At 62.5% G+C, this 41516-nt stretch carries 34 protein-coding genes and 1 pseudogene; 14 read left to right on the top strand and 21 right to left on the bottom strand.

Translation table 11 applies throughout. The features are described from left to right. Positions 1 to 158 precede the first annotated feature (158 nt). Positions 159 to 1142 carry an AraC family transcriptional regulator gene (locus SO180_RS33025; RefSeq protein WP_449383005.1) on the bottom strand — a complete coding sequence of 328 codons (984 nt, stop codon included), beginning with the start codon at positions 1140 to 1142 and terminating at the stop codon, positions 159 to 161. Positions 1143 to 1296: 154 nt separating this feature from the next. On the opposite strand from SO180_RS33025, the gene SO180_RS33020 reads away from it, so the two are divergent. Together SO180_RS33020 and SO180_RS33015 are read left to right on the top strand one after the other, a co-directional pair. Further along, entirely contained in the window at positions 1297 to 1833 is a 537-nt protein-coding gene (locus SO180_RS33020; RefSeq protein ID WP_449383003.1) for a carboxymuconolactone decarboxylase family protein, read from the top strand. A gap of 41 nt (positions 1834 to 1874) precedes the next feature. Further along, the gene (locus SO180_RS33015; protein WP_449383002.1) at positions 1875 to 2393 is read left to right on the top strand and encodes a YkgB family protein; all 519 of its coding nucleotides are present in this window, start codon (positions 1875 to 1877) and stop codon (positions 2391 to 2393) included. A gap of 125 nt (positions 2394 to 2518) precedes the next feature. Here the strand turns inward: SO180_RS33015 and SO180_RS33010 are convergent, their stop codons facing one another. Continuing rightward, the gene (locus SO180_RS33010; protein WP_449383001.1) at positions 2519 to 3718 is read right to left on the bottom strand and encodes an adenylate/guanylate cyclase domain-containing protein; all 1200 of its coding nucleotides are present in this window, start codon (positions 3716 to 3718) and stop codon (positions 2519 to 2521) included. Between the two features lie 281 nt (positions 3719 to 3999). Between SO180_RS33010 and SO180_RS33005 the strand changes: the two genes are divergently transcribed. Continuing rightward, positions 4000 to 5319 carry an aminotransferase class V-fold PLP-dependent enzyme gene (locus SO180_RS33005; protein ID WP_449383000.1) on the top strand — a complete coding sequence of 440 codons (1320 nt, stop codon included), beginning with the start codon at positions 4000 to 4002 and terminating at the stop codon, positions 5317 to 5319. 119 nt (positions 5320 to 5438) lie between these two features. Beyond that, positions 5439 to 5681, top strand: a complete 243-nt coding sequence (locus SO180_RS33000; RefSeq protein WP_449382999.1) for a hypothetical protein — start codon at positions 5439 to 5441, stop codon at positions 5679 to 5681. Between the two features lie 102 nt (positions 5682 to 5783). Here SO180_RS33000 and SO180_RS32995 read toward each other — a convergent pair whose 3' ends face one another. After that, entirely contained in the window at positions 5784 to 7091 is a 1308-nt protein-coding gene (locus SO180_RS32995) for an MFS transporter (RefSeq protein ID WP_449382998.1), read from the bottom strand. Between the two features lie 225 nt (positions 7092 to 7316). After that, positions 7317 to 9638: a molybdopterin guanine dinucleotide-containing S/N-oxide reductase gene (locus SO180_RS32990; RefSeq protein ID WP_449382997.1), complete on the bottom strand. Its 2322-nt coding sequence runs from the start codon at positions 9636 to 9638 to the stop codon at positions 7317 to 7319. A 310-nt stretch (positions 9639 to 9948) separates the two neighbouring features. Here SO180_RS32990 and SO180_RS32985 point away from each other — a divergent pair, with 310 nt between their 5' ends. The 5 genes from SO180_RS32985 (at position 9949) to SO180_RS32965 (ending at position 16716) form a co-directional block, all read left to right on the top strand. After that, a complete protein-coding gene (locus SO180_RS32985; protein ID WP_449382996.1) occupies positions 9949 to 11739 on the top strand; it encodes a peptide ABC transporter substrate-binding protein in 1791 nt (596 codons plus the stop codon). 273 nt (positions 11740 to 12012) lie between these two features. Continuing rightward, positions 12013 to 13470: an SLC13 family permease gene (locus SO180_RS32980; protein ID WP_449382995.1), complete on the top strand. Its 1458-nt coding sequence runs from the start codon at positions 12013 to 12015 to the stop codon at positions 13468 to 13470. Positions 13471 to 13510: 40 nt separating this feature from the next. After that, the gene (locus SO180_RS32975; protein ID WP_449382994.1) at positions 13511 to 14788 is read left to right on the top strand and encodes a CaiB/BaiF CoA transferase family protein; all 1278 of its coding nucleotides are present in this window, start codon (positions 13511 to 13513) and stop codon (positions 14786 to 14788) included. 21 nt (positions 14789 to 14809) lie between these two features. Continuing rightward, positions 14810 to 15643, top strand: a complete 834-nt coding sequence (locus SO180_RS32970) for a citryl-CoA lyase (protein WP_449382993.1) — start codon at positions 14810 to 14812, stop codon at positions 15641 to 15643. Further along, on the top strand, positions 15640 to 16716 hold the full coding sequence (locus tag SO180_RS32965) for an amidohydrolase family protein (protein WP_449382992.1): 1077 nt from the start codon (positions 15640 to 15642) through the stop codon (positions 16714 to 16716). The genes SO180_RS32970 and SO180_RS32965 overlap by 4 nt, the downstream gene beginning before the upstream one ends. Here the strand turns inward: SO180_RS32965 and SO180_RS32960 are convergent. Then, entirely contained in the window at positions 16670 to 17668 is a 999-nt protein-coding gene (locus tag SO180_RS32960) for a LysR family transcriptional regulator (RefSeq protein WP_449382991.1), read from the bottom strand. The genes SO180_RS32965 and SO180_RS32960 overlap by 47 nt on opposite strands. Before the next feature lie 129 nt (positions 17669 to 17797). Here SO180_RS32960 and SO180_RS32955 point away from each other — a divergent pair, with 129 nt between their 5' ends. Then, complete coding sequence (locus tag SO180_RS32955) at positions 17798 to 19105, top strand: MFS transporter (protein WP_449382990.1); 1308 nt, start codon at positions 17798 to 17800, stop codon at positions 19103 to 19105. Between the two features lie 121 nt (positions 19106 to 19226). On the opposite strand, the gene SO180_RS32950 is transcribed toward SO180_RS32955, so the two are convergent. The 6 genes from SO180_RS32950 to SO180_RS32925 all read right to left on the bottom strand — a co-directional run bounded on the left by SO180_RS32950 (position 19227) and on the right by SO180_RS32925 (position 26376). Continuing rightward, positions 19227 to 21224, bottom strand: coding sequence for an alpha-glucosidase (locus SO180_RS32950; protein ID WP_449382989.1), 1998 nt, complete (start codon positions 21222 to 21224; stop codon positions 19227 to 19229). Positions 21225 to 21238: 14 nt separating this feature from the next. Beyond that, positions 21239 to 22015, bottom strand: coding sequence for an SDR family NAD(P)-dependent oxidoreductase (locus tag SO180_RS32945; RefSeq protein ID WP_449382988.1), 777 nt, complete (start codon positions 22013 to 22015; stop codon positions 21239 to 21241). Positions 22016 to 22081: 66 nt separating this feature from the next. Then, positions 22082 to 22936 carry a carbohydrate ABC transporter permease gene (locus SO180_RS32940; RefSeq protein ID WP_449382987.1) on the bottom strand — a complete coding sequence of 285 codons (855 nt, stop codon included), beginning with the start codon at positions 22934 to 22936 and terminating at the stop codon, positions 22082 to 22084. Then, a complete protein-coding gene (locus SO180_RS32935; protein ID WP_449382986.1) occupies positions 22933 to 23880 on the bottom strand; it encodes a carbohydrate ABC transporter permease in 948 nt (315 codons plus the stop codon). The genes SO180_RS32940 and SO180_RS32935 overlap by 4 nt, the downstream gene beginning before the upstream one ends. A gap of 102 nt (positions 23881 to 23982) precedes the next feature. Beyond that, positions 23983 to 25227, bottom strand: a complete 1245-nt coding sequence (locus SO180_RS32930) for an ABC transporter substrate-binding protein (protein ID WP_449382985.1) — start codon at positions 25225 to 25227, stop codon at positions 23983 to 23985. A gap of 75 nt (positions 25228 to 25302) precedes the next feature. Next, positions 25303 to 26376, bottom strand: a complete 1074-nt coding sequence (locus SO180_RS32925) for an ABC transporter ATP-binding protein (RefSeq protein ID WP_449382984.1) — start codon at positions 26374 to 26376, stop codon at positions 25303 to 25305. A 299-nt stretch (positions 26377 to 26675) separates the two neighbouring features. On the opposite strand from SO180_RS32925, the gene SO180_RS32920 reads away from it, so the two are divergent. After that, positions 26676 to 27662, top strand: a complete 987-nt coding sequence (locus SO180_RS32920) for a LacI family DNA-binding transcriptional regulator (protein ID WP_449383004.1) — start codon at positions 26676 to 26678, stop codon at positions 27660 to 27662. Positions 27663 to 27776: 114 nt separating this feature from the next. Here SO180_RS32920 and SO180_RS32915 read toward each other — a convergent pair whose 3' ends face one another. From SO180_RS32915 to SO180_RS32880, 8 genes are all read right to left on the bottom strand, one after another. Beyond that, a complete protein-coding gene (locus SO180_RS32915) occupies positions 27777 to 28952 on the bottom strand; it encodes a Gfo/Idh/MocA family protein (RefSeq protein WP_449382983.1) in 1176 nt (391 codons plus the stop codon). Positions 28953 to 28966: 14 nt separating this feature from the next. Then, the gene (locus SO180_RS32910) at positions 28967 to 30022 is read right to left on the bottom strand and encodes a sugar phosphate isomerase/epimerase family protein (protein ID WP_449382982.1); all 1056 of its coding nucleotides are present in this window, start codon (positions 30020 to 30022) and stop codon (positions 28967 to 28969) included. 158 nt (positions 30023 to 30180) lie between these two features. After that, positions 30181 to 31341, bottom strand: a complete 1161-nt coding sequence (locus SO180_RS32905) for a Gfo/Idh/MocA family protein (protein ID WP_449382981.1) — start codon at positions 31339 to 31341, stop codon at positions 30181 to 30183. 13 nt (positions 31342 to 31354) lie between these two features. Continuing rightward, positions 31355 to 32116 carry a sugar phosphate isomerase/epimerase family protein gene (locus tag SO180_RS32900; RefSeq protein ID WP_449382980.1) on the bottom strand — a complete coding sequence of 254 codons (762 nt, stop codon included), beginning with the start codon at positions 32114 to 32116 and terminating at the stop codon, positions 31355 to 31357. 29 nt (positions 32117 to 32145) lie between these two features. Further along, complete coding sequence (locus tag SO180_RS32895; RefSeq protein ID WP_449382979.1) at positions 32146 to 33231, bottom strand: ABC transporter ATP-binding protein; 1086 nt, start codon at positions 33229 to 33231, stop codon at positions 32146 to 32148. A 6-nt stretch (positions 33232 to 33237) separates the two neighbouring features. After that, positions 33238 to 34131 (bottom strand): carbohydrate ABC transporter permease, encoded by an 894-nt coding sequence (locus tag SO180_RS32890; protein WP_449382978.1) that lies wholly within the window; start codon positions 34129 to 34131, stop codon positions 33238 to 33240. Further along, positions 34128 to 35006, bottom strand: coding sequence for a carbohydrate ABC transporter permease (locus SO180_RS32885; protein ID WP_449382977.1), 879 nt, complete (start codon positions 35004 to 35006; stop codon positions 34128 to 34130). Before SO180_RS32885 ends, SO180_RS32890 begins: the two co-directional genes overlap by 4 nt. A 75-nt stretch (positions 35007 to 35081) precedes the next feature. Further along, entirely contained in the window at positions 35082 to 36335 is a 1254-nt protein-coding gene (locus tag SO180_RS32880; RefSeq protein WP_449382976.1) for an ABC transporter substrate-binding protein, read from the bottom strand. 177 nt (positions 36336 to 36512) lie between these two features. Here SO180_RS32880 and SO180_RS32875 point away from each other — a divergent pair, with 177 nt between their 5' ends. The 3 genes from SO180_RS32875 to SO180_RS32865 all read left to right on the top strand — a co-directional run bounded on the left by SO180_RS32875 (position 36513) and on the right by SO180_RS32865 (position 40323). Further along, positions 36513 to 37577, top strand: coding sequence for a LacI family DNA-binding transcriptional regulator (locus tag SO180_RS32875; protein WP_449382975.1), 1065 nt, complete (start codon positions 36513 to 36515; stop codon positions 37575 to 37577). A gap of 813 nt (positions 37578 to 38390) precedes the next feature. Continuing rightward, complete coding sequence (locus SO180_RS32870; RefSeq protein WP_449382974.1) at positions 38391 to 38795, top strand: hypothetical protein; 405 nt, start codon at positions 38391 to 38393, stop codon at positions 38793 to 38795. Between the two features lie 439 nt (positions 38796 to 39234). Then, the gene (locus SO180_RS32865) at positions 39235 to 40323 is read left to right on the top strand and encodes an ABC transporter substrate-binding protein (RefSeq protein ID WP_449382973.1); all 1089 of its coding nucleotides are present in this window, start codon (positions 39235 to 39237) and stop codon (positions 40321 to 40323) included. Positions 40324 to 40526: 203 nt separating this feature from the next. Here the strand turns inward: SO180_RS32865 and SO180_RS32860 are convergent, their stop codons facing one another. Further along, the gene (locus tag SO180_RS32860) at positions 40527 to 40871 is read right to left on the bottom strand and encodes a YciI family protein (protein ID WP_449382972.1); all 345 of its coding nucleotides are present in this window, start codon (positions 40869 to 40871) and stop codon (positions 40527 to 40529) included. A gap of 411 nt (positions 40872 to 41282) precedes the next feature. Then, positions 41283 to 41516: pseudogene (locus SO180_RS32855) on the bottom strand (IS91 family transposase); the annotation flags it as partial.

Raw genomic sequence — 41516 nt, 5'->3', positions numbered from 1 at the left:
AGCCAGCATGGTGAATCAGAAACAAGCTGATTTGGGAATCCCAAATCGATTCAACCTAACCCCATCCCGCTTTAGTTGCTTGATGAGCGTTTCGAGGCGCGAGGCCATGTTGACGGCAGGGCCTATGACGGTGAAGCCGGGAGCGCGAGCCGATACAGTTATCCCGAACGGCGGCGCTTGGCTCCATCCGGACTACGGCTTTCGGCAGCCTTCGCCAATCCCAGGTCGGCAAGGTTCGCTGGTTCCTGTGCCGCCTTTCGCCATTGCGCCGGCGTGATGCCCATGTGGCTCTTGAAGGCGCGCTGGAATGCGGCCTCGGATTGATATCCTGCTATCTCCGCAACGCCTGCGGTCGAGATCGAGGATTTCCGCAATTCGTTCGCCGCGCGCGCCATGCGGATGTCCGTCAGGAGATCGCTTGCAGACCGTCCCAGTTTCTCCTGGAATTGACGGGCGAGCGTGGCACGCGACATATTGCACAGGCGCGCAAGCTCGGGCAGCGACCACGCGCGCGCCGGCTCGTTGAACAGAACGGCGACGGCCGGGGCCACGCGAGGATGACCAGCCAGCGCGAGGAGACCCCGCGGCGCATCTTCGGTCTCACTTGCAAGGCGCAGCACGAGCGCGAACATCGCCGTTGAAAGCGCGTTGAGCATTGCACGGCCACCCAAGTGATCGTCCGCCGACTCGCTGCGCATCAGCGCAACGAGACCGCCAAGCTGCGCACCGGTGTCCCTTTGCACCGCGCGCGCGCCGGCATGCACGACCAGGCGTGGAGGGAGATAGCTGCGCAAAAACCGATCGTGCGGGGGCGCGATCGCGAAATGTCCGCACAGCAAGTCAAGCCGTTCGCCTCCGCCAGCGTTTTCACTGATCACGAGATTGAGCTCTCGGCGATTTCGTGCCGGCTTCGGCCGCGCGCCGCTCCCGTCGTGCATCACATGGCGCGGATTGCCGGGAAGCAGCAGGATGTCGCCCGTTTCCAGGTGAAGCGACCGTCCGCCCGCTGGATCTTCGAGCAGCGCCGAACCGCCGACAACCGCGTGATAGGGGATTTCGTTCGCCTCGCCCGGCCCCTGGTCGATGCGCCAGGGCGCACCGTAGGCGCAGCGCAGATCGAGGCGACCGTGCACCGGTATCATCTCGAACAGCCGGCTAAGCCAATCCACGACGACCTCCCGACCGGGAAATGAGATGATTGAGCATATATATGAGTTATTGCGACATTCAAAGACTCAAGCCGCGATCATATTGTCACTCCGCAATCGTTCACGAACCCAACGAAGGAGTGTCACCATGTCTCGTCTTACTGTCCCCAACCTCGAAACCGTCGCCGGCCCGTCCGGTCAGGTCTATGCCCAGATCAAGAAGGCCGTCGGCAGCGTGCCAAACACGTTTGCGGCCATTGCCGCCCACGGTCCCGCTGCGCTCAAGTCGGTTCTCGCCGCCGACGCCGTGCTCGCTGCGGGCAGCCTGACCAAGCGCGACCAGGAAGTGATCAAGCTTGTCATCAGCGCCGCCGGCGGCTGCGACTACTGCGTCGCCGCCCACAATTATCTCGCCAAGCTCGCCGGCGTGAAGCCGGAGGAGCTCAGGCAGATCCGCGAAGGCCAGCCCACCGGCGATGCCAAGCGAGACGCGCTGGTCGAGTTCGTGCGCAAGCTCGCTCGGTCCAGCGGCACCGTCAGTGACGAGGATTTCGCCGCGATCAAGGCTGCCGGCTACAGCGACGCCCAACTGGTCGAGATCAGCCTGGCTTTCGCAACCACCGTCTTCACCAACGTGTTCAACCGCATCAACGACACCGAGATCGACTTCCCCGCAGTCGCGTGAAGCGACCATGCAGTCAGATCTTGAATGAAGGACTCGCGACCATGACCGTGCTTGCCAAGACCACTCAAAAGACCACACAGAATTCCCTTGTCCGTGTGCTGCACAGCTCCGGCCTGCTCGCGGACGATCTCGACTATCACGTCGTCCGCGCCTCGATGGTGATCATGTTCTTCTTCTTCGGATATCAGAAATGGTTTCCGTACGAGTTCGAACGCCTGGTCCCGTTCATCAGCAACGGGCCGCTGATCTGGTGGCTGTACCCGGTGTTCGGCCACGCCGGCGCCAGCTACTTCCTGGGCGTTTCCGAGTGGACGTTCGGGTCCCTGCTGCTCGCGGGCTTCTGGGACAAGCGGCTCGGCATTCTCGGCGCCCTGGGCTCGACCGGCACGTTCATTGCGACGGTCACCATCATTCCGTTCATGCCGGAAGGCTGGGACATGGCCGCAGGAGGTTTCCCTGCGATGACGGGCAACGTGCCCTTCCTGATGAAGGATGTCGTTCTGCTCGCCGTCTCGCTCTACGTGCTGAGGCAGGACGTGGTTCGCCTGACGCGGCAATAAGGTGGCACTCTGCTGATGGCGATGCGTCGCCGGCCAGCTTCCCGCTCGCCGGCGATTGCGCGTCTTCGGCCACGCCGAACCGCGCAGCGAAATCCGGGAGGCCGACGCAAGTGGCCGGTCAATCTTCAGCCGTGATACGCAAACAGCTCGACCGGCTCGTTGAAGCCGCGCACCGGATGCTCGCCGACGCGCTCCAGCTCGAAGTCGTTCTTCACGAGATCGGCGAAGGCGCGCGAGAGCAGCACGGTTCGCCCAAATTGCTTGGTGAGAGTTTCGAGACGCGAGGCCATGTTGACGGCAGGACCGATGACGGTGAAGTCGAGCCGGGTGCGCGAGCCGATATTGCCGTACATGACGTCGCCGACATGGGCGCCGATCCCGTAATGCAGCGGCGCGCGGCCGGTGACGCTGTTGTTTTCGTTCAGCACAGCCATCGCCTGCCGGGCCTCGCTCACGGCCCGCAGCAGATTTGCCCCAGCCGAGGGCTGGCTGAGCGGGAAGATGGCGAGCAGGCCGTCGCCGATGAATTTCAGGATCTCACCGCCATGCCGCACGATCGGCTCGGACATCGCGTCAAAATAGTCGTTGAGGAGATCGATGACGTCGTCGCGCGGCCAGTTGTCCGAGATGCGCGTGAAATCGCGCAAGTCGCAGATCAGGATCGCGGCTCGCACCGTCGTGCCGCTGCCGCGCCTGGTGGCGCCCGCGAGAATGAGCTCGCCGGCATGCGATCCGACATAGGTCTCGAGCAGGGTGCGCGCCAGCCGGTTCTTGACCCGGATCTCGCTGACCAGCGCGAGGACCGGCATCAGTCTCCTCAGGGCTGCGATATGCGTATCGTCGAAACCACCGGGACGATCGGTTGCGAAGGTGACGAGATGCTGCTTGCCGAGCGTATGATAGAGCGGCCACGCCACATAGTCAGTCAGGCCCTTCGCCCGCATCTCGTCGTAGACGGCGTGCTTGCGCCGCTCTGACGGGTCCCGTTCGAGATGCTCGCGCACCTCGGTTGCACCGTCGTAGATTTCGTTGGCGGGACTGCCGATATATTCGGACCGCCCGCGCACATCGTAATCGACCCGCGAAATCTCCGCGCCCTGCATCCCATCGGCCCACATCATGCGCGCGCCCAGCCATTGCGGATGGTTGATCACGACATGCAGCGTCGCCCGCGCGACCGGAATGCCGGCCTGCTGGAGGCGGATGCACATCTCGGCAAAGATATTGTCGATGAAGCGCTGATCGCGCGTCTCGTTGGTCAGCCAGTGCAGGACCTCGCTGCCCGGAAGCGCGGCAGCAGGATCGATGTTTTGCGGCGCGTTCATGAGGTGCTCCTGGGCCGAGGGGCGGGTCGGGGGTGCAGGATATGTCGTGTCTCGGGCAGGCGACGTCAATGGAGGCTGCCAACCCGTAGGATGGGTAGAGCGGTCGCGAAACCCATCGAGGTTTGTCCGACGATGCAGCATGATGGGTTTCGCTAGTGCTCAACCCATCCTACGGGCGCCTGAGCCCTGGATCGACGCCACATCAGTGGACGGTCACCGTCTCGTCATCTCGGCTTCGTCGATCATTGCTCTGGTCGCCGCGCTAAATTTGGGGGCTCAAGATGCATTTGTTCAAGATGTTGTCGTCCGACCGCCGGTCGATCCTGAAGGGGCTCGCGGCCGCTGCGGTTGCGCCGCTGGCGGGGCCGGCCTTGGCCGCCGAAGGCTTGCCGAAAGCGCCGACGGGGCCGGCGGCTGCGATCGCCACCGACAAGGCCTATTGGGACGCGGTGCGCGGGCTCTATGCCGTGACACCTGACGTCGTGAACCTGGAGAACGGCTATTGGGGTGTCATGCCCGAGCCCGTCCGGCGCGAGTTCATCCGCCAGACCGACATGGTCAACTCCCAGAATTCCTATTATGCGCGGCAGCGCTTTGGTGCCGATTTCGAGGCCGTGCGCGTCAAGGTCGCGGAAGCCGTCAGCGCGGCGCCCGAGGAGATCGCGCTGACGCGGGGGGCGACGGAGGCGCTGCAGCTCCTGATCGGCGGCTACAACAGGCTGAAGGCCGGCGACACCGTGCTCTATGCCGATCTCGACTACGATTCGATGCAGTATGCGATGAACGCGCTGAAGGCGCGACGCGGCGTTGACGTCGTCAAGTTCGACGTGCCGGAGCCGGCGACCCGGCAGGCGGTGCTGGACGCCTACGCAAAGGCGATCGAGGCCAATCCAAAGACGAAGCTGCTGCTTCTCACCCATGTCAGCCACCGCACCGGCCTCGTGATGCCGATCGCGGAGATCGCGCGCATGGCAAAAGCGAAGGGCATCGACACCATCGTCGACGCGGCGCATTCGTCGGGGCAGATCGAGTTCAAAGTCGGCGAGCTCGAGGCCGATTTCGTCGGCTTCAACCTGCACAAATGGATCGGCGCGCCGCTCGGCGTCGGCTTCCTCTACATCAGGAAAGACCGCCTCGCCGACATCGACCGCGACATGGGCGACGAGGACTATCCGGAGAGCGATATCCGCTCCCGCGTGCACACCGGCACCGTGAATTTCGCGACCGTGCTGACGGTGCCGACGGCGGTCGCGCTGCATCAGGAGATCGGCGCACCCGCCAAGCAGGCCCGCCTGCGCTATTTGCGCGACTACTGGGTGAGCCGCGCCCGCGCGTTCAGGGATATCGAGATCCTGACGCCGGACGAAGCCGGCTCCTACGGCGCCATCACCTCATTTCGCCTCGCCGGCAAGACGAGCAAGGCAGACAACGACGCCGTCGTGACCAGGCTCCGGGACGGCTTCAAGGTGCACACCGTGCGCCGCGCGGGCGTTGCCAAGGGGCAATGCATCCGCGTGACGCCGGCGCTCTACACCACGGAGGCCGATCTCGACCGCCTGGTCGAGGCGCTTGCAATCATCACCGGCACGAAGGCGGGCTGAGGCCCGCCATCAGGCTTGGGGAACCTGAACATCCATTCAACAAAGTTTCTGCCGCGTTCCTGCAACGGCTGATGCTGGCGGTCGTTGACCCCTGCACGAACGATGCAAAGGAGGAACCGATGAGGAAGCTCACTTACGCGCTTGCAGCGGCAGCGACGCTTGCAATCAGTGCCCCGACCATCGCCAATGCAGCCGGCTTCGGGGTCTATATTGGCGGCGACCGAGACTACTACGGCGACCGCTATGATGGTCCGCGCATGCGCTTCTACGATCACGACCGCGGCTGGCATCATGGCTGGTACCATCATGACCGCGACTACGACCGCGGCGTTGTGATCCGCCGACACTACTGGGACGATTAGCGCAGACCCGGCATGGTTGAACAAGGAAGGCCTCGCTTCGGCGAGGCCTTTTTGTTTTGCGAAGTTTGGTCGAAACTTCTCGGGCGCAGCCCGAACCAGATCTCAGCTGACCGATACCAGCCCCCCGTCGGTCGCCACCATCGAAGCCCTCGTGCGCGGCAGGACGAAGTGAATGATCGCGGTTGCGATCAGGTAAACGCTGGCACAGGCGAAGAACACGAAGGTGTAGTTGTTGCCCGTTGCGTCGAGCACGCGGCCGATGGCCGCGGCGGAAAAGGCGCCCGCCACGGAACTGATGCCGCCTCCGAGCCCGACCGCGGAAGCGACCGCTCCGCGCGGCATGGTGTCGGATACCAGCGTGAACAGATTGGCGGAAAAGCCCTGGTGAGCCGCCATCGCGATGCCGATCAAGACGACTGCGGCCCACATGCTGTCCAACTGTGGCGCGAGAAACACCGGCACGGTGCAGGCTGCGCAGACCAGCAAGGTGATCTTGCGGGCGGTGAACACTTCCGTGCCGCGCTTGATCAGGGTCGACGAGATCCAGCCGCCCGCGATCGAGCCGATATCAGTGAGCAGGTAGATCACCACCAGCGGCAAGCCCACCGCCATCAGCGACACGTGAAACTTGCTGTTGAGGAAGGACGGAACCCAGTTGTTGTAAAACCACCAGGCCGGGTTGGTGAGCACACCACCAACGATGTAAACCCAGGTGCCGGGATAGGCCAGCAACTTTGCCCAGGGGACCTTTTCCGTCGCGACTTCGGGGTCGCTGTTGATATAGGCCAGCTCGCTCGGCGACACGCGGGGGTGTTCGGCCGGGCTGCGGTAGGCGATCAGCCAATACGCGACCCAGATCAGCCCCATCGCGCCGGTCACGTAGAAGGCTGCCTGCCAGCTGGACAGGCTCACGACCAGTGCACCGATCAGCGGCGCCAGCATCGCGCCGACATTGCTGCCGCTGTTGAAGATGCCGGTTGCCAAGGCACGGTCCCGCACCGGGAACCATGTGGCGATCGTCTTGATGCACGTCGGGAAGTTGCCACCCTCACCGAGGCCGAGCACGATGCGGGCGACCATGAATCCGGCGACCGATGCGACCAGGCCGTGCGCCATGGATGCGAGGCACCACAGGATGGCGGCTGCGGCAAGACCGAGGCGAATTCCGATCTTGTCGGTCAGCCACCCCATGCCGGCATAACCGAAAGCGTAGGCGAACGAAAAGCAGAAGATGATGTTGCCGAAATCTGTTTCGCTGAAATGCAGATCGTTCTGGATCGTCGGCTTGAGCACGCCGAGGATATTGCGATCCATATAGTTGATCGTGGTCACGGCGAACAACAAGGCGCAGATGACCCACCGATAGCGGGTGGACGCCTTGGTGAACGCCTGCAGGTTCGACTCGCGCATCAAATCCTCCCTTGAGCTGGCGCCTCGGCATTTTGCCCAGCCTCTGGCCCGGCCCCGGTTTTCCCGCGGCTCGTTCCGCCATCGCCTCGAACCTAGAAGACACCCCGCGTGCGATCGACTAGTTATTGGGCATCGATCAATTCAATTTCGACATTGAATGCAACCGATGGCGGTCGGCGTCTTCCATGCCGATCCGCGGCTTTGACCTGTTGGCAGCGGCGTCCGCTAGATCGGGTCGAACGCGCGGATCGGGGGCAGGTTGCTGGTGAACCGCTCCACCTCGACGGTCGTGAGCTGGCCGGTGCAGCCTTGCGCGAAGGACGAGGTGCCGATGTCGCGGGTGAGCACGTTCGGATTGCCGTGAACGCAAAGCGGCGCTTCTTCCTCCGGATCCATCGGGTCGTACCAGGCGCCGGTCGGCAGCTGGACTACACCGGGCGCGATGCCGTCGGTGACATGGACCGCGGCAAGGCAGGCGCCCCGCGCGTTGAACAGGCGGATGATGTCGCCGTCCTTGATCCCGCGAGCATCCGCGTCACGAGGGTTCATGCGCGCGGCCTCGCGGCCACGATGTTTTGCGCCTAGCGAATGTCCGCCGAAGTCGAGCTGGCTGTGCAGCCGCGTCACCGGCTGGTTGGCGACGAGGAAGCACGGCGAGCCGGGCGTCGGCACGTCGGTCTTCTCGAGCCAGACCGGATGGCCCGGACAATCCGCATCGCCATGGCCTGCGATCTTCGCCGAAAAAACCTCGATGCGCCCGCTCGGCGTCGGCAGAGCGTGTGCGACCGGATCCTCGCGGAAGCGGCGCAGCCTGCCGCCGTCGTCGGGCTGCTGCGGCACGACCAAGCTGCCGCGCTGCCAGAACTCCTCGAAGCTCGGCGCTTCGAGGCCGCGCTTGGCCAGCGAGGCACGGGTCGGCTCATAGAGATGTTGCAGCCATTGCCGCGCGTTGCGCCCCTCGGTGAAGGGTTCGCGCACCCCGAGACGATCGGCGAGATCGGCAAATATCTCATAGTCGTCACGCGCCAGCCCAAACGGCTCGGCGATCCCGTGCATGGCGACCATCAAGGGATCGTTGGCGGAATAGCCGATGTCCTCCCGCTCGAGCGTCATTGTCGAGGGCAGGACGATATCGGCGTGGCGGGCCGTCGCGGTCCAGGCGAGCTCGTGCACGACCAGCGTATCGACTTTCGCGAAGGCCTTGCGCAGGCGGTTGATGTCCTGGTGGTGATGGAAGGGATTGCCGCCGGCCCAATAGACGAGACGGATGTCCGGATAGATGCGCGTCTCGCCATTGTAGCGATAGGTGCTTCCAGGATTGAGCAGCATGTCGGCGATGCGCGCCACCGGAATGAAATCGGCGACACCGTTGCGCCCCTGCCCCAGCGTCGGCCCCGGCACGTCGTTGACGCGCCGGCCGTAATAGCCGATCGCCCCTAACGAATAGGCGTAGCCGCCGCCGGGAAGGCCGATCTGGCCGAGCGCTGCGGCCAGCACCATGCCCATCCACACCGGCTGCTCGCCATGCTCGGCGCGCTGCAACGAATGGGAGACGGTGATGAGCGCCCTTTTTCCGGCAAGGCGACGCGCGAGCTTGCGGATCGTGGGCGCATTGACGCCAGAGATCACGGCGGCCCATTCGGCGCTCTTGGCTTGCCCGTCGCTCTCGCCGGTCAGGTAGCGCAAGAAGACCGGCCAGCCTTCGGTGTAGCGATCGAGGAAGGCCTGATCATGCAAGCCCTCGGCTACCAGCGTGTGGACGATGCCGAGCATCAGCGCAGTGTCGGTGCCGGGCACGCACGTCATCCATTCGGCACCGGCCTCCACCGGCAGATCGTCGCGGAGCGGGCTGACCAGGATGAACTCGCAGCCGCGCCGGCGCGCAGCGTCCATGGCGCCGCGCTCGACGTGCTTGCTGATCGAACCGCCCGCCACCATGGAATTCTTCAGCGCCATGCCGCCGAACGCCAGCACGATTTTGGTCTCGGTCGCGATCTGCTCCCAGGTGACGTTGCGCTTGGTGATGTCTTCGTAGCCCGCCAAAATCTGCGGCAGCAGCACCGAGGACGCGCCTGAGGAATAGGAGTTGACCGACCGCACATAGCCGCCCATCGCGATGTTGAGGAAGCGATGCACCTGGCTCTGCGCGTGATGGAAGCGGCCCGCGCTCGCCCAACCATAGGAGCCGCCGAATATAGCCGAGGGCCCGCGCGTGTCGCGGATGCGCGTCAGCTCGTCCCCAAGGAGGTCTAGCGCCTTCTCCCAGCTGACGGAGACGAACTCGTCGCGGCCGCGGCGATCGTCGGGGCCGGGCCCGCGCTCGAGCCAGCCGCGGCGGATCGCGGGCTGGGCGACGCGCGCCTGGTGGCGGAGCGCGCCGGGGAAATTGTCGATAATGCCGCTCGGATCGGGATCCCCCGCATAGTGCCTGACTTCCAACCCGGCCTCGCCGTTGCGCGCCGAGAACACGCCCCAGTGCGAGGTGTGCGGCTTGAAACCGTCCGACAGGTCGAGGCCGGGATCGGGGTAGCCAATCGTATCATCCATCGCGTGGTCCTCGCCGGGGGGCGCCGAGCAGGCTGCTCCGGTCGCAATTGCCGAGACAATATAATGAAGCGCGGCTGTGAAGGGCAACGGATTAGCGATGTCGGGAACCGAGAGCATAGCGGCCTCGCGCAGATTGCACAGCCTTCATGCGTCCGGTCTCAACGTCGTCATGGCTGCGCGAGTTCACTCATTCGCTGATCGCCGTTTCGCCGCAGGGTTTCCCGGCCTTGTCGGCATTGCCGCCCCCGCCTTGATGAAACATGATGGGATTCAACCGGTGACGGGTTTTCTTTGAGGTGGAGGTCATCCGATGAACGAAAACGAAATCCGCGGGCTCATCTCGGAGGTGAAGCAAGGCACGCTGTCGCGACGCTCGTTCATCCAGTCAATGACTGCGATCGGCATCGCAGCGCCGGCCGCGAGCCAGATCCTGGCCTGGAACGACGTGGCGATGGCGGACGCCACGCTTGACTACAAGCCGACCAAGGCCGGCGGCGGCGGCCCGCTCAAGATCCTGCTTTGGCAGGCCCCGACGCTGCTCAATCCGCATTTCGCGCTCGGCACCAAGGACCAGATCGCCTCGCGCATCTTCTTCGAGCCGCTCGCCGGCTGGGACAAGGAGGGCAACCTCATCCCCTGCCTCGCCGCCGAGGTCCCGAGCAAGCAGAACGGCGGCCTTGCGCCGGACGGCATGAGCGTGACGTGGAAGCTGAAGCAGGGCGTGACATGGCACGATGGCAAGCCCTTCACCGCCGACGACGTCGTCTTCACCTGGACATACGCCGCGGATCTCGCGACCGCGGCGTACACCACGGGATCCTACACGAACATCACCGTCGAGAAGATCGACGACCACACCGTCAAGGTGAAGTTCAAGAGTCCGACCCCGTTCTGGGCCGACCCCTTCGTCGGCGCGGTCGGCCAGATCCTGCCAAAACACCATTTCGGCAACTATGTCGGCGCGAAGTCGCGCGAAGCGCCAGGCAATCTGAAGCCGGTCGGCACCGGCCCATACAGGTTCGTCGAGTTCAAGCCGGGCGACATGATCCGGGCCGAACGCCACCCCGACTATCACGTCAAGAACCAGCCGCATTTCGACACGCTCGAGGTGAAGGGTGGCGGCGACGCGGTCTCCGCCGCACGCGCAGTGCTGCAGACCGGCGAATACGACTATGCCTGGAACCTGCTGGTCGAGGATGAGGTCCTCAAGCGCATGGAGGCCGGTGGGAAGGGCAAGGTCGACGTCACGCCCTCCGGCAACGTCGAGTTCATCATCCTCAACACGACGGACCCGTGGACCGAGGTCGACGGCGAGCGTTCCAGCATCAAGACCAGGCACCCGACGCTGTCCGAGCCGGCCGTTCGCCGGGCGATCAACTTCTTGATCGATCGCGAGGCGATCCAGAAATTCATCTACGGCCGGGGCGGCATCGCGACGGCGAGCTTCGTCAACCAGCCTGCGCAGTTCAAGTCGGGTAAGCTCAAATACGCGTTCGACGTCGACAAGGCGAACAAGATCCTCGACGAGGCCGGCTGGACAAAGAGCGCGGACGGCATCCGCGAGAAGGACGGAAAGAAGCTCAAATTCGTCTTCCAGACCTCGATCAACGCCCCGCGCCAGAAGACGCAGGCCATCATCAAGCAGGCCTGCCAGCGCGCAGGCATCGAGATCGAGCTCAAGTCGGTCACCGCATCGGTGTTCTTCTCGTCGGACGTCGGCAATCCCGATACCTACTCGAAATTCTATGCCGACATGGAGATGTACAACACGACGCAGCCGCAGCCCGATCCGGAGCGGTTCTTGAACCAGTGCGTTTCGTGGGAGATCGCCAACAAGGAGAACAAATGGCTCGGGCGAAACATCTCGCGCTGGTCCGATCCAGAGGCCGACAAGGCCTACAAGGCCGCGCAGAACGAGCTCGACCCGGTCAAGCGCGCCGCGCTGCTGATCAAGGTCGACGAGACCTTCTGCGAGGCAAACGTGTTCCTGCCGCTCCTCTCACGCAACATCGTCGGCGCCGGCGTCAACAACCTCATGGCCGACATCTCGGGTTGGGACGTCACGACGTGGAATCTGGCGAGTTGGTATCGCAGCACGTAGCTCGAGCCGGTATCGCGATCAATCCAACTCAAAGGAGGACTTGACTGCTACCGATCCCATGCCCGGCTCGGATCGCCTCCATCTGCGCGATGACGCTGCCGCACTCGTAGCGGCGAGACATCGGCCGGCCGAGCACATTCCCGCCAGTTATGATCTCCTGAAAACTTGCAATTGGACGCAGGTTTGGTTCGCGAGTTAATCCCACGGCGAAGCACGGCCCCAAATCCGTGATGGCACCGATCCATCGCCGAATGCTTCGACAGGGAGAAACACGTGTCATCTCACGCTCACGCGGCGGGCAGCGAGCACGCGCCTCGATCGCTGGAGGCCACGCTCAGGGCGATCGGCGTTCCCCTCGCCATCGTGATCGCGGCCGCCATCTGGTTCAGTCCCACGCCGGAATCGCTGTCCTTGCAGGGACACAAGGCGCTTGCGCTCTTTGGCGGCATTTTCGTTCTTTACCTGACCGAGGCAATGCCGTTGGCCATTGCCAGCCTGATGGTTGTACCGCTTGCGGTCCTGACCGGAACGGCTACGCTTCGGACCGCGCTTGACGGCTTCTCCGCCTCGCCCGTGTACCTCATCGTGGGCGCCTTCATTCTCGCGACCGCCATGGTGAAGACCCGGCTTGCGGAGCGCATCACTTACATCATTCTGGCGCGGTTCGGCAGTGAACCGACACGGATTACGCTCGGGGTGACGCTCGTCAATATCGCGCTTGCGTTTCTCGTTCCGTCATCGACGGCGCGCACGGCAATCCTCCTGCCGGAGTGCCTCAGCATTCTGACGATCTTCGGAGCCGGAGCGCGTTCGCCATTTGCAATCAATCTGCTCCTGACCCTGACGATGACGAATGCGACGATCGGTGCCGGCGTGTTGACGGCGACGGTGCCGAACCCCGTGACGGTCGAGTTCGTCGCGAAGACGAGCGGCCATACGATCACCTACGCCGAATGGCTGCTCTACGGATTCCCTCCGGCGCTGGTCATGACCATGTTCACCTGGTGGTTCATCCAGCGTGTCTTTCCGCCGGAATTCAAGGCCGGTCATGAGCAGGCCGACGCGCGGATTTCGCAGAATCTCGCCGCAATGGGGGGGATGTCTTCCGCCGAATGGCGCGCCTTGACCGTCTTCGCCCTGGTGAGCTGTCTGTGGGCGACGCAGGGCTTGACCGGGCTCGACACGACAGTCGTCTGCCTGATGGGCGCCTGTCTGCTGTTTCTGCCTCGCTTCGGCGTGATCGACTGGAACGATGCCAACAAGGGCGTCTCCTGGCAGGTGCTGCTCATCGCGGGCGGCGGAGTCTCGCTCGGCGACATCCTTCTGAAGACAGGCGCCGCCAACTGGCTGGCCAATTCGATCTTCCTCGCGCTCGGCCTGGCCGGTTCGTCGGCGCTGATCGTCATCGTGGTCGTGATGTTCATCGTGCAGTTCATGCACGTGATGTTCGTCGGCACGACCGCCATGGCGACGGCCCTGCTGCCGATCATCCTGGCGATGGCGGGAACAGCTGGTGTCAATCCGGTCGCGCTGGCGCTGCCGGCCGGCATGATCATCGGCGGCTATCCGCTCCTCATGTTCTACAACACCCTGCCAAGCATCCTCGTCTATGGAACGGGCCGATTGCGCGTCGAGGATTTCCCGAAAGTCGGTGTCGTCGTCTGCATCGTCGCCTGCCTTCTCTACGCCCTGTGCGCCGCGACCTGGTGGCATTGGCTTGGACTGGTCTGATTTCTGTCGAGCGTCAATTCACATATCCGGAGCACAACACATGACATTGCCACTCGCCGGCATTCGCGTCCTCGATCTCTCGAACGTGCTCGCCGGTCCGTTCTGCGGCTATCAGCTTGCACGTCTCGGCGCCGAGGTCATCAAGATCGAAAATCCAAAGGGCGGCGATCTTGCGCGCCGACTCGGCGCCGACCCGGCGATGGCGAAGAATCTCATGGGGTTGTCGTTCGTCGCCGTCAACGCGGACAAGCAATCCGTCGCCATCGATTTCAAGGCCGATCAAGGCAAGGAGATATTCCTTCGTCTCGTCGAAACGGCCGACGTCGTGCTGGAGAATTTTCGCCCGAAGGTCATGGAACGGCTGGGGCTCGGCTATGAGGTGCTGGCAAGGCGCAATCCGCGCATCATCTATTGCGCGATCTCCGGCTTCGGGCAGGACGGACCCTGGGCGGGCCGACCCGCCTACGATCAGATCGTTCAAGGACTTTCGGGCGTCATGAGCGTCACGGGCGATGCCAACACCGCCCCCTTGCGCACCGGCTTTCCGATTGCCGACACGATTGCCGGTCTCACCGCATCCTTTGCGATCACGGCCGCTCTCGTGGAACAACGGCAGACCGGACGCGGGCGGCACATCGATGTCTCGCTGCTTGAATCAACCCTGGCTGCGATGGGCTGGGTGGTTTCCAACCACCTCAACGGCAATGTCGATCCGCAACCGATCGGCAACGAGAACTTCACGGCAGCTCCGTCCGGCACTTTCACGACGGGCTCCGGGCCGCTGAACATCGCGGCAAACGAGCAGAAGCAGTATGAGGCGCTGTGCGACATCGTCGGAAAACCGGAGCTGAAGTCCGATCCGCGGTTTAGCGAGCGGCAGGCGAGAAAGGACCATCGCGCGGCTCTGAAGCAGGAGCTTGAAGTCGCCCTCGCCGCCAAATCCGCGGCCGAATGGGAGACGCTTTTCAACGCCAACGGCGTTCCGGCTGGATGCGTTCTGAGCGTGCCGCAGGTGCTCAAGGAGGAGCAGATCGTCGGCCGCAAGTTCGTCGAAAGCCTGAGCGCGAAAGTGTCAGGCGGCCAGACGATGCGTGTCACCCGTCCGGGCTTCCGACTCGAGACGGATTATCCGGAACCGTTGCCGCCACCCCGCCTCGGCCAGGACACCGAGAAGTGGCTCAGGCAGCTCGGCTTCGAGCACGGCGACATCGAAGCGTTCGGCCAGCACGGCGTTGTCGCCTTCGACAACCGGCCGACGGTCAAGGAGTCGGTCAAGATGCCGGATCTGAAGGCACGCGCCGAGACGTCGAGCACCTGACAAGCGATCGAGGAGAGACTCATGACCGATCAAGGCTCCGCAGACCTGCTGCAAACGGCGACCCAATGGTGGTCGACCGGCATTATCGACATGAAGCCGGGCGTGATCCGGTTTCGCGGCTTTCCGATCGAGCAACTGATTGGCCGGGTGTCGTTCCCGCAAATGATATGGCTGATGCTGAAGGGCGAGCTGCCGTCCCCTGAGCAAGGAGCACTCCTGGAAGCTGCGCTTGTCGCCGCCGTGGACCACGGTCCCCAGGCGCCGTCGATCGCGATCGGACGGATGGCCGTGACATGTGGCCTTCCTCTGAATGGCGCGATGGCCTCGGCCATCAACGTGCTCGACGACGTGCACGGCGGCGCCGGCGAACAATGCATGGAGCTGTACGCCGAAATCGCGCGTCTTCAGGATGATGGTGCCGAGTTGAAAACAGCCATCGAACAGGGCCTCGACGCCTTCGTCGCAGCGAACGGAAAGATCGTGCCCGGCTTCGGACACCGCTTTCATCCGATCGATCCCCGATCACCCCGGCTACTCGAGCTGGTCGATGCAGCGCGAGGGCATAACGTGGTCACCGGGCGCTTTGCAGAGATCGGCCACGGGGTCGAAGACTTGATGCAGCGGCGCAAGGGTCGGAAGATCCCCATGAACATCGACGGGGCCACCGCCGTCATCTATTCGGAGCTGGGCTTTTCGCCCGCGCTGGGTCGTGGCCTGTTCATTCTCTCGCGTTCGGTCGGCATCCTCGCGCATGCATGGGAGCAATCGCAGCAAGGCGGACGGATCAAGGGACCCATGCCGCCGGGTATTCCCTATCGCTACACCGGGCCCGCTCCTCGGGATTTCGCAAAATGACTCAAAACCAAACCGAAGGCAGCGGCTCCGCCTCTCGGTCGGGAGGCGGCAACTATCTCGCCGTGCGGCCGGACTGGCTGGCGCGCGGCTTCGAGGAGGCGCTCGAACCTGATCTGCCCATCATCGACGCCCATCATCATCTCTGGGACAGGCAGAACTGGAGATACCTGTTCGACGAATATCTCGCCGACATCGCCGGAAGCGGTCATAACGTCACGGCAAGCGTCTTCATGCAGTGCCAGGCGATGTACAGGTCCGGCGGACCAACTGCGATGCGGGTCGTCGGCGAAACCGAGTTCATCAATGGTGTCGCGGCCATGAGCGCGAGCGGCAACTACGGTCCGCGGCGCCTTTGTGCCGGAATTGTCGGTCACGCGGATCTGCGTCTCGGAGACGAAGTGACGGCGGTGCTCGAAGCCCACGTCGCCGCCGCTCCCGACCGATTTCGCGGCATTCGGCACGTAGCCGCGTGGGACACCGATCGAAGCCTGATGAATCCGCTGAGCGCCGGTCCGCCCGGCCTCCTCGGCGACAGCGCGTTTCGAGCCGGGTTTGCGCGACTGGCGCCATTGGAGCTCGTCTTCGACGCATGGCTGTTCCACCCGCAAATCCCCGAACTGACCGAGCTCGCGCGGGCGTTCCCGCAAACAACGATCGTGCTCGATCATCTCGGCGGGATCGTCGGCATCGGAGCTTACAAGGATCGGCGCGACGACATTTTCGCCGCGTGGTCGGGCGCGATCCGCGATCTTGCAAGATGCGAGAACGTCTGCGTCAAGCTCGGCGGCCTCGGAATGCGTATCAACGGATTCAGATTCGACATGCGGGAGATCCCGCCGACGTCGGAAGTCCTCGCCTCAGTCTGGCGGCCCTACATTGAGGTTTGCATCGAAGCATTTGGCCCGCAACGATGCATGTTCGAGAGCAATTTTCCGGTCGACAAGGGCTCGTATGGATATGGATCGGCGTGGAATGCATTCAAACGCCTGACGCGTCACGCAAGCGAGAGCGACCGCCAGAGCCTGTTCAGTGGGACTGTCTCACGCGTTTATGGACTCGCTCCGCCCGACTGACCACGATGGGCGGCACTGCGTCGGAGGCGTCCGTCATGCCCGGCAACGTGACCTGCTCGAGGAAATCGCGCCCTTTGGATTTGAGCAGGCCGACGACCCGCTGCGCGGCCGGAGAGAGATAGCCGTCCCTGCGCGTGACGAAGCCGAGCGGCCTTCGCATCGTCGTGGTGTCGATCATCAAACGGTCGAGCTGGCTGCCCAGTCGAAGCGGATGAAGGTTTCGCGTGGACGTGAAGCTGAGCAGCGCCGTGTCGGCGATCAGCTTGGGCAACGTCGTGATCGAGTTGGTCTCGATCTGGACGATCGGCGGCGGCAAACCATGCGCTTCGAATACGTTGTCGAGCCACTGACGCATGGCGACGGTACGGGCCGGCAGCACCCATTTCGACGCGACCAGATCCTCAATGGCGAGCCGCTTGCCGCAAAGTGGATGATCCTTTGCTGCGACGACGACCACTTCGTCCATGCCGAACGCTTCGTGCCTGAACTCCTGCTCGTCCGAGGCAAGTATCGGTCCAATCGCGAGATCGAGGGTCCGCTCGCGAAGCGCTGCCCTGACGACGCCACTCATTCCAATCTGCACTTCGATCGCCAGTCCAGGCGCATCGGCGATGATGGCCCGGCATATCTGCGGCAGCAGGTATTCCCCCATCGTGGCGCCACAGCCGATACTGACGCGACCTGCCGCGCCGGCGGCGAAATCGGTGACCTCGCGCAGCGACTCCTCCATCGCCTCGCGCATTCGTCGCGCGCGTGCCAGGAGGACCTCTCCGACGCGCGTGAGGGTGATCCCACGCCCTGTTCGCTCGAACAGATCGGCGCCCACGGCTTCTTCGAGACGCTGGATACATTTTGTCAGAGCTGGTTGAGTGCGGCCGAGCTTGTCGGCAGCTCGGCCCATATGGCCCAAATCGGCAATCACCTCAAAATAGGTGAGGTCGCGAAGGTCCACTTCTTCCTCCCGGTTATCGGTTCTTGAACATTAGCGATTGGACCCTTGTCCGCTCGATCTGGCATGTCGAGCCTAACACGGCTGGGCCCCGTCAGGGTAACCGGCCCGGATAGCAGGGAGGACCAGCGGATGACCGAAATCACGGCCAACAGATCATTCACGGATGGAAGTCCCGATGCGGGACTGCTGGCAAGTGCCATTTCCAAGAACACCTGGCGTTTGGTCCCGCTTCTGGGTCTCGCCTATCTCTTCAACTACCTCGATCGCACCAGCGTCGGCTTTGCTGCACTGCAAATGAACAAGGATATCGGATTGAGCGCCACTCAATTCGGCTGGGGCGCCGGAATCCTGTTCTTCAGCTACTGCCTTCTGGAAGTCCCGAGCAACATGATGATGTACCGGTTCGGTGCGCGTCGCTGGCTGGCCCGCATCATGATCACGTGGGGCCTTGCTGCGGCGGCGACTGCGTTTGCGACGGGACCGTACAGCTTCTACCTGATCTGCTTTCTCCTCGGTGTATTCGAGGCCGGCTTCTTTCCGGGCGTGATCTGGTACATCTCGATCTGGTTTCCCGCGAAGCACCGGACGAGCGTGCTCGCCCTGTTCATGGCTGCGACGCCGCTATCCTCGCTGCTGGGCAGTCCGATCTCGGCGGCCCTCCTCGGCATGGATGGATTCTGGGGGCTTGCAGGCTGGCAATGGATGTTTCTGATCGAAGGCCTTCCAGCATGCGTGCTCGGAATTCTGTGCCTCGTTCTGCTCGCCGACAGGCCCGAGCAGGCTCAATGGCTCACGCCTCAGGAGCGACAAGCGCTTCTGTCCGCTCTTGCCGGCGACAAGCACGACAAGCCAAAAAAGAACCTGTGGGCCGCAATGAAAGATTCGCGGGTGCTGATGCTCACGGCGGTCACCTTCGCCTTCACGATCGGCTCCTACGGCATAGGCATCTGGTTGCCCTTGATCCTGAAGGGGCACGGTCTGAGCAACATGGAAGTCGGGTGGCTTTCGGCTGTTCCCTACCTCTTCGCAACGATAGGCATGCTGTTTTGGGCGCGTCTCGTGGATCGCAAAGGTCAGAAGGTCTACAATCTCATGGCCGCTTTGATCCTTGGCGCCCTTGGACTGACCCTCTCGGTCGTCTTCACCTCGCTCGCTCCGGCCCTGGCCTGCCTGACACTGGCGCTGGTCGGAACGATCTCCGCGCGGACTGTCTTCTACACGATCCCGCAGAGCTTCCTGACGGGCGCCGCGGCGGCCGGGGGAATAGCGTTCATCAACTCTGTCGGTGCGTTCGGCGGTTTCGTGGGTCCCTATATGGTCGGCCTTTTGAAGGACGCAACCGGCTCCTTCAACGCCGGCATGATCGGGATGGCGGTGATCCTTGTCGTGGCGACAGGAATTGCCGGCGCCCTCAAACTGGTCGCGGAGGAGATCTGAGTTGCAGCGAGCGCATGTTGGCTCGGTCGTCGACCGGCTTCACACTGTGGTTTCCGGGCGGCCGCGCGCTTCATACAAATGCTGGTGCTGCCGATGGGTTACCTCGACGTACAAAGCGGAACTATAAGTCCCGAAGTCCAACAAACAGCGTTTCGAATTCGGTATCTGCCCTATAGAAGACCGCGGGCCGTCCCAACGGCGCCTCGATCGATATTTCCTGGCCGCCAGCAAATGACTGGCCCGTCCAGAGGTGAATCCAGTCAGTCCCCGCCGGAAGGTAGAGTTTCCGCTCAACTTGTGATGCCTGCCAGACGGGCGCAACCAGCACGTCCCGACCATAGAGATAGCAATCCTGAATGCCGTAGGTGCGCCGGTCTTCTTCGTGATGCAGGAACAACGGACGCTGCACCGGGAGGCCCCGGCGGGTTGCTTCCAGCGACAATCTCCTGAGATAGGGCGAGAGTTGAACGTAGATCGCCGTCATTCTTGCAAAATGCGAAAGGACCACGGGGTCGCCGTCGATCTGCAAATTGTCACGGGGCCTGTTGCCTTCGTGACTACGCATCACCGGCGTGAATGCCGCCATCTCGGTCCAGCGCATGATAAGTTCGGGCGTGCGGACATTTCCGAACAGGCTCGTGTAGCCGCCGATATCGGAATGGTGAAACGCATTGCCGAGCAGTCCCGACGACAACGCGGCGCAGATGACCGTGACCAACCCGTCATGCCGCGAAAAGTCAACCGATTGATCGCCGGCCCAGAGCAACGGGCACGACCTCTGTATGCCTGTGAAGCCAGCCCGCATGAAGAACACTGCCTCACCTGTCCGGCCGCGACTCGCCACCGCCTTCGCGTTGACTTCTGCCCATAGCGTTGGCCAATGGTTGTGCGCCAGCCTTGCGTCGACACCGCTGGCGAGACGCGCCTCAACCGGTAGATACTCGCCAAAATCGGCCATCCACCCGGACAAGCCATAGTCGAGCATCCTCGCGCCTATGACCTCTTCGGAAAACCACGCCGCGGCGTCTGAATTGGTGAAATCAACGATGCCGCAGTGAAATTCGCCAAAATCGATCAGGGCAGTTCGCCCTGAAGCATCTTTGACGAAGTAGTCCGCATCCTCGGCCTCCTTGAACAGGGCACCATCGTCGCAAAGATACGGATTCACGTAACCGAGGAAGTGGATGCCCTCGCTGTTCAATTCAGCGATGCGCTGTCGCAGGCCCGGATACCGCGTCTCGTTTGCCTGCCAGTCCCAGAACAGCCGCGCGCCGAATGCAGTCGGCCGAATCCCGACCCAGTCTTCGCACCACAGACCAGCGACCTTGACGCCCGCCTCACGCATCTTCGCGAGGCGATCGAACGAGTTCGCTCCATCCTTTAAGCCGATTATCGCACCGCTGTAGATCCATTCCGGGAGTGGCGGCTGACGCCCAAAACGGCTGGACAGGATCTCCACCAGTTCGACGAACGAGGGTGCGGCAAACAGCTCAATGCGCTCCGGAACGGCCCAGACTTCAATCTCGTGAAACGAATCATCGCGAAAATCGAGCGCGCTAAAGGCGAATGTCGTGACGTGCAGCGCATAGCGCGCCGATGAGAGATAAGTCGGCTGGGGATAGTACGTGTGATAGTAGTCGCCGCCCGCGTGGCCCGCCACGTCCGCCTTGAATGTGATTTCGGTGTTCTTGTCGCGCCCGACGCCTGGCTCCGAGCCCCACAACGGAAAGCGCCGCCCGCGCAGATCAAAGTAGGAGAACTGCTCGCCTCCGCCCCAGACGTTCTCATCCCGGTCGGCAACGACACGCAGCCAAAATCGATTCACGGATGGTTCAAGGGCCTGCAGCACCAGCGCATTGCCCTCGAGCGTGACAGCCAGGCGCGGGGGCTGCCCCTTGGCAGCGGCAAACACGATCATTTCGCCATCCGTCTCGGCATGCGCTAGCGGACAGCGTTCAGCAAGGCGATCTTCGATCTCGAAGTGACCGCGATGCATCGCGATGCTATCGTGCCCTTGACCGACGAAGAAACATGGCGCTGCGGCACTGTGTGCAAGAACCCGGTGGCCACCAATGGAGATTGCGAAGCCGGATTGGGTCGTCTCAAGTTTTAAGTCCATTCCCCTTCATCCCTTCAGGTCAGGCCAGCATCGACGACGAAGTTCGCCCCTGTGCAGCCTGCGCTCTCGTCAGAGGCGAGGAACAGCGCTACGCGCGCAACGTGCGTGGCATCGAGTCGAATTTTGAGCGCCTGACTTTCGATGAACTTCCGATTGCTTTCGGGTGTCGCCCACAACCGAAGTTGGCGCTCGGTCACGATCGCACCCGGCACGATGCAGTTGACACGAATGCCCGCTGGGCCCAGTTCGCGGGCAAGCGTCTTGGTCATGCCGTTGATTGCCGCCTTCGCTGTTGTATAGCCGACCATTCCCGGGATTCCACGCATCCAGGAGACCGATCCGAACATGATGATCGCCCCGCGGCCGGCCTCAATCATCCGTCCACTCACGGCCTGGCTGGCGAAAAACTGATGATCGAGGTTTAACGCCAGCGCGCGCCGCCAAGCCTCAGGCCCAACGTCGGCCATCGCGTGGCGGTCATCGCGGGCGGCATTGTTGATGAGCACTGCGACCGGTCCATGCTTGTCTTCCACGCCCGCGATCGCAGAGCGGAGCGCTGCAATGTCGGTGATGTCGCAAGCAATGAACTCCGCTGCCGTCGCGGCCGCGGTCTCCGACCCCGCCGCCTCGTCGATATCGACGAAAGAGACGATCGCCCCTTGGGAAGTAAAGGCCCTCACCATTTCGGCGCCGATTCCAGATGCTCCGCCAGTAATTAGCACGCTGCGACCAGCCAATGAGGCGTAGCGAACCGAATCGTAAGCTGCCATCTTGGTAACCTCGTTAAGCATTAGACATCCGGATCGAAACGCGGCTTCTCGATATCGGGAACGTATGTTTGCGTATCTTTGACACGCTCATCCCTTGAGGCCGCCCGCCGTCAGCCCCGAGACCACACGCTCCTGGAAGATCACGATCAGGATCGCCACCGGTACGATGCCGACGACGAGCGCGGCCGAAATCACCGGCCAGGGGAAGGCAAACTCGCCCTGATAAAGCTGGATTCCGACCGGAAGCGTACGCAGTGCCGGATTGGAATTGAACGAGAGCGCGAGCAGAAACTCGTCCCATGAATTGACGAAGGCAAGGATACCCGCGGTAAATACGCCCGGTGCGGACAGCGGCACCACCACCTTGAACAACGCGCCAAAACGCGTGCAGCCATCGATCATGGCGGCATTCTCCAGATCGCGCGGAATGCCCTCGAAGAACGAAGTCAGCACCAACGTACAGACCGGCAGGCTCAGCACCGTGTAAGGCAAAATCAGCGCCACCCAGGTGTTGAGCAGATCGAGCGCGCGCATCGTCTCGAACAGCGGCACCAGGAGCGTCACCAGCGGGAAAGTCGAGACCGCGATGATCAGCGACATGATGAGGCCGCGAAATCTCAGATTCAGCCGCGCCAACGCATAGGCCGCGAGAACGGAAACAAGCAGCGTCAGAGCGGTCGACAACAGCGCAACCATGAAGCTGTTGAATAGGAACGTGAGCAGCGGTTGATCGGAGAACGCCTGGACGTAATTCTGCATCGTCGCCGCTTGCGGCAGCCAGGTGATCGGCTTCTGCGTGAGCTCCGCCTCGGTCTTGAACGAGGTCAGCAGAATCCACAGCGCCGGGAACAGGCCGTTCACGACGAGAATGAGCGCGGCGATGGCGCGCAACGGTTTGCCGGACAAGGCCGAGCCGAGAGTGGAGAAGGCAGCCGTGCTCATGATGCGCTCCCGCTGCCGCGGATCATGCGCAGGTAAAGCGCCGTGACGCACATCGAAAGGCCGAACATCACCACCGCAAGCGCCGATCCATAACCAAGGTCGAGGAACGACACGGTGTTCTGATGGATGTACATGGCCAACGTCGCGGTTGCTGTGCCCGGCCCGCCTCCCGTCATCATGTAGGGGATATCGAAGGTCTGCAGCGCGGTAATGGTGCGGAAGATCAGCGCGACCACGATCGTGGGCTTCAGCAGCGGCAGCGTGATCTCGAAGAACTGCCGCACACGCCCTGCCCCGTCGACGTCCGCCGCCTCGTAAAGCGAACGCGGAATGGTCTGCAATCCGGCGAGAATGATCATCGCCATGAAAGACGAGGCCTTCCAGATGATGGCGAGACAGATCGCGGCGAACGCGAGACGCGGCGAATTGAACCAGATCACGCCAGGCAGGCCGATCCGATTGAGCACGTCGTTGACGACGCCGTATTCCGAATGGAAGAACCAGGCGAAGATCAGGCCCGCGAATGCAAGCGGCAGCGCCCACGGAATCAGAAGCGAGAGCCTCACCGGCCATCGCATCTGGAACGGCAGATTGGCGAGCAGCGCAAGTCCGAGCCCGACCAACAGCGCGCCGGGCACTGTGATGAGCGTGATCAGGATCGTGTTCCAGGTCGCCTGCCAAAAGACCGGATCTTCCAGCATCTGCTGAAAGTTCGTGAGCCCGGCGAATCGCGCCGGCAGGCCCGACGTCAGCGAGAGGTCGAGGAAGCTCGTGTAGATGAGCCGGCCCACCGGATAGACGATGATCATACTGAGCAGGATCGCGGCGGGCGCGAAGAGAAGAACGGCGAGCGTCGTTTCGTCCGGATCAAACCAGCGCGACAGCCTCGCGCGTCGCGCATCGACGCGACCGGCTGCGTTCTTGGACGTGGATGTCATCGTCATTAGGTCCGGTCCGGATTGCGCACGAGGCGACCGCAAGAATTCGCGACCACGAGCGGGCTGCGTACGTAGGAGAAATACACCCACTCGTCGCCGGAACGTGCCTTAGCGGAGGATCCGCTTCAGGCGAGCCTCGATCTGGGTGGCGCCGTCCGCCGGCGTGGTCACGCCCGCGAGCACCGCGTTGACCGTGGTCCGGATCGCTTCACTGACCTCGTTGTAACGCGGCGTCACCGGACGCGGCTTAGCGGTCTCAACGATCGGCTGAGCGTCGGCGAACCACGGCACCGCCTTGGTCACGTCCGCGTCCTTGTAGAGCTTGCCGTAGGTCGGCAGCAGCGAGCCGTTGATGGCCATGAATTTGGAGACTTCGGAGCTCGACAGATATTCGACGAGCTTCTTCGCCTCCTCCTGATGCTTGGAAAAGGCGGAAACGCCCCATTCCCAACCTCCGAGGCAAGTCGCCTGTTCGCCGCCCTCGACCGCCGGGAGCCGCGCGACGCCGACCTTGCCGACCACGGCAGAGTCCGCGCCCTGCGTCATGGCCCACGCGTAAGCCCAGTTCACCGCGAATACGACGTTGCCGGCCTGAAACTCCTTGCGCGTGTCGTCGGTCGCAACCTCGGCAATGTTCTTCTTGGCAACACCACTATCGGCGAGGCTCTTCCAGAGCGCGAGCGATTTCGCGGCGGCCTCACGATCGAAGTCGAGCTTGCCGTCCTTCACGACCACCTTGCCCTGGCTCCAGTATGGTACGAGGAAAGTGCAGACTGCACCTTCGATCGCCTTGCCCTGGAACGAAAGGCCCTGCAGATTCGGATTGTGCTCACCGTCCGCGATCTTCTTCGCCGCGGCAGCGAGCTCGTCCCACGTCTTTGGCGGCTGGAGCCCGTATTTGTCGAGCAGGTCCTTGCGATAATAGAGGAACATGGAATCCGCAAAAGCGGGGAGCGCCACCACCTTGCCGTCGACGGTGTTCGCCTCGGCATAGGCGCGGAGATAAGCCGACATGTTTTCGCTTGCGAACGGGCTGGTCCAGCCAGCAGCCGCAAACTGCGCCGGCCGTATGACGTCGAGCATCAGCACATCGAGCGAAGCGTCCTTTGCCGTGAGGACCGTGTTGAGATATTGCGCCTGCAGATCCGAGGTCGCGCCGCCCAGATCGATAGCGACTTTGACGCCCGGATTGCGCGCTTCGTATTGATCGAGCACCGTGCGCCAGATGCCGGGCTGACCCTGGCTTGTGATGAAGACCTTCAACGTGGTTTCGGCGGACGCGGCGGCCGCGAATGCGAATGCTCCGAATCCGAGCAGCAGTCCTGTTATCTTTGAAATGCGTCCCAAACTCATGCCGTCCTCCCGATTAAGATCGCCGCTTGCTCGCGACATTTCTAGCTTGTGGTCGAAGCCCTCGCAGCGCAGCTCTCACTGCAGGGCACGCTCCGTCTCCGCATCGAACAGATGAATCTTCGCAGGGTCGAGGCCCAGCTTGAACGCCTCACCGGTTCGCGGGCGCAACTCGGGCGGCAGCCGCGCGGTCAGTGTCGCGCCGCCCACCGAAAAATGCACCAGCGTATCGGAGCCGAGCGGCTCGACGACCTGAACCTCGCAATTCAGTCCGACGTCGGACGTCCCCGATGTGAAATGCTCGGGCCTGATGCCGACGATGAATTCGCGCCCGTCAGCCGCCGAGATCCCGGTGCCAGGCAATGTCGCAAGCGGCAGACGGTTGCCGTCGGCGAAATCGAGATAGCCATGGGCAGCCCTGGCCTTGGCGAAGTTCATCGACGGAGAGCCGACGAAGCTACCGACGAACACGCTCGCCGGATTGTTGTAGACCTCATCGGGCGTTCCGATCTGCTCGATGTCGCCGCCGCGAAGGATGACGATGCGATCGGCCAACGTCATCGCCTCGACCTGATCGTGGGTCACATAGACGATGGTGGTCTTTATTGTCTGGTGCAGCCTCTTGATTTCCGTGCGCACCTGACCGCGCAGCTTCGCATCGAGATTGGACAACGGCTCATCGAACAGGAACACCTGCGGCCGCCGAACGATGGCCCGGCCCATCGCAACCCGCTGGCGCTGTCCACCGGAGAGCTGTCCCGGCCGCCGGTCGAGAAGATGGGTGATGCCAAGCATCTCCGCCGCGCCCCTGATCTTGGCGTCCGCTTCCGCCGCGTTCGCGCCCCGCACCTTCAGGCTGAACCCCATGTTCTCGCGCACTGTCTTGTGCGGGTAGAGCGCGTAGTCCTGAAACACCATGGCAATGTCGCGCTCGCGCGGCGGCAAATCGTTGACGACACGATCGCCGATCCGGATCTCACCGCCGCTGATGCTTTCGAGTCCGGCGATCATCCGCAGCGTCGTCGATTTGCCGCAGCCCGACGGGCCAACCAGCACCACGAACTCGCCGTCGGCGATCTCGAGGTCGATGGTCTTGACGACGCGAAACGCGCCATAGCTTTTCTCGAGCTTGCGCAGGCTGACCGAAGCCATGAGACCTGTTCTCCCGTCCCGCATCCTTGAAGCCGCGGTAGCCAATGGTAGCGCTACGATTTTCGCAAATCAACGGCCACAAAAAGGCTCACAGACTCCAGCTCTGTACGGCGAGTTAGGAGATGGAACACTATCGTATGCATCTGACTATAATCATAGTATTCTTCTGATAAGGAGAAATAGATTGTATCGCGACAAAGCCTCGGCTACATAATAGCGCTATTATTGTTGGAGCCATCAAGGGAATGGCGGCACCAAAGCCCACACGCACCCGGCGCAAGATGCAACGGGTCACGATCATGGACGTGGCGGCGCGCGCCGAGCTCTCGCCGTCCACGGTATCCCTCTATTTCAGGAAGCCCGCTGCGGTTTCGGCGGCGGCGAGCGAGTCGATCGCACGCGCCATCGAGGCGCTCGACTACGTGCCGAACCTGATGGCCGGCGGCCTGGCCGCGGCCTCATCGCGCGTCGTGAGCATCATCGTGCCATCCGTCCGCAATGCGTTCTTTGCCGAGACCGTCGCCGCCATGCAGGAAGAGCTCGGCAAGCAGCGACTGCAGGTGATGCTCGGCCACACCGAGTACAAGGAGCATGACGAGGAAAGTCTGGTGCGCACGGCACTGTCCTGGGCCCCCGCCGCCATCGTTTTGACCGGCCTCTCCCACAGCGCCGCAACGCGCAGGCTATTGCGCGACAGCAAGGTGCCGGTTGTCGAAATCTGGGAGCTCGGTTCCCAGACCATGGACATGGCGGTCGGTTTTCACCACGACCAGGTCGGTCGCGCCGCCGCGTCGCATCTCGTTCAGCGAGGACGCAAGCGATTGCTGTTTCTTGGCGCCCGCCTGCACGAGGATCGTCGCGCTGCGCGGCGCGCCCAGGGCTTCGTCGAGACGGCGCGGAACGTACCGGACGTCACTGCGGAGATCATTCAGCATCCCGCGCCGGCGAGCGCCGAGGTCGGCGCCATGCTGCTCGGCGAGGCCCTGCATCGCTTTCCGAACGTGAACGGGATTGCCTGCTCCAACGACCACATCGCCCTCGGCGTGATCTTCGAGTGCCAGCGCCTCGGCATCGCAATCCCCGAGCACCTGTCGGTGGTGGGCTTCGGCGACATGAGCTTCAGCGCGGCCGCCAATCCGTCGCTGACGACCATCCGCCCGCCTGGCGACCTGATCGGGAAGGAAGCCGCGCGGCTGATCATCGCAAGGATCTCTCACCCCGACGGCGAGCGGGAGCAGGCCGTCATCGACACGCGTTTCACCCTGCTGCATCGGCAGAGCAGTTAATTGGAACTACCTAAGGTCCTCGAACCTGGCCAAAACCAACCACTGTATAACGGCAAACACCATAGCGGCCGAAACCCCAAACATGAGGGCTCCGTTCGTTGCACGCGCCGGCAGTTATGTCATTCGAACCCACGCGCCTTTGCACGCTGAGGACTTCACCGCAGCATCGATGAACTTCACGCCTGCCAGGCCATCCTCAACGGTCGGGAAGATCACCTCAGGATCCGGTTCTTCGCCGGCCCTTGCCGCGCGGATGGCGCGGGCTGCCTCAGCATAGATTGTTGCGAAACCTTCGAGATAGCCTTCGGGGTGACCGGAAGGAACGCGGGTAACGCGGGCCGCCTCGCCCTTGGCGCCGGCGCCGCCGCGGGTCAGAAGCTGCCTGGGCCCGCCGTAAGGCGTGAACCAGAGGTGATTCGGGTTCTCCTGCGTCCATTCGAGTCCACCTTTGCTGCCGTAGACGCGCAGTGTCAGGCCGTTCTCGTTGCCGACGGCGACTTGACTCGCCCACAGCATGCCCTTGGCGCCGCCTTTCCACTTGAGAAGGATCTGGACATCGTCATCGAGGCGCCGTCCCTCGACGAAGGTCGACAGTTGCGCGAGCAGTTCGTCGAGCTCGAGCCCGGTGACAAAGCAGGCGAGATTATAGGCGTGGGTGCCAATGTCGCCGATGCATCCGCCGGCGCCGGCACGGGTGGGATCTGTGCGCCACGCCGCCTGCTTCTGGCCGCCGGCCTCCAATCGCTCCGTCAACCAATCCTGCAGATACTCCGCCTGGACAAGACGGATCTCGCCGAGATCGCCGTTCGCGACCATGGCCCGCGCCTGTCGGATCATGGGATAGCCCGTGTAATTGTGCGTCACCACGAAGACCCTGCCCGTCTTCCTGACCAGCGCCACCAGCTCCTCGGCTTCAGTGACGGTCGTCGTCAGTGGCTTGTCGCAGATCACATGAATTCCGGCTTCCAGGAAGATCTTCGCGACCGGACCGTGCATGTGGTTGGGCGTCACGATCGAGACCGCCTCGATGCCGTCCGCTCGCGCGGCTTCCGCCTTCGCCATCTCCTCGAAGGAGCCATAGGCACGGTCGTCGGCGATACCGAGTTCCTTCGCGGAGGCTTTGGCTCGGACCGGATCCGACGCGAGCGCGCCGGCCACAAGTTCGAACTGGTCGTCGAGGCGAGCGGCGATGCGGTGGACTGCGCCGATGAAGGCTCCCTGGCCGCCGCCGACCATGCCGAGCCGGATACGACCGCGATCGACGGCTTCGTGGCTTGCTTCGATAGTCATTTTCTTCTCCTCGCTCAGAAGATGCCGAGCATCCTGCGGTTCGCTGCGGCATCGGCGCCGGAGCCCGCATAATCGTCGAAGGTGTTCTCTGTAACCCGGATGATATGGCTCTTGATGAACTCGGCCCCCTCGCGCGCGCCTTGCTCGGGATGTTTCATCGCACATTCCCACTCGAGCACCGCCCAACTGTCGTAATCGTATTGCGTGAGCTTCGAGAAGATGGCGCCGAAATCGACTTGGCCATCGCCGAGCGATCGGAAGCGGCCGGCACGGTCGACCCAGCTCTGAAACCCGCCATAGACACCCTGGCGGCCCGTCGGGTTGAACTCGGCGTCCTTGACGTGGAATGCCTTTATGCGCTGGTGGTAAATGTCGATGTAGTCGAGATAGTCGAGCTGCTGCAGCACGAAGTGCGACGGGTCGTAGAGCAGGTTCGCGCGCTTGTGGCCCTTTACCCGCTCAAGAAACATCTCATAGGAAACACCATCGTGAAGATCTTCGCCCGGGTGGATCTCGTAGGCGAGATCGACGCCATGCTCGTCGGCATAGTCGAGGATCGGCCGCCAGCGCCTGGCAAGCTCGTCGAAGGCAGTCTCGATGAGGCCGGCCGGACGCTGCGGCCAGGGGTAGACATAGGGCCAGGCAAGCGCGCCTGAGAAGGTCGCCTGTGCAGTGAGCCCGAGCCGCCTGGAGGCCAAGATCGCGCGCTTGACCTGATCGACTGCCCACTCGGTGCGGGCCTTGGCGTTGCCACGCACTTCCGGCACGGCGAAGCCGTCGAATGCCGCGTCATAAGCAGGGTGAACGGCAACGAGCTGGCCCTGGAGATGGGTCGAGAGCTCGGTGATCGCAAGCCCGTGGCGAGCCGCGATCCCCTTCACCTCTTCGGCGTACTCCTGCGACTCCGAAGCTTTCTTCAGGTCGAAGAGCCGCCCATCCCAGCTCGGAATCTGAACCCCCTTGTAGCCGAGCGAGGCTGCCCAACCGCAGATCGAGTCGAAGGAGTTGAACGGCGCCGCGTCGGCCGCGAACTGGGCGAGGTATATCGCCGGTCCCTTGATCATCTTCATCGAATGCTTCCTTCCATCCTGGACGCTCCAGCAGCACGCGCCCGCTGAGCTCGATACCCCACCAAAACTCGCCTCCCTTGCTCGTTCCAGGAGACAGAGCGGGCATTTCATCCCAATGCCCAGACCGGGCGGCAATCACATCCTGGGACTGTCCCGCGTCAGAACGTCTCCCCCGCCCACAACGCCATCGCATCGACATCGGACAGCGGCGCCGGTCGCTCGACGCGCGAGCGCACCGCGATCTCTCCACCTTCGACGCTGGCCTTGAGGATCGCGTGCTTCACCTCCAGCGCGTGGCCCGCCAGAGCACCGGAGGAGCGGTGTGGCGTGCCACTCAGCACAGCACTCGCGAGTTCGGCGACACCCAGACAACGATAGTTGGCCTGGTTCGGCATGTGATCGGCCCAATTCGGCGAGCGCCAGTTGGGCCTGCCGAACGGCCGGTCGTCGGCCAGGACCGAGATCCAGTCGCCGCCCTTCTCGGTGTATTGCACCGCGCCGCCGAAGAAGTTGGGATCCGGCACGCGCAGCGAACCCTCGGTGCCGTAGAGCTCGATCGGCGGATGTCCGTGCTTCCAGACGTCCCAACTCATCGCGAAGATGATATCGGCACCAGACTCGAAATGCAGCAACGACATCACCGTCGTCGGCGTTTCCACCGCGATGGTCTTGCCGTTCATTGGCCCCTTCGAGGTGACGAGCCTCGTGGCGAAGCCGGCGCTCGCACGCCCCTGCACCAGCGCAACGGGACCCAACAGGTTGATGAGGGCCGCAAGGTAATACGGACCCATGTCAAGGATCGGCCCTCCGCCCCGTTTGAAGAAGAAGGTCGGATCGGGGTGCCAGTGTTCCATGCCATGCGACATGAGAAAGCAGGTGCCATAGAGCACTTTGCCGATCCGCCCCACATCCACGAATTCGCGCGCCATACGCCCGCCGCCGCCAAGGAAGGTATCCGGCGCGCAGCCGAGCTTCAGGCCGCGATGAGCCGCCTCCGCCACCAGCGTCGCCGCATCGTTGGCCTCGACCGTAATCGGCTTCTCGCCGAACACGTGCTTGTCTGCAGTCAACGCAGCGTGGCTTATCGCAAAATGTGCATCCGGCGTGGTGAGATTGACGATGATCTGGATATCGGGACGCGCCAGCAGCGCGTCGATCGACAACGCCTCGATCTCGAACTTCGCCGCCTGGGCTTGTGCAGCCTCTGGCCGCTGATCGGCGCAGGCGACCAGCCTTAGATCGCGGAATTTCGGCATGTTGTGCATGTAGATCGTCGAGATGTTGCCGCATCCGACGATGCCGACTCCGAGCTTGCTCATGATCCGCTCCCCATCACGTCCACGACGACACGGTCTCGCGCGCCCGACGCGCGAAGCGGGCAACGTCGTTCGGCTTATCGTGTTCGGCGACGAGCAGGCGGACCCCGGCCTCCTTCATCGCAGCGCGCAGCGCCGGCCAATTCATGGTGCCGTGGCCGGGATCGGCCCAGCCATCCTCATCAGTGCATTGTCCCAATGGCGCGAGATCCTTGATGTGGCAAGCGACCAGACGCTGAGCATGCTTCTTGATCTCGGCGACCGGATCGCCGCCACCGCGCACGATCCATGCGAGATCGGCCTCCCAGACGAGGTCGGGCGCCTCTTCGAACAGGCATTCGAGATAGGTCTTGCCGCTCCCGCTGCGGCCATATTCCCAATGATGGTTGTGCCAGCCGAATTTGAGCCCCTCGCCGGTCACTGCCCTTCCGATCTCGGCAAGCTCGCGCCCGATGCCGCGCCATTGCTTTTCGTCGCCCTCGCGTTCACCCAATGGCGGAGCCGGGGCGAAGATGGTCCCGATGCCAAGCTCCTTGCACATCCTCGCCGTGCCGACCGCATCCTCGCGCAAGCGGTCGAGACCGACATGGGCGCTCGGCGCGGTCATGCCGTGGCGCCCGAGCAGCCGCTTCAGGCTCTCGGGTTCGTTGAACAGCCCACCCCAAGGCTCGACCATCGTGTAGCCTAGGCTGGAGAGCAGCGCGAATTGCGCTTCGAGCGGGGCGATGGAGCGAGCGGAATAGAGCTGGATGGATAATTGGTCGATGGGCCTGGTCATGTCTTGCTTTCGTCAGGGATAGATGGATTTCAGAGGCGCTGTCCGCTCGTCTCATCGAACAGCGACAGGGTATCGGCGGGGAAGCGGACGGTGAGCGTGTCGCCCACATGTACCTGCGCGTCGGCGTCATGGCGGAAGGAGAAGGCGGTGCCGTCGGCGAGGCGACACCAGATCAGCGTGTCGGCGCCCATCGGCTCAACCATCTCGACGCGCGCGGACACGGAGGATGGGTCGTCGGATGCGGCAACCTCGATATGCTCGGGCCGAATGCCGAGAACGACCGGCGCGTCCGTCGGCTGGCCGCGGAACACGTAGCCGTTCAAGCCAAACCGGTTTACACCGGCGATGAATCCGACCTCGCTGCCGCGCGCGAGCCGACCGGGAATGAAGTTCATCGCGGGCGAGCCGACAAAGGAGGCGACGAACCGGTTCACCGGTTCGCGATAGATCTTCTTTGGCGTGTCGAGCTGCTGGATCACGCCGCCCTGCATGACCGCGATGCGGTCCGCGAGCGTCAGCGCCTCGATCTGGTCGTGCGTCACGTAGATCATGGTTGCGCCAAGCCGTGCATGCAGCCGCTTGATCTCGACCCTGAGCTCGGCGCGCAGCTGGGCATCCAGATTGGAGAGCGGCTCGTCGAACAGATAGACTCCGGCATGGCGCACCAGCGCCCGTCCGATCGCGACACGCTGACGCTGGCCGCCGGAGAGCTCGCTGGGACGGCGGTCGAGGAGACTGGTGAGCCGCAGCATCTGCGCGGCCTCACTGAGGCGGCGCTCGATCTCGCTCTGCGGCGTGCCCGCGACCTTCAGCCCGAACGACATGTTTCCTCGCACGCTCATGCGCGGATAGAGCGCGTAGCTCTGGAACACCATCGCGATGCCGCGATCCTTCGGTTCTGCCCAGGTGACATCGCGGCCACCGATATGGATTTCGCCACCCTTGACGTCGATTAATCCTGCGATCGCGTTGAGCAATGTCGACTTGCCGCAGCCGGACGGCCCAAGCAGCACGAGGAACTCGGACGCCTCCACGTGGAGATCAAGATTCTCCAGCACCTTCAGGCCGCCAAAGCCGATCTGCAGGCTCCTGATGTCGACGTTCGACTGCTGCATGTTGCGTTAGCCCTTTACAGCGCCAGCGGCGATACCGCGCACGAACCAACGGCCGGAGCCGAAATAGACGGCGAGCGGCAACAGCGCGGTCAACAGCGTCGCCGCCATGTCGACATTGTAGGCGCGCTCACCTTGCGTCGAATTGACGATGTTATTGAGCTGCACAGTCATCGGCAAATTGTCGCGGCCGGCGAAGACGAGCCCCAGGATGAAATCGTTCCAGATGCCAGTGGTCTGCAAGATCACCGCGACCACAATCATGGGGGTGGCCATCGGCATCATGATCTGCGCGTAGATCTGGTAGAAGCCGGCGCCGTCGACGCGGGCGGCCTTGAACAACTCGACCGGCAGCGACGCGAAGTAGTTGCGGAACAGCAGCGTCATGGTGGGAAGGCCGAAGATCGTGTGGACGATCACGATGGTCAGGAGCGACTGCCCGAGCCCTGTGAAGGAGAACACGCGCACCAGGGGGTAGATGAACACCTGATACGGAATGAAGGCCACCACCATCATCGCGCCGAACAGGATGTTGGCGCCGCGCACGCGCCAGAGCGACAGCGCATAGCCGGTAAGCGAGCCGATCAGGATAGAGATGAAAACTGACGGCACCAGGATGCGCAACGAGTTGAAAAAGCCGACCTTGATGCCCTGGCAGGTCAGCCCGGTGCAGGCCGAGGTCCAGGCCTTGATCCACGCCTCGATATCAGGGGCTGCCGGCAAGGCCAGCAGATTGCCCTGCCGGATCTCCGCCATCGGCTTCAGCGAGGTGACGACCATCACATAGAGCGGCAGCAGGAAGTAGAGCGCGGTGATGAGGATAAAGGCATAAAGGCCCCAGCGCGCCGGGCTCATGCGCTTCGGCCGCCGCGCCGCGGGCAGAGCCTGCGCCACCGCGGTCATCGCATCTCTCCCCTGCCCGCACGCCAGTAAAGATAGGGGGCGACCACCGCGATCACCGTGATCAGCATGGTGGTCGCCGCCGCCGTTGCAAGACCAATATTGGCGCGCTCGAACAGATGATCCATGACAAATTTGGCGGGTACCTCCGAGGCAATGCCGGGGCCGCCATTGGTCATAGATACCGAGAGGTCGTAGAGGCGCACCACGGCCGTCGACAGCAGCACCGCGGCGGTCGCAAAGCTAGCACCCATCATCGGAATGATGATCGACACATAGACCCGCCATTTCGGCAGACCATCGACCCGCGCCGCCTTCCAGATCTCGTCATCGACGCCGCGCAGCCCGGCGAGCATGATCGCCATCACCAGTCCGGAAGCCTGCCAGACGCCCGCGATGACCAGGCAGTAGATCGCAGTCTCCGGCCGCACGATCCAGTCGAAGGTCGCGCCTTCGAAACCCCAACTGCGCAGCACATGCTGGATGCCGAGCGTCGGGTTGAGCAGCCATTGCCAGACCAAGCCCGTGACGACGAAGGACATCGAATAGGGGTAGAGATAGATCGAGCGGATCGTGTCTTCGGCCCTCACCCGCTGGTCGATCGCAACCGCCAGCAGGAAGCCGATCAGAAGCGCGAGCGAAACGAACAGCACACCATAGATAACGATGTTGTGGACCGAGGTGATCCAGCGATCGTTATTGAACAACATCTCGTATTGCCGAAGCCCAACGAAGTTGCTGTTCGGAAGCATGCGCGAATTGGTCAGCGACATCCACACGGTCCAACTGGTGGCACCGATATAGACGATGAGCATCACCATCAGCGCCGGCAAGAGCGCAGAGAGCGCGGAAAGTCGGGAGTTCAGCGAAAGACGCATCGCATCGCCGGATTGAAGAGAGATCGACAGGAAGGAAAGGCGGCCGACGGTTCGTCGGCCGCCTTCTGTGGTACATCACTCCTGGGACTTCAGCACTGCAGCGACCTTGCCGGTGAATTCATCGGCGCTCATGTTGGTGTTCCAATATTGCGAGATGGCATCCTGGAGCGCGCCGATCAGCGCCGGCGGCGCCAGCATGTCGCCGGACGGCATTTGCTGAGCCTTGTCTGCGACGTAGCGCATGCCTTTTTGGGCGCAAGCGTCCAGTGCGGACGTATCGACATCGTTGCGCACCGGGATCGAGCCCTTCTTCAGCGCGAACTGGATCTGAGTCTCTGGCGCCAACATCAGTCTCGCCAATGCCATCTGCGCCTTGGTGGTGGATGGGTCCTTCGCCTTCGGAAATACGAACACGTCACCGCCCATCACATAACCGCCGCTGCCATTAGACAACACCGTGCAGCCATAGTCCTTGTCGGCGACCTTGCCCGCCGCGACGAATTCGCCCTTGGCCCAGTCGCCCATGATCTGCATTCCGGCCTTGCCCTGGATGACGAGGTTGGTCGCGTCATTCCAGTTGCGGCCGGGCGCGCCGGCATCGACATAGTCCTTGAGCTTCTTGTAGGTGACAGCGACCGTCTTGAACTCGGCGCTCCGCGCCAGCGACACATCATGCTTGCCGAGAATGCCGGTCCACATCTGCGCGCCGCCGACGCCGATCATGACCGAGTTGAACAGGTTTTGTTCCCAGTTCTTCTGGCCCGAGAAGGCCAGCGGGATCACCTTGCCTTCCGCCTTAAGCTTGTCGAGAATGGCTAGAGCGTCATTCCAGGTCTTCGGCTCGGCGGCGCCGACGGAGGCGAGCACAGCCTTGTTGTACCAGAGCCAATTCTGACCGTGGATGTTGATCGGCACCGCGTACATCTTGCCGTTGCGAGTCGCCGCGGCAACGATCGCGGCGGGCATCACGCCTTTCCAGTTGCCCTCAGTTGCAACCGCGTCGACATCGGCGAGCAGGTCGCCCTCCACCAGCTCGTCGAATTGCTTGCCGGTGTTGAGCTGCATCGCGGTCGGAGGATTGCCGGCGACGGTACGGCTGATCGCGGCGTTTCGCGCATTGGCGGCACCGGCCACGGCGCTATCGATCCACGTCCCACCGGCCTTGGTGAACTGATCGGCAAATACTTTCACTGCAGCGGCCTCGCCACCGGAGGTCCACCAATGAATGACCTCGGCTTTCATCTCTTCTGCGGAGACCGGCACAGAGGCCAATGTCATCGAAAAGGTCGTGGCGACGATCGCCACCGATGCGAACAGCGTGCGCTTCATCATTCCCTCCCGGATGCGCCTTTTGCAGGCGGTGTATTCGGCTTGCGGCCCTTACGGGCTCGTTGTTGCTCTACCGAATGTAATCGATTACATATTCACGATAGCAGAACCCTGGAATTTTGCAAGCCCGGTCATGGCAGTGAGATTGCGAGCCTCTCTATGGCAAAACGAAACAGAGTGACGCGCCAAAAAGTGACCAAGATCGCCGATGTCGCCCGGCTGGCGGGAGTTTCGGTGGCGACCGTCAGCCGGACGCTGGCGCGCCCTGAGATCGTGATCGAGGAAACCCGCACACGCGTGCTCGCTGCGGTGCGCGAGACCGGCTACACGCCGAACATTTCTGCAAGGAACCTGCGCGCACGGAAAACCATGGTGGTCCTGGTGGCGGTGCCGGACATCGCCAACCCGTTCTTTGCCGAGGTTTTGCAGGGCATCGACGACACCCTGTCGACCGCCGGCTATGGACTCATCATCGCCAGTCTGGCCGGATCGCCGGAGAAGGAGGCGCGCTATGTCGACCTGGTTTGCGCCGGCCAGGCCGACGGCGTGCTGCTCTTGTGCGGCCACGTGATGCGCAGCCCCGACCGCGACCTGCGCGACGCGCGCGTGCCGCTCGTCGCAGCTTGCGAGTACATTTCCGGCGAAAGCTTCCCCCAAGTCACAATCGACAATGTCGGCACCGCCAGCGAGGCGGTGCGACATCTGGTCGAACTGGGACACACAAACATCGCCTATTTGTCGGGACCAAAATCCAATATTCTGGAGCAGCAGCGTTTCGAAGGCTATCGGCAGGCCTTGCGCGAGGCGGGGATTGCGGCTGATTCAGGCTTGATCCTGCCTGGCGATTTCACCTTCCGCACCGGTGTCGAGGCCGGCCGGACGATGCTGGCGCTCGAGTCCGCAGCGCGTCCGACCGCGCTGTTTGCGGCCAACGACGAAATGGCGATCGGCCTGATCAAGACCGTGCAGGCGGCCGGCCTCCAAGTCCCGACCGATCTCTCCGTCTTCGGCTTCGACGGCATTGCCTATGCCGACTATTGCGAGCCGACCTTGACGACCGTCGTCCAGCCGCGCCGCGACCTCGGTGCCGCAGCGGCCGCCGAATTGATCGCGCTGATGACGACCGGCAGGGCGGGTCCACGGAAGAACATCCAGCTTCCCGCCACGCTGGCGTTGCGCGACAGCACGCGCCCGCTGCGGAAGAGTCCTGGCCATTCATCCCGGGGCGAGAGGTCCGGCTAGGACGGCGAAGAAACGGTGTAAGACCATCGCAGGCGGATGTGCGCCAAGAAGGGCCCTCCCCGCTAATTCGCAGTTTGATCCCAAGGCCGACATTGGCATGACACGTAGCAGTCGATAGATTGCGTTAGGTTCCTTTGCGCGAACTCGACGGCGTGCCCGCGCGGCGGTGGGCGCCGATACATGCAGACGTCGATTGGCGATCCTAGGCGTCAGGCCGTTATTTGGTCTGAATTGCAAGTCAACGTCTCTGACAATTTATCTCCGTCTGCACATCGGCCACTGATTTTAGTTCGCGCTCGGCAACGATCGAGGACGACAAATTTCAATTGTGTAACAGGAGTAATTTCAATGAAACGATGGGCAATTGTAGCCTTTGTAAGTGTTGGTCTTGTTGGAGGGGCATTCGCTCACCCGCTCGACCCTCCCGGCACCGTTTACATCGATGGGGTGCCGTGCAACCTCCCATGCCAGTCCTATATGGCGTGGAGCCGGCGGACGCTTAAGGCGAGCCAGGCTTCTGCCAAGGGGGCCGCGAACACATCCGTCGGCAAGGCGTCGATGGAAGCTCCCCGCAAACGCATTTCGAAGCGCGGTGAGTCGACCTCGGTCGATGCGCAGTCTCGGAAGAAGACCCGCGATTTTCGGGCCTCGCTCGCCGCGACTCCGAAACCGCCGCCTCCTCCAAGGCCGAGAACCCCTCCGCCGTGGCTCATCACAACTCCGGAGTCTCCGCCTGTTCCCGAAACCGGAAATGCTCCGCCTGCCGTGGAGACCAGCAATCCTCCAAAAGAGAGATCTCCTCAGGAGTTGATCATGGCTGCGTTGGCGATCGCCGAGCAAATCACGAACGCCGAAACGCCGAAGGCGCCGGGCAATGATCGCGCGGATGAGACCAAGGCTGGCGACGTCAATGTCTCGATACCTTTGGTCGCGCTCCTGCTCTCCCGACCGGATGTAAAATCGGTCGCCGCGCTCAAGGGCCAAAATGTTGCAATCGACAAGGCTCAGTCCGCGGTTGAGCAGGACATCCGCTCCGCTTTGGAGGCCGGCGGTGCCATGAACGCTCAGCTTTCGGTTGGCGACGGCGCCTCGCTAGATCGACTTATCAGCGGAGACGTACAAGCCGTAGTATTAAAACTAGTTTCCGCCGACGCGGCAGAAGCATTCCCTGAAATTAAGGGCTTCAAGGTTCTCCGCGTTCCCCTCTTGGCCCGTTGACGGCGTGCACATTACAACGGAACCGGTCGCGACCGTCCCCGAAAACGGGATAGTCGGTGCCGGCCGTTGGCCTGCCGGTGGGCGAGCCGTCTTCGGGCGGAATGTGATCGGCGTCACGGCGCATCAACGCCACATCTTACACTAGATGGCATGTGCTAATCGACGACATCAAAGATCGGAAGGTACGGCGGAGGTAACCGGCCTGATGATCTTGAAGGCCCCGACGTGCAACATCGTCGGGGCCTTTTGTTCAGGCCGTCTTGACGCTTAGGGCGGCTCTCGAAAGCGACGCCGAACTTATATACTCGGCCTGGCCCTACCGTTTTAACCCACTTCAGACATCGGCAACCCAACAATATTTGCTGCGGCCGAACCCGCACGTCTTTCAAGTTCAAGTTTGGACAATTAAACTGTCGCGTTGAAATCCGTGGAGGTCCGCATGCACCGGCGTGATTTCATCGGACTGATCGGCGCGACCGCGCTGAGTATTCCTCGACCGGGCTATGCCCAGAAGAAAACGGACATGCCGTTGGTCGGGTTTTTGCCGGTGCAACGGCTGGAGACCTCAAACTCCAAAGATAGAATTACCATGCTCCGGAAGGGCCTTCAGGAGGAGGGTTTCGTCGAAGGGACGAACTATTCCCTTGCCGTGCGGTCCGCCGAAGGAGACGTAGATCGTTATCCTCAGTTTGCTAGGGAATTGGGCGCGCTCAATGCACGCGTCATCGTCGTGAATGGCTCTCTCTATGGCTTGGTAGACTCAGTGTTGTGCACGGAAGGATCATACCGCGGAGAAAAGACACCGCCGAATATTGTGCGTCAGTGCGAAGTGTTTCATGAGTTTCGTCGATCTTTTCCAGCGCTGCCGCTTGTTTTTTGCAACGTTGCTGCCGACCTCGTCGCGCTAGGCATAGTCCCAAGCTATACGCACCCGGGCGGGTTGCTCACCGGAAACGTCATGAACGCAGCCGGTGGCGAAGAAACGATCACCCAAAAGCGGATCGCGTTCTTCAAGGAGCTTGTCCCAAATCTGGTGCGCCTCGGCATGATAGCGCCCGCCAACGGGGTATTGGCGATGCAGGAGAAAGATGCGCTGCAAAAGGTGTCCGCCCAGTTGGGCTTTGAGGTCGTTCACTACGATCTCAACACCTTTGACGATCTGGACAGCGCCGTTGCAGCGGGGCTTCGGGATGACGTGAGCGCGTTCTACATCTCGGGCGAGCCTCTGATGAGCGCTGATGTTTCACGCGTCATAAATTCCGTCACGGCCTCCGGAAAGCCAAGTGTCGCTCCCTATCCGTTCTGGGGACAGGCCGGAGTTCTGATGAGCTATTCGCCCGACCCGCTCGATGGTGTGCATCATGCGGGCACCTATGCCGGGAAAATATTGCATGGCGCGAAGCCCGGCGATCTCCCGATCGAGCAGGCGAGCAAGTTTACCCTCGTTATCAACCTTAAGACCGCTAAAGCGCTTGGCATTAACGTGCCTCCCACGTTGCTGGCCGTCGCCGACGAGGTGATTGAATAGCACCCGGTCTACTGCAATGCGTGAGTCCGGAAGTGGCCCCAGGCCGAACAGCGCTTATTGCGATGTCGGCTGTCGGCGGTAAAACCGGACGCCGGGGTGTGCTTGCCTTGACCGCTGCTTGTGACCCAAGCCAGTCATCATGAACGACGCGAAACGTTCAGCCATCGATCTCAGCGTAGGTTCGGACTCACATCGTGCCGCCGTCACACATGGAGTGGCCGGACCTCTTGCGGCCAGCCACAAGCGATTGCGAGCTTGCCGGCCCAAAACTTCGCCGACTCTTGTTCGGAGACATCAACGACCGTGAAGCCACCGAGATATTCCGGGGCGTTGGAATACCGACCTTCGCTAAACCTCAGTTCGCCGCTGATGTTATTGGCATTGAAAGCCTTGCTCAGATCTTCATCTACTCCCGCGGCGAAGATGAGCACGCCCGCTTCCTTCATCTCGGCCACGACTGCCCTAGCCAATGGTCCGCGAGACCGAAACCACTCTTCGGAGTGATCGCCGACCCATTGCTGGTTGAAGTAGATAATGTAATGCGTCATGTGACCTTCCTATTATCTGCGGCTAGGAACATACTACCCCAGATCATCGGTGTTTGGCGTATTCCGCTTCTGTGAAGGGTTTCGGATGCCGGCCGCATGAGGGACGGGGCGGCGTATTCGGCGGCCGGCGTCCGAAAGCCTCCAAGGGAGGAAACCGCGCTTGAGGGAACGTAAGGCCGTGCCGCAGGCGCTATGGGGATTTGAGTGCCGCGGGCGCGCTGGCGGATTTGGGTCGAGCCGATGCAACGAGTCGTGGGACGATGACACGGCTGACGAATGAGCGACGGGTGACGTCGAACTGCATAGGTTGCCCGACGATTTGCGACGGCTGGCGGATATGCGGGCGCGCTCTGCCGTGGCCGGTCGAGGGCCTGCGAGCACGACGAACGGATTTGCAGGACTGTGGCGCGGTCATGAGGTGTCGATCCTGATGCGGTTCGCTGGAGCTGTCGGCCGATGCCGTGGCGTTGCGCCACGCGCGAAGACCTCGATGACGACCATGCGACCGCCACAACATGGACAAGGTGGCTTGTCGGGATCGACGGCGGCAACGGTGGGCCGTCCCTCAGGTTTTGCAGCAGCGAGCAGCTCACGGGCGCGTGCGACGTTGCCGGCGCATGCGCCTTTGGCGAACAGGCCGTAGTG

The organism is Bradyrhizobium sp. UFLA05-112 (assembly GCF_053572325.1).
Note: the sequence above shows the minus strand (reverse complement) of the source record. Positions and strands in the feature narration are given on the sequence as shown.

What these genes read in the sequence shown, in the direction of transcription:
- SO180_RS32955 (WP_449382990.1), top strand. Translation starts at nt 17,798, where the DNA reads ATGACCGAAATCACGGCCAACAGATCATTCACGGATGGAAGTCCCGAT.
- SO180_RS32905 (WP_449382981.1), bottom strand. Translation starts at nt 31,341, where the DNA reads ATGAGCAAGCTCGGAGTCGGCATCGTCGGATGCGGCAACATCTCGACG.
- SO180_RS33000 (WP_449382999.1), top strand. Translation starts at nt 5,439, where the DNA reads ATGAGGAAGCTCACTTACGCGCTTGCAGCGGCAGCGACGCTTGCAATC.
- SO180_RS32990 (WP_449382997.1), bottom strand. Translation starts at nt 9,638, where the DNA reads ATGGATGATACGATTGGCTACCCCGATCCCGGCCTCGACCTGTCGGAC.
- SO180_RS32925 (WP_449382984.1), bottom strand. Translation starts at nt 26,376, where the DNA reads ATGGCTTCGGTCAGCCTGCGCAAGCTCGAGAAAAGCTATGGCGCGTTT.
- SO180_RS32965 (WP_449382992.1), top strand. Translation starts at nt 15,640, where the DNA reads ATGACTCAAAACCAAACCGAAGGCAGCGGCTCCGCCTCTCGGTCGGGA.
- SO180_RS32975 (WP_449382994.1), top strand. Translation starts at nt 13,511, where the DNA reads ATGACATTGCCACTCGCCGGCATTCGCGTCCTCGATCTCTCGAACGTG.
- SO180_RS32930 (WP_449382985.1), bottom strand. Translation starts at nt 25,227, where the DNA reads ATGAGTTTGGGACGCATTTCAAAGATAACAGGACTGCTGCTCGGATTC.
- SO180_RS33015 (WP_449383002.1), top strand. Translation starts at nt 1,875, where the DNA reads ATGACCGTGCTTGCCAAGACCACTCAAAAGACCACACAGAATTCCCTT.
- SO180_RS33020 (WP_449383003.1), top strand. Translation starts at nt 1,297, where the DNA reads ATGTCTCGTCTTACTGTCCCCAACCTCGAAACCGTCGCCGGCCCGTCC.
- SO180_RS32995 (WP_449382998.1), bottom strand. Translation starts at nt 7,091, where the DNA reads ATGCGCGAGTCGAACCTGCAGGCGTTCACCAAGGCGTCCACCCGCTAT.
- SO180_RS32950 (WP_449382989.1), bottom strand. Translation starts at nt 21,224, where the DNA reads ATGGACTTAAAACTTGAGACGACCCAATCCGGCTTCGCAATCTCCATT.
- SO180_RS32915 (WP_449382983.1), bottom strand. Translation starts at nt 28,952, where the DNA reads ATGACTATCGAAGCAAGCCACGAAGCCGTCGATCGCGGTCGTATCCGG.
- SO180_RS32940 (WP_449382987.1), bottom strand. Translation starts at nt 22,936, where the DNA reads ATGAGCACGGCTGCCTTCTCCACTCTCGGCTCGGCCTTGTCCGGCAAA.
- SO180_RS32910 (WP_449382982.1), bottom strand. Translation starts at nt 30,022, where the DNA reads ATGAAGATGATCAAGGGACCGGCGATATACCTCGCCCAGTTCGCGGCC.
- SO180_RS33010 (WP_449383001.1), bottom strand. Translation starts at nt 3,718, where the DNA reads ATGAACGCGCCGCAAAACATCGATCCTGCTGCCGCGCTTCCGGGCAGC.
- SO180_RS32880 (WP_449382976.1), bottom strand. Translation starts at nt 36,335, where the DNA reads ATGAAGCGCACGCTGTTCGCATCGGTGGCGATCGTCGCCACGACCTTT.
- SO180_RS32895 (WP_449382979.1), bottom strand. Translation starts at nt 33,231, where the DNA reads ATGCAGCAGTCGAACGTCGACATCAGGAGCCTGCAGATCGGCTTTGGC.
- SO180_RS32860 (WP_449382972.1), bottom strand. Translation starts at nt 40,871, where the DNA reads ATGACGCATTACATTATCTACTTCAACCAGCAATGGGTCGGCGATCAC.
- SO180_RS32920 (WP_449383004.1), top strand. Translation starts at nt 26,676, where the DNA reads ATGGACGTGGCGGCGCGCGCCGAGCTCTCGCCGTCCACGGTATCCCTC.
- SO180_RS32890 (WP_449382978.1), bottom strand. Translation starts at nt 34,131, where the DNA reads ATGACCGCGGTGGCGCAGGCTCTGCCCGCGGCGCGGCGGCCGAAGCGC.
- SO180_RS32865 (WP_449382973.1), top strand. Translation starts at nt 39,235, where the DNA reads ATGCACCGGCGTGATTTCATCGGACTGATCGGCGCGACCGCGCTGAGT.
- SO180_RS32870 (WP_449382974.1), top strand. Translation starts at nt 38,391, where the DNA reads ATGGCTGCGTTGGCGATCGCCGAGCAAATCACGAACGCCGAAACGCCG.
- SO180_RS32970 (WP_449382993.1), top strand. Translation starts at nt 14,810, where the DNA reads ATGACCGATCAAGGCTCCGCAGACCTGCTGCAAACGGCGACCCAATGG.
- SO180_RS33025 (WP_449383005.1), bottom strand. Translation starts at nt 1,142, where the DNA reads ATGATACCGGTGCACGGTCGCCTCGATCTGCGCTGCGCCTACGGTGCG.
- SO180_RS32945 (WP_449382988.1), bottom strand. Translation starts at nt 22,015, where the DNA reads ATGCTTAACGAGGTTACCAAGATGGCAGCTTACGATTCGGTTCGCTAC.
- SO180_RS32935 (WP_449382986.1), bottom strand. Translation starts at nt 23,880, where the DNA reads ATGACGATGACATCCACGTCCAAGAACGCAGCCGGTCGCGTCGATGCG.
- SO180_RS32985 (WP_449382996.1), top strand. Translation starts at nt 9,949, where the DNA reads ATGAACGAAAACGAAATCCGCGGGCTCATCTCGGAGGTGAAGCAAGGC.
- SO180_RS32900 (WP_449382980.1), bottom strand. Translation starts at nt 32,116, where the DNA reads ATGACCAGGCCCATCGACCAATTATCCATCCAGCTCTATTCCGCTCGC.
- SO180_RS32885 (WP_449382977.1), bottom strand. Translation starts at nt 35,006, where the DNA reads ATGCGTCTTTCGCTGAACTCCCGACTTTCCGCGCTCTCTGCGCTCTTG.
- SO180_RS33005 (WP_449383000.1), top strand. Translation starts at nt 4,000, where the DNA reads ATGCATTTGTTCAAGATGTTGTCGTCCGACCGCCGGTCGATCCTGAAG.